Raw genomic sequence first — 57,671 nt, forward strand, 5'->3', positions numbered from 1 at the left:
CTTCTCCTTCATTCAGATCAAGGGTGGCATTACCAAATGAAGCCGTATCAGCATGCGCTTAAGTCGAGAGGCATTCTCCAAAGCATGTCACGAAAAGGGAATTGTTACGACAATGCCGTCATAGAGAATTTCTTCGGTATCCTCAAGTCGGAGTTTCTGTACTACAAAGAGTTTGAAAGTGTGGAGCATTTTAAGAAAGAACTGAAAAAATACATTGAATACTATAATACCAAACGGTTAAAGGCAAAATTAAAAATGAGTCCGGTACAGTACCGAACTCATTTTGAGAAAGCTGCCTAATGAAATAACCGTGTCTAACTTTTGGGGGTCTCTTCAAATTAGCGGCTTCTAATGTTAACACGAAACGTCCATTTTGCTTCCAGATCACAGCATGGAGCGATCCGTTTAACGATAGAATTTTTCTAATGCTTTGCCTACCTGTACTGTGAGTCAATTTATATATCCTTCTCGTCATGCCAATGCATAATCTGATGTCAGACTTCCGCTTATTTCGCACTAAACCGGCTTTCAGCAAACTTCGAGACAAGCGGCAGTGCACTAAACAAATACGCAAGCGACAATGTAGTAACGACACTAGCCAACGTCCAGGGTGTTAAGCGTAACAGCATGGCCACAATAAAGCATACCGAAATCAGACTGTTCAGCAAAGTGAACAAAGGGTTCTTCGTATTCAGTTCCGTTGAATATGGCTGAACCAGATAGTACAGCAGCAAATGATGCACCGTAAAGAAAACGGCCAGAGTTAGCGTCAACAGCCAGATCGGTAGCAATATACTATGCACTACTCCCTCAGACAAAATCAGTAAGAACACACTTAGCACACTCGCTAAAGCCGCGCCAATTAGTACATTCATCCCCAACATCCATCCAAGCCGCAAACGAAAATGTTGCACCGCATTCTTGCGATAGAAGTGATAACGCATCAGCGTTATATCGCAATGGTAAAACAACACCTTGCACAAATGCATTCCCGTCGTCAAATGAAACATCGCTAAAATCAATAAAGGAAGAAATTGTTCGAGCGAATTGACATCCAAATGATCAGCAGCAAATAACAGCGCCGAAGACACCAGCATAACGCCAATCACCATTATGGCTGCAAAACGCTTGCGAAGCGGGGCGCGAATTAGACTGTTATGTCGTGCAATAAAAAGCTCATGCATGTAGGCATAGCCTTTTTTGCGACCTGCTGCTTCCTTAGAACTGTATGGTGGCGAAGGGTTCTCCCCGTAGTCGCTCTCATTTGCCTGTACCGCTTTTCGCTGGACATCAGCCATCATTTGTTCCATATTCAATAGCGGATCATCGTGATTTGTTACCGCGCGAACCTCAGCCGTAAAATCTGTTTGCTTCAGCAGGACATAGCCGGTGAAAACGCCAAAAAACAACAACAGCACTATGAGCAACGGCTGGTCAAACGCCTTAGCACCGAACAACGGAACTCCATCTACTGTCGTCAACGGCAAGTAAGCTGCAGCCAGTGTTAGCAACATCACCAGCACAATAATTCCCGTCTTCTTCACCAGCACTATATTACTCCGTCGGAACATGATCAAATGCAACCATTCGGATCCCACACGCCACATCGTCACAGTAACGACCAGCATCAGCGCCTGTAGTGCCGAAATACCAAAAATGCCCGCGATCACTGTTAGTGCCATCCATTGATATAAAAAGAAAGTCGAGTATCGGTAAACGAGCACGGCCCGCATGAATCGTGTCGGCGCGATACGCATGAGTCGGACTGCAGTATACTTCACTTCATTTGTTTCCATTATTTTCGCACTCGTTATCCCTGCCATCAATACACTGATGCAAAAATACATATGCATAAACAGTTGGAGCCGTTCTCCAGCCTCCCTTTCGTCCGCCCACAAGACCACGGGCAGCGCAATCATTACCCCGAAGTATAATAAGCTTTCCAGCAAACCGGCAATAATCCTCAACACAACCGCCACTGCGCCAGCTGTTCGCTTCGCCCGTACAGCGGCATACGCCTGCTCACTGATAAAACCCCTAAGCCATGGCAAACGCTGGGTATAAAATATGATGCGGTTCGCCAACGTTGCAATCTGCAATTGCCACATGCGGGCAATCGTATTAAACACTCCCAGCATCGGATTTCTCCTTCTGAGTTCCATCTTGGCATTGCCCCAATCCGTTTCCAGCAGCACCAGCTTCGTTTTCGGCATCGCTCTGCAACAGTTCAATCACCTGCTGCTCGAAATCCGGGCGACCCAGGAGATCGGCTGAAACCCGTGACAACTTGCCATCATGTAGGACTACCAATTCATCACACAAGTCTGCTGCAAGTTGTAAAATATGCGTAGAGAAAATCAGTATATGATCCGATTTCATCTCTCGAAGTAATTGCTTCATTTCCAGAGCAATAATGACATCGAACGATGTCAGCGGTTCATCCAGCAAAATCACCGGAGGTTTCATCAACAGAAAAAGCAGCATCTGGATCTTATTTTTCATGCCGTGCGAATAATGCTTGAGCAGCTTATGCCGGTCATCCTTCGCAATGCGCATCATATCGAACAACCCATCCACATCTTCGCCCCGTCTTGCAATTACATTCTCATTAACATCGATAAAGAAGCGAATAAATTCATACCCTGTTAAAAACTCTGGCAAGATTGGCAGCGAGTACACATACCCTACATCGTCCTCTTTCAAATCGCGCACCGACATCGATCGGTCATCAAATTATGATCTAATTACCTTTAGCACATCAAAACTATATCAAATATTTTTATGAAGGTGGTTGTAACAAACTATTAAAATTGTTCTGTCTTTAGGTTATTGCAATTTCCTAATTTCAGCTGATATGGAGGATGTTCAAGTCAAGATGAATCATTGTATTTATTGTGAGGATATAGATGTAAATCCGAAAATATGTGTCCGGACACGATCAATGTGTAATTCGAAAAATATTTTTCTTATACAACAGTGGTATGCTGATCTAATCGGCAATCGGTACAAGTTCTTGTCCTGGGCTCGGGACAAGAACTTGTACCGATAAAAAACAAAAAAAGCCGCTAATCGCGACTTTCAATCGGAATATGTTCTTGTCCTCCGGCAACAGAGGCTGCCCCATAGCCATGTAGATGACTTATGGAACAGCCCCGGTTTCAGTTTATACGCAATAGGCAAACGTGCCGCACTCGATCAAATCTCTTGAGTTCTTCCCTACAAACACCTTGAAATCGCCCGCTTCCACCTCGTACTGCTTCTTGGCGGTGAAATAAGAGAGCATTCCCGGCTCGATTTCAAACTCCACCTTCGCTTTCTCCCCAGGGGCCAGATGAATTTTCTTAAAGCCCTTCAGCTCAAGCAGCGGTCTCGACGAGCTGCCCCATAGATCGCGAACGTACATTTGTACGATTTCTTCGCCGGCGTAGTCCCCGGTATTCTGCACCGTCACCTTCGCCTTCACGCAGCCGCCCGGCGTTAACGTATTGCCGGTCAGAGCCGCGTCCGAATATGTATACTCCGTGTAACTGAGTCCATAGCCGAACGGGTAGTAAGGCGCATTCGGAATGTCGAGATATTTGGAGAGGAAACGGAAGTCGTTATCCTCATGCCCTTTCGGCCTGCCGGTATTCAAGCAATTGTAGTACACCGGCACTTGCCCGACGGTATACGGAAAGCTCATCGTCAGCTTCGCCGAAGGATTCACGTCCCCGAACAGCAGGTCAGCGACCGCGTTTCCTCCCTCCGTTCCCGGGAACCACGCTTCCAGAATCGCGGGAACGTGCTCGTGATACCACTTGAGCTCCAGCGGACGTCCATTGAAGAGGACAAGCACGGTAGGCTTGCCGAGCTTCAGCACTTCCTCGACCAGCTTCGGCTGAACGCCCGGCAACGTTAAATACGCTCGGCTGCCCGCTTCGCCGCTCATATGATCCTCTTCGCCCATGGCCAGAATGACGACCTCGGACGAGGCGGCTGCTTCCAATGCGTCTTGGAAGCCGGAAACGTCATTCGAGCTGTAGTCGCACCCAGCTGCAGCCGTAACCTTTACAGCATTTCCTAATTTCTTGATAAGACCTTGCTTGACGGTAACCGCCTCGTCCGGTTTACCGAGTCCGCTCCATGGGCCCAAAATCCGGCAGTTGTCGGCGAACGGTCCGATAACGGCCACCGATTTGATGTCCTTCTTCAGCGGAAGAATGTCGTCGTTCTTTAATAGTACCATCGATTTCTGGGCAGCCTCTCTCGCCAGCTGACGATATTCAGGCTTCAGGTGGGCCTTTTTTTCGCGCTCAATGTTGATGTAACGGTACGGATCGTCGAACAGACCGAGCTTGAATTTCAAAGTGAGGATGCGTCTGACCGCCTCATCGATCAGCGCAACGTCTACCTCGCCCCTTTCAACCAATTGCTCAAGGTGGCTGATGTATTCCGTCGATATCATCTCGATGTCCAGGCCCGCTTCCAGACCCTGCTTCGCTGCGTCTTCGCCGTCTTTGGAGCTCATATGGAACATTGTTTCCCAAAGCGACGTATAGTCGGAAATGACCACGCCCTCAAATCCCCACTCATCTCTAAGCACTTCTCGCAGCAGGAAGGAGTTGGTCGTTGCCGGCACCCCGTCGTAGACGTTAAAGGACGTCATGATCATTTCGGCGCCTGCGTCGATCCCCGCCTTGTAAGCAGGCAAATAGTAATTGCGGAGCGCAGCTTCCGACATATCGACGGTGTTGTAATCCCGTCCGCCCTCCGCCGCGCCGTATGCCGCAAAATGCTTCACGCATGCCGCAACCGTATCAAGCGCCTTCAGATCGTCCCCTTGAAAGCCTCTTACCATCGCTGCGGCCATTAGACCGTTCAAATACGGATCTTCTCCGGGGCTTTCCATTACCCTCCCCCATCTCGGATCGCGAACGAGGTCGGCCATCGGCGCAAAGGTCACGTTAATGCCCGAGGCGGCGCCTTCCGCTGCTGCAACCCTGGAGGTGTTTTCCGCAAGCTTCGGCTCCCAGCTGGAAGCAAGGCCGAGCGGTACCGGAAACACCGTGCGGAAGCCGTGAATAATATCGAACATGAAGAGCAGCGGGATTTTTAGCCGATTATGTTCAAGGAACACCTTCTGCACTTCGTACGCCGTTTCGGCATCGGTCGCGCTCAAGATCGATCCCAAATTCGAAATGAGTTCCTTGCTGAGTGTACGCTCGGATACGGGACCGGTGACCGGCGTCGAGACTTCGATTTTTGAATTGTAGGAACGCAGCACGGTTCCCGGGTCGGTCTGGTACATTTGCCCGATTTTTTCGGCAAGGGTCATCTGGGATAGAAGTTCTTCCACTTTCGTTTGGATCGTTGAATCGGTGTGTATCAAGTTGCAGTTCCCTCCTATGACACGAAATGTAGTGTTAAGCGGTCATTTACTTTGGCGTGCTGGCGCGACACGATCCATGTTCTGCTGCCTTCCTTACGGACTGTAAAGGATTCGCTCGGAATCACTTCGCGGTCCGTCTCGAGAACGATGAGATCCTCAGGCTGGGTCAGCCGAAATTCGAGGCGGTCGTTCTCCACTGTGGCAATTTCCGCGGTGGAATACACAATCTTCACTTCGCCGAGGGTCACATTGAGCGGCAGCATAACCCCTTCTTTGCTTTGCAGCAGCAGCTTACGGCCGCCGAACAACGGTTGGCCGTTCTCCTGAATGCCGATCTCTTTATCGAAGCCGTCCAAATTCAGCACATGGACGAACCGTTCCCCTTCGTTCGTTGCCGTTGAAGTCATAAAGATGCCGTGGTATTTGCAATCATGCGTCAGCCCCGCTTTCGCGCCGAGAAGCTCCAAGGCTGTCCGGAACAAATCGATGTCACACCGGTACGAATTGCCGAATACAATCGCGCGGCCCGCTCCAACCTTCGCATCGAACGCGGTCACTTCACCGCTGCCGTACACGCGCATAATCGGCGTTTGATCGCCGACGTCGAACGTTTGGGCAACGTATGCGCGCATTTCCGGCCGCGGAGCCGCCCACCCTTCAGACACGATCGACAGGTAGAAATGGCCTGAATCACGGAGCAGGCCAAGCAGCTTCACCCCTAACGCTTCCGTCAAAATCGTGCACGGCTTGCCTTCCATATCGAAGCTCGGCAGCTCGCCGTAAACGAGCAGCTTTCCTCCCGCATACAGGTAGTCTGCCAGTTTCCGCTGGATATGGCCGGGCATATAACGGGCAGACGGCAGCGCGAGTACCGGGGTGGCCGAAGGGTCGAGAGGCTTATTTTGAATATCGGAGGCGCCGAATCGATAACCGGCAAGCAACATAGCGCGGCCCATGATCTCCCAAGCGCCGTGCGCGCGATTCCCCTCGATATTTTGCAGGATTTCCTTCACGCGCTCACTGCCCGGATACCGGAATTCTGTCATGTAATAATCCGGAATGAACGCGAAGCTGACGTCGTCGCGTTCCTCGTTCATTCGCGCGAGCTTATCTCCGACAGCCAATATCGTCTTATTCGTGCGAGCCATTCTCGGAAACGTATAATTGTACTCGCCTTCCGGACTAATCGGAGCGGCAAAGCCGTGGCGTTCGCCGGTAAAGGCGATACGGTCGTTCCCGTCGCTAGGCGTCATATCCATCCGATAGTTATAGCCGCCGGTCAGCAAATAATAATTGAGAAGCCGGTTCCCTTGCGCGATGCACATCCGGGCTTTAAAATCGGCGGCCGAGGGATCGTTGCGACCTCCGTACGTCTCGCCGAAGTTGCTGTCGCCGCAGTTGAATTCGACGGAGGTGAGCGGCTGGTCCGGCGTATGCACGGCGTCCATAAATCCGTTGATGATATAAAGATCCTGGAACGTCACCATGTCCAAGTCCCCGAAATAAATATCGGAGCCCGATAGATATCCCGGCGCCTGCGTATATGATTCATACAGCTGGCTGATGCCGATCGGGAACGTGAACCCGCGGCCCCCGTCCGTCCCGTGAATGTTAACAACGAAAGGGATGTCCTTGACGCCGAACTCTTCGGCATAAGAGCGAAGAATAGCAACATAACGGGCCGATCGGTTCCGCATATAGTAGCCTAAGTCGTGCGTCAGCTCCAGCGCGTATTCTTCCTTCGGAGAGCGAATGCCGATCCTGCGCGCTTTGTCGTCATCCAAGGAGAACGGATAACGGGCCGACAGCTGTTCCGCGGAATACCGCTGCTGGAGCCAAGCGGCGAATTCGCTTAGCACGTTGTCCGTAAGGTCCGGACAATTGCTGACCCAAGAGAGCATGCCGATTTCATTGTCCAGTTGAACCGCGATAATATTCCCCCCGTTCGTATAAAGCCGGGGTGCAACAATCGCCATCACCGCGCGATACCAGTTTTTACTGGCCTCAAGAAATCCAGGCGCAAGGTAGTCGACCGTCTTCGTCGTCGCCGGGCTTCCGTCCCAGCCGACCGGAATGATTTCCGGATACTTTGTATACACCCAGTAAGGCAAACCTTCGTTTTTCATTTCCGCCATAATGAGCGGGCCCGGTCTAACGAAAAAGTACAGATCGTTCTCCCTGCACAGATCGATAAAGCCGATGAGGTTCAGCTCCGGGTGCGTATGACCGTCAAAATCGAACACCCCTTCCGCCGGCTCATGACAGAGCCACGGTACATAGCTGGCAACCGCATTGCAGCCCGCTTCCTTCAGCTTGTCGATGCGGTCCTGCCAATCCTCCGGCTTAAGCCGGTAATAGTGAATTTCCCCGCACATGATGATTTGCGGCTTGCCGTCGATGAGGATTTGCTTGTCTTTGATCTCAATCATCGTTTCAAACCCTGCCTTTTTCTTTCGAATTGGTATTGCGGATGCAATCGGCGAAACGTTTTGACATACTGTAAAAAAATACTGATAGTGCGTTTCAATGACTTATGAACAACTTCTTATAGATGGTGTTATCTCAACCGGTCCGTGAAGAAAGACATCCCCCGTTTAAACGCCGTCATGCCGTACAGCATGGAGCTCCAGTCGATCACTGTCACTTTCTCGGGGTACCAGCGGTCCCTTCCTTCCAGATGCCACCACGAGTAACGATGCAATCCGTATTTGTAAGCCGCTCTATATTTCACTTCATCCTCCCGATCCCTCGGATTGGAATAGGTGTCGTACGGAATGTGCAGCCGATATAACGCATAGAGGTCGTGGATGCCCGCAGGGTAAACCGGCAGGAAGCCGGCAACAATGTAGGCGGAAGCGACGTTGCCTGGCGAATCCTCGATTTTATCCGCATGATAAGTGTTGTACAGACCGTCATTGGCGCCGGCTCCATACCCCCATACGTAGGAAGGCACATCGGTAAGCTCTTTCCACTTCAGCCGGTCAGCCGTGCATGCATTCTCATAGTACTGATTGTAGATCCCGCTCTTCGCATAATCCGGAACCAAGAAATAAGGGAACTGGTGCACAAACGAAGACAAGAACTTCAAATCGCTCGGATCCTTCGTATTCGTATCGGTAATAACCGGAATGTCCCGGTAATATTTCATTGGGAATTCATTTATCTTGTGTTCCGCAAATGTGTTATCCCACAGCTCTTGGATGTCAGGGTCTTTCGGCTGGGCGATTTTCGCCAAGTGGGCAACCAGCACATATTCGTTGTAAGCCGGGAGCGGGGCGATGCCTTGGCCGTCCTTCACGATCATGTTGATGATCCCTCTATGCTTATCGGCGATAACAACACGCCAGTCGATTTGCTTTAACAATTCATGAGCCATCTCGTCGATTTCGGGCATTTTATCCTTAAAATGCTTCCCCGCGAACAAAGCTCCCGCTACCAGCAACGATGTATCGATCGTCGAAATTTCGGAGCCCAGATTCGCGCCTGTCTCCATGTCGATGAAGTGCGCGAAGAAGCCCGTCGCGGCGTCTCTACCCGGCTTGCACCCTTCCACCTTGCCGAGAGCGGCATTAAGCGTAAGCTTGACTTTCTCCGCCGCCTGGTCGTCCCAGCCCTCGTAATCGGCAACAACCAGGCTGATCAAGCCGATCCCGGTCGCAGAAACCGAGCAGCGGGCCTCCGGATTTCTGGCGAAACTGAGATAAGCATCGCCGTAAAGTCCTGTGCGCGGATTGCGGCAAGCATCGATCAACCGGTAGGAGTCCTTATGCTGGCGATCGACAAACGCCTTAACCTTCTCCGAAAGCTGCTCATAATCATTCGTCGTTTGTTTCATGGTAATCTCTCCTCGTTCGGCGCCTGAAAAGTCTATTTGTTACTGAATTGCAGAGCTTCAAGCCCTTTCTTCACGTAAGGAACCTTCATAAACATGTTCCAAACCGTCTCGTCCCGGTAATTGGCGGCCATCAACAGCGTGATCCCTTTATCGATGCCGATATAATCGGGACCGACCCAATCGGCATTCAGATTGAACGCATCCTTCAGTCCATATTCGCCGCTTAGATCCGGAACTGTTAGGAAATACTTCAATGCCTCTATGGATTCTTCCGGTGTAAACACAACCGAGCCCAGCGCCCCGGCCGGCGGAACGGTGCCGTCCGCTTGATGAGCCGCATCGTCATAGCCGGAAGGCGGCGAACCGAGCAATCCGTTATAACCGGCGGGCGAATCGGATGCGGTAAAGCCCCACGACTGTTCGCCTACGCCTTTAATCTTCTCGCTTAGACCGATGGCGAACTGCCGGCTCGCCTGGGAGGCGAGTACCGAGTTGTTGAACCAATCAACCCCGTCACGGTCTACCAAGCCGCGAAAGTCGACCCAGGCATGCGAGAACTGATAGGTGAACAGGGAACCGAACCAGGAATGGATGAACGGCTCGGAATTCTTATATGATGCTTTGTGGCGTGTAAAGCCATCGTAGACGTCAATCGGATGCGTCGGCGAACCGGCGGCCAGCACGTAAAGGGACAGCTGCTCGGCATAGAAGTCCCAATGGCCTTGAAACCCTTTTTCCGGAGAATATGCCATATAGAACTGATTTTTACCTTTGTCTACGAACCAGGGCCACTGGACGCGCTCATATAACTGCTTGCTCTTCTTTTGGACGTCGCCGCCGAAATATTGACCTGCCGTCAATACGCCGTTCATTAGCAAGCCGGTGTCGATGCTCGAAATTTCGCTGTTCCACTCCCGCTTGCCGGTATCGATGTTCACAAAGTGGTAAAAGAATCCGTGCTCATGCTCCATACGCAGAAGCGTCTCGAGCGTGCGGTCCGCTCTGTCATAGCCTTCCTCGCGGCTGATCCAGCCGTTCTCCACGCCGATCGGAATCGCCGTGAGCGCGAATCCGGTGGCCGCCGTGCTGGCGATCTTCGGATTGCCCGGGTATCGGTCCCTCGTCAAGCCGTAGCCTTCGGAGCCTTCTTCGCAGTTCGTCTGCTCCCATAGATAGTCGAACGACGCCGTGGCCTCAAGGTCCAATTCGTCCGGCTGCTCCTGCGAGCATCCCATCGCCGCCAGCAGCACCACTGCACGGGCCAGCCATGCGATCCATCTTCTGTGATGCAAAGCAAGTGCACTCCCTTCAAACGATGTAGAATGTGTAAATTCATGACCCGACTGCGTGATGAGAACATTCTATATCTAGAGTACTTCCTCTAAATCGAAGTCGAGCATCCTTATTAAGAGTGCTCTTATTCGCCTGTGATGCCTGATCGTTCAATGCTCTCTACGAACCAGCGCTGCGTGAAGAAGTAAACGATCAGCAGCGGGATGATATTCAAGAACGTTCCAGCCATATTGATCGCTTCGTTCAAGCTGCGTCCGGTCTGCGCGTTCGGATCAGCCGGGAACACCTTTTGGTATGTGACCGCGAAGTTCTGCAGCTCCAGCGGCAGCGTCGTCAGCTTATCGCCCAAGTACAGCGCCGCAAGCAGCGTTTCGTTCCAATACCAAACCATCGAGAACAAGAAAGAAATGATGAAGGCCGGCACGGCCATCGGCACGCAAATAACGGCAAATATTTTGTAAGCGCCGGCTCCGTCGATTTGTGCGGCCTCCTCGAGCGACTTCGGAATCGACCGGAAAAATTGATAGAAAATCAGAATGAACAGACCGCTTTTGATCCCCTGTCCGAACGCCGCCGGAATGATATAAGAAAATATGCTTCCGATTAATCCGAGATCTTTAAACATCAGGAATTGCGGAATCATCGTAATTTGCGGCGGAATGATGAACGTTGCCAGCACGAGCGCAAACAAGACGGATTTCCCCGGAATTCGGAAGCGGGCAAATCCGTATCCGATAACGGCCGCCGAAACGGTCTGGACGATGGCAGGAACGAAGGAAGCAAGAACGTTCTGCCACAAGGTATTAAGAAAGTCCATGACCTCGGCCGCCTTGGCGAAATTGTCCATATAAAATCCCGACGGAATATAGGTGATCAACGGATTGATCAGGTCCTCCGTATTCATGAAGCTGTAGGTGATCATATAAAACAACGGGTACAAATAGACGAAGCCGATCAGAGACAGCAAGAAGTATACGGCTAATTTGTAGACAACGCCTTCTCCCGTAAACCCCCACAGGATTCGCTTCGTCTTGTCGATCGTTCTGCGGTCAATCCCTTTCATATCATCCCACCTCCTAACGGTTCGTTTCCCGCTGCCTGGTTACGAGCACCAGCACGCCTAGCAGCACCAGCATGACCAGGAAATAGATCCACGCCATCGCAGCGGAATAGCCCATTCCGTATTTCGCATCATACATAGCGCTCTGGATCTGAGTAATGACCGGATTCAGCGAAAAGACGGACTGCATGATGACGGTAAACACCATATTGACGATAATCATCGGGTTCAGCGCCGGCAGCGTCAGCTTCCAGAACGATTCCCATCTGGAGGCGCCGTCGATGCTCGCCGCTTCGTACATCGAGGAATCCAGCTTCTGCAGGCCTGCCAGGAAGATCAGCATCTGCACGCCGGAGAACCAAAGAATCGTAATAAACGATGTCAGCAGGAACACGATCAGATCGGCGAGCAGCTCCGGCATGCTTTCATGAAGCTTGCTCATCTCGATAATCGTCTGAATGCCCGGGAGCGTAGTGGCTCCTTGATCCATCAGCTGCTTGATGACAGGTCCGCTTGTAATAATGACTGGAAGAAAGTATATCGTCCTGAAGATGCCTTTGCCGCGGATTTTCACGTTCAGCAGAAGGGAGACGATTAACGCGAACACGACGATGATCGGCACGATCACAAGCGTCTCAACAAAATAGGTAGCCAAGGTATCGCCGAACTCAACGTTCAGGAATAGCGCGTTCCGGTAATTTTCCCAGCCGATGAACGTTGTCTTGACTCCGTCTGCGGTAATCTTTACTTGGCTGAAGCTGAACAGCAAGGTGCGGATCAACGGATAGCAGGTGAAGACCAAAAAACCTACGATCCAAATCCAGATAAACGATAGGCCGATAAGCGCCTCTCTTAGCCGGTAACGGATTTTCATGAACGGCCTCCTTCCCGGACCAAGAACCCTTGCGCCGGAATCTTGTTCCCGTCCGCCGTAACTTCATTCATGGTGTAATTGACATAGATGAAGGTGCCGTTCGAGTAAGTGTTTCTAAATACGCCTTCCCGCACTTTTTCACGTTTGTCAAAGGTCGCATCCGCAACAGGCTTCAAGGCTTCCGCAACCGTCCGATATTCATGTACGGCCTGATCCTTCCACACCGAATACTGCGAAGTGAACAGCCACCATGACGACTCTGTGTTAGCCAGCTTGATCGGATCCTGGTCGGTCAGGATGAAGGACGGGTAGCTGCCGTAATCGATCATTTTCAGTTGCTCCTTCTGCGGGTTCGCGTTGAAATTGGAGGCCTGGGCGTAATAATCGACATGCCCTTTCAGCACAAGCTGCAGGAACGGCACCTCTTCGCTCTCCAGCAGGAAGCTTGAAGTGCTCATCGGCAGATCCATGATCCGGTCGGCAAACCTCCACAAGTAATAATTCGGCTTGTAAAATGCGTAGCTGTTGATGGAATTCCGGGGCAGCATCGACGTATACGTCTCGATCGACCCGCTGCGCGTAGACGAGGATTTCCCATATGCGGAAAAAAGATTGCTACCTATCGAGTCCATCGCGATATGGTCGATGCCGTGCTGTTGGAACGAAGAAATTTCATTCTCAAACAGCTTCGCGGACGCTGCCGGCTGCAGATAGTACGACATATCATAGAGCGAAAGCAGCTGCTTGGAAACGGACTGTGCGATGTCCCCCTTGCCGTATCCGTCCGCCGTCGCACCGGCCATCACGTAGTCGGTATAAAAGTAAACGGGAATGCCTATTGCTTCATACTTCTCCACGAATGCGTTCCAATCGTCCCCGCTGCCTACCTTTTCTTCTAACGGAAAATGAGTAGGAGATGCTCCGGTAGCGCCGCCCTCCGTGTAGCCGCGGACAACAACCATCATGCGGTCCACTTCATTTGCCCGCAGGTTGGTCAGTATATCGTCCATTTGGTCCACCGTGGTCATGGGGATTACTTCGCTCCCAATCAATTGCTTTTGGTTGTCCGCGGCGAAAAATTCGATGCGGAGCGGGAGCGGATCTGCGCCGCCCTTCTTGGCAGGCAGCTCCCCCCGCCGCACAAGCTCGCTCTGCACCCGGTTTGCCATTCCGGAATAATCGGCCTGCTTGCCGGAAAGAAGCATGACTTTCATGGAAGCGTCGAATTTGTTTTTCTCTTCCTGGTTTAAGGTGATGCCTTTGCCCTCTTTGTCCAAGGACTGGAAGTAGTTTTCTCTGTATATCCATTTGGCCGTGGTCCAATTGTAAGCCGTGGTGACACTGCCCGGATAAGAGCGGATTTCCGCGTAAGGAGCGCCGCCCGTTATCATGGAAACGAAAGCGTTGCCGCCTTCCTTATGGGCGATGCCGAAGACCGGCAGATACACTTGCTCTACGGGTGTCGCCATTCCTTCTGATAGCTGCGGGCTGCCTTTCATCCCGAGATCGTCTCCGAACACTCTCCCGATATAGGGCTGCGTCGCGAGCGTCTGCTCGTTCAAGCTGATGAGCGCGCCTGAGCCGTCAGGAATGAGCATATATCCTTTATCCGGCTGAATTCCCTTGGTTGCGCCGAAGAACGGGTACACGTAGAGAGACTGCAGCCGGTTGTCCTTATTCGTCTCCTGAATCGAATCCTCCGGAACCTTGAATTCGATTGCGTCTTCCGTCAACCTAACTTCCAGCTTCAGCGAGATTCCCAGCCTCTCGTAATTCACGGTCGCCGAGAAGCCGTCCTCCATGGACTCAACCGAAATCTTAGCTTGCTCTCCGGTTACCGGCGCGGTGCTGATTTTGCGCTTGGCATCCATGTATTCCACGCTCAAGCCCGACTCGAAAAGCGATTGCCACGATTTGTTCAGCTTGTCGTCCTTCTCGTCCAGCGTGCCGTCCCATACATAACCGTTCTGTTTGTCTTGGACTTTGATGCCGAGCGTGTTCTTATTTACATAAAGCGCCAAGCGAGCGTTTTCCGCAGTTTTCTCGTATGATGCGAGTCGATCGCCCGATGCGTCCGCACCGGCAGCTGGAGCTTCCGGTTGGTTCACTCCCTGCTGCGCGAGCGCCGCGATCGAGATCAAACCGGCCAACAGCAGGAACGTTAACGATAGAGCAGCTATTCGTTTCACTTTGTTAAGCACGGTTTCTCATCTCCTGAATGATCGTTTGAATGAATTCCACTTCTTGATTAAATAAGAGCACTAACAAGAAAATAACCAGTGCAGCCAATACAATGCCGAACACCGTTAGGAACAAATTCCGCACCGTCTGCCTGAACGTATAATCATGCAGCTCCTTCACCATGATGCAAACGAGAAGCAGCGACCAGCCTTGGATCAACATCATCGAATAGTCGTAGACGAATTTTTCGTTATACGTCAGCACGTTGCTGATCAATGCGATCGGGAGCGCGAATATCAAATAAGGCGACAGCGCGTAAACCGTGCCGATATAAACCTCTGACAGCTTTCCCTCTCCGTCGCTGATCGTGCTGACCATATAGTTCATAACGACCCAGAATAATAGCGGAACGGCCGTCGTTAACATGATCGGCAATAAGTCCATTTGGTCGGGATCTCCGCTTGCGAACAAGTATCCTTTGGCATAGACCAGAATGACTTGAAGCAGCAGCAGCCAGACATATAGAACCGTTGCCGAGCGGACGGTCGCCCGTTTGCGTTCTTTCAGCTCCTGAACCGCGTCGATCGGATGCTTGAGGAAGTAAAACATGAACCCGATTTCTTTCACCAGCTTGATCTCCGCCAAGCGGTTTCTCAATCGTACAAACGGCTGCAGCACGCGATACCGCCGATGCAGCGTTCGGATGACGTAACTCGCAACAATGATGGCGAATACGGTATATACGACGACATTAATGTTTTGTTGAAGCCAATCGTTGCGGATTTTCCAGAACGCGTCGGAATAGCCCTCTTTGTCTTCCGCCATTCGAAAGCTCTCCAGAGCCTTGCCATTCTGGTTTTGCTTGAAATACGATTCAGCCAACGAATTGTACGATAAAATAAAATAGCTGTTCATCTTGAGGATCTCTTTCCAGATGTCCTCGCTCTGCACGTATAATCCTTGCTTGTACTGGTCGACGCCCTCATACACCTTCGTTCCGAATGGGGTGATCGAATAGCGGTTAATGACGTTCCGCTCTTTGTCGGCGACGTACAGCGTACGCCCGGAGTCTGTGACGTCAATGGCCGAGGCGCTTTTAAACAGCCCTTGGCGCTCATACTTGTCGTCCCCTCCGCCAAACATGAACAGCAGATTGCCGAAGCTGTCGTAAACGCAGATGAGCCCATTGACGTCTACCGTATAGATGTTTCCGCCCGCATCCACGTCGATATCGACCATCGAATCACTGGTCCAAGAGTTCGAAGATAATATGTTATCGCCGACAATATTCAGCTTCTTGATGCCGTCGCTGCTAATTCCATTGGTTACCGTGTACAGCAGCCCTTGATAATCAAGCACAATGCTGGTCGGGGACGGCGGCGTCGATTTGAACAGCTGCGCCTTCTGTCCTTCGGTAAAAATGAAGCGTTGAATGAGCATTTTCATCGACAGGCTCGTTCGGTTCGCGCCGACGTAACCTAGGAATTGCCCCTCGTTGTTCAACTGCACAACGCCGTTAATGGAGCCTTCGCTGATGACGTAGATGTTGCCTCGTTTATCCACCGCAACCTTCTTCGGCGCAAAATCATTCTTTTCACCGTAAATCGGTTCCTCCGGACGGCCGAACTGTTTCACGAGCTTTCCCTGCTCGTCGAACACGACAATTTGCTTCAACCCGTAATCCGCGACGTAAACGAGTCGATCGGCGGCCACATATACGCCGGAAGGATTCGATAAGACGTCTTCTCCGATCGTTTGCGGTGCGTTGTTCTCTTCATAAACTACAATTCTTGCATTCCCGGGATCCGCGATATACAACTTTCCGGTCGGCTCATCATGGAAAAGATCCGCCGGCTGGTTTACGTCGAGCCGAATCATTCCGTCCGGTTCATATGCGGTTTGCGTCCCGACGATCATGCCTCCCGGGCCTTCGGTCCCTGTTTGGTACGGCGCAGCGGCCATAGCCGGGGCCGAGATTTGAACGAGCAGAAAGCATGCAATTACGACGAGCAACACCCATCTGCCTACCGTCTTCTTTTTCATCTGCTTCACACCTATTTCAGACCGGAATGAGCCATCGTATTCATAACCCGGCTTTGCATAAAGATAAAGATCAGCAAATTCGGAATAAACATGATGAGCGCGGCGGCCGCGGATATCCCTTGACCTGCCACTTCATTATTGGTCGCCGTAAAGGTCGACATATAATAAGCAAAGTTCTTCAATTCCTCGTCATTGACGTACAGCGTCGCCGGCTCTATGCTGTTCCAGCTGAGCTGGAACGCCAGGATCGCAATCGTGGCGATCGCTGGCATCGTCATCGGAATGATGATTTTCCGGAAGATCGTAAAGTCGTTCGCTCCGTCAATCTGGGCAGCCTCTATCAGCTCATTCGGGATTTGGTCAATGAACTGTTTCAATAGAAACAAGCCGACAGGCATCGCCAAGAGCGGAAGAATATTAACCGAGAAGTCGTTGATCAATCCGAGCTTGACGACGAGGAAATACCTTGGAATGGAGACGGCGACCGGAACAAACATAAGCGCGAGCGTATTGATCGAAAAGAGCGTGTTCTTCAGCTTGAAATTTTTCTTCGAAAAGGCGTACCCGGCTGCTGCACTGATATAAATCGTCGCGAACACCGTCACGACCGTAATCACGACGCTGTTGAATATATAGCGGCTGACCGGAATGCCGGAAACCGTGAACGTCGACAATAGGAACCGAAAGTTATCCATTGTCGGATTTTGAACGAAAAACCTTGGGGGAAAAGCAAACAGTTCGTCCATCGGTTTAAGCGAATGAGAAAATATAAAAATGATCGGCATAACCATGAAAACCGAGAGGGGAGCCAGAATCAGGTAGAACTTTAACTGACTGATATGAAATCGGCTCGGATTCATCTTTGTGCCTTGAAATGAAGCCATACTTGTTCCCTCCTACTCTTTCTCGGCGAACATTTTCCATACGATCTTCGAGCAAAGCCAAATCACCAGGAGAAGAACGGTGGAAATGGCCGAAGCATAACCCATCTCGTAGCGGATAAAGCCATAATCCTCAATGTGATTCACGATCAACTGCCCGGCATACGACGGCGTCGGGTTCGTGCCTGAAAGCTGAACCCCGATGAGCCCCGCTTGAAACGTGTTTACAACCGCCATAACGGCACCGAACAACATTTGCGGCTTCATGGACGGTATCGTAATATGAACGATTTCTTGGAAGCGGTTCGATATCCCGTCGATATATCCCGCCTCATACATCTCCGAATTGATGTTCAAGACGCCTGCGAGCATCGCCAAGAACCCGATGCCCATACTGCTCCAAACCGTAACGACCATCATGATCGGCAGCAAATATTCGGGCGATTGAAGCCATTGGATCGGCTGAGTTATAAAGCCGTTGCTAAGCAGCAAGCTGTTAATATAGCCCGTCGGGTCTCCGCTGAAAATCGTCTTCCACACGACCGCCATCGCGATGCCCATCGTAAGGGACGGCGAATAGATGAGCAAGGCGAGCACCGTTCTCGGACCGCGCTGAATTTGTGCCAGCATCCAAGCGAGGAGGAACGATAAAACATACGAGATCGGGCCCACGATGAGCGAAAACTTCAATGTGTTCGGCAGTACGTACTGCATGAACACGCTATCTCTCATAAATAGATCGATATAATTTTTGAGACCCATAAATTTCGGCATTTGAATGGCGTTAAAGCTCGTGAAGGAGAGCCCGACCGCAAATATTACGGGAAGCACGATAAAGACAAAGAAAAGCAATAAATAGGGAGCGAGGAAAAGGTAGGCGGAGCCTTCCTTATCTCTCCATTTCTTAAATTTGCTGCGGGTTTGTGGCATCCCGTCGATTCGCGGCAGCGCTGCTGTATCGGACTTAGTTTCCATCTCTTCCTCTCACCCAACTTTCTACATCCTCGATTGTTGCGATACGGTAAGGAGCGACAACCTTGCCCTGTTTCATATAACCGAACTCTTCCATCTTTCTTGCAGTTTCCTTGTCGATCTCGTTCACTGCGTCTTCCACGGCCGAACGGATATTTTCCCCGTCGAATACAACCTTGGTCCAAATGTTGCTCAGTTCGCGTTCGATTAAATAGGCGCTCGGCGACTTGGGCACTTCCTTGAGCCATTTCCATTGCTCCAGAACGACCTGTTTGTCTTCTTCCGGCCAATACAGTTGTGAGAAGGCTTCATTATTTGCGGTATTCCACAGATACTCTTTGCCGTACAACGTTTGCAGCTGGTTTGCAAAGTGCACCTGCGTCTCCGCGGAAATCCACCATTTCAAAAACTGCCAAGCTTCGTCAGGATGCTCGGTGCTCTTGAAGATCATCGACACTTGCGCCGAACCCGGTTCCCATCGTTCCGTCACCCCGTTGTGCTTAATCCCTGGTGCGGGAGCGATTTTCCAGGAGCCCTTCAGTTCAGGAGCCGCCACTTGCATTTGGATATACGTAGCGAAGTTACTGACGCCAAGAGGCATTTTTCCGGAACGGAAGTGCTCATAAAATACGGGAACCTGCATCTGCAAACCATACAGCTTGAACAAATTCGTCATTAACTCTATGCCTTTCAGCGACTCCTTGCTGTCGATTCCCGTCTCAAAGGCGTCCTTCCCGAATATATCCCCACCCGCTTGATAAATGAAAGGCGCGGTGGCCATGAACGGTTTCATTCCTGTCGCGCCGGCGATCGGAGAATAGAAATTCATGCCATACCGCTGCAGCTCCGGCATGATTTCAATAACGTCGTCCCATGTATCCGGCACAGGAATGTTGAGCGAATCCAATATATCCTTCCGATAGAACAGCACGTAAAAATCTTGCGTTTCAGGAACACCGTATACTTCATCATTGACGATGAGCGGCAGCAGCGCCCCGGGCGAGAACGGCTCGATCACTTGGCCGAAGTCGTCAAATTGCTTTAGATCGAGCGCTGCGCCCCGGAAGCCCAAATCGAATGGGATATTGTTGCTGATTCCGAGAGCCAGGTCCGGGGCAATGCCGGATGAGGCGGCAAGCGTAAGCCGCTGCTCGTTAGGCAATGTCGAAAAATTCACCTTGATGCCCGTCTTCGGCGTAAACTGTTCGTCCACCATTCGCTGCAGGAGCTCCATATAGTTTCTTGGCCGGTTCATCCAGACGTTCAACGTTACTCCATCGTCGTTGTCCTGCCGTTTCGGCGACCGGAACGTATGGAAGAACTGCTTTGTGCTTTCATATACGGAGTTGATCCAGGAGGCTTTATGCTCCGGGTAAGAAGCATCTTTGTTCGAAATGTACAATTGGTCTACCGTTAACGGCTGCATTTCGAAATCAGTGATCGCATTCGACAAGTTCTGCGTCACGGAACCGGCCCCGCCGTTCAGCTCATTCAGCTTACGCGGAATTTGGTTCGGCTCGGCCGCCAGCTTTTCCAGGCTCCCCACCGCCATCTTCATTGCAGTCAGGCCCTTGGAGCTGTCTACACCGCCGTTCAGCATGACCACCTTCTCATACTCTTGGCTAAGCTTCTTCGCTATATCAAGTAAATCCCCCTGAATAGTCGGAAAGTACTCCGTAATCTCCCACTCCCGATTCTGATCCACGTCGTTGCCCACTAATTTACGGATATCCAATGTCAGATCGTTGGTCTGTTTAATGGATTGCTGCAGCAATTGCATCACATCGTAATACGGGCTCGCATCCGCCATGATCCCGATGCGGTGCTTTCCTTTGCTTAAATAAAACAGATATGGGCCTCCAGCTCCTTGCAGCACTTCGGTCTTCCACGAGGTCGAATACTCGAAAGGATAATGCTTCGCTTCCGCAAAGGGAATATGCCCATCGATCGTAAAGGTTCGGAACACTCGGGAATTCGGTTTGTCCTCTTGCTTGTATTTAACGCCGATTTGGTACAGGCCGTCCTGTTCCACATGGATGTCGTAATAAACCGTTTGGCCCGATATATCCCATGTTTTTCCGCCAAGCGTGTTGAGCAGCAACAGGTTCGTCGCATAAGGGCTTACTCCCAAGTTTCTGCTTGGCAGCGGGTTGATCGTCGTATCGTTTTTGAAATCGGGTTTTTCCGCTTCCTTTACAATCATCGCCGACTTCGCTTCTGTCTTATCGATGTGCTGTGCGGCATATTGCGCATAAGACGGCAATGCGGCCGGAGCTGCAACGGTAATGCTGCCGTTTAACAACTCTCCGTTCATTAACGTAAATGTAATGATGTTTTTCCCTTTGTTCAGCTTGATCTTGATCGGCTCCGGATTCATCCGGTTCGGATCCGTGAATTCAATCGTCTGCCACTCGTCCGCCCTCACCTGCGTCGGCATCACTTCGTTCCCGTAGCGGTCCTTCGGAAACGTGTCCGTGTTGCTTTTCCAAAGCGGCGGAAGTACAAATCGATTGGCTTCCAGAGCAGGGGATTTTCCGTTTACTTGAATGCTGTACTCCGTAGATTGCAATCCTTCGGCAAGAATAAAATAATCGAATGACAGGGTATACTCGCCTTCCTTCGGAACTTCAATTTCGGCTGTGAAGGAGTCGTCCTTCTTCAGGTGAATCGCGCCGTCTTCGTAACCGTAGGCAGCCTCTCTGGCAAGAATCGGTAAGTTGGAATCGGCTATATAACGGGATGGGGCGATCCTGAAGGATCCCCCGTCGGCCGGATTCATTCCTTCTTTCTCCCTTTGATCCAGAGAGGCAGAATTGCGGTTATTGACCATATTGGAATTGGAATCTGCATCACCATTCCCTCTGCTATTGAAGCCACTAATGCCTGAGATCATGATGACCCCTATCAAGATCAAGCTGAAGGTGATCTTGGCTCCTCTACGCCTTAACATGGATTCTACCTCCTCTGGCCACCGGTCGTAAGTTATTGCGTTAAAGCGGAGATTGCGTCGGCTGCTGCCTTGTATTCATCGTTGGCAAGCTTATTGATTTGTTCCGCGTAATCTTCGATTTTCGTACCTCCCTTAATGCTGTCAAGAATCAAATCGCCGAGGTTGGCGTTTTCCTTGTCTCCGACTTTGACGCCGGTTGGCGCTTCCCATCTAGATCTTACAACGCCCGGAATAAACTTGACGCCCTCCAAAATCGCGTTGTCGATGTTATCGTAAGCCTCCTTCAATCCCTCATATCCGCCGTTAGCGAAATATTGATCAAGGATGCTTGGGTCCGTCGTCATCGGCAGGGATGTATAGGAACCGTCCGTGTTCAGCTCCATACGCTTTAAGATGCCGTCTTTGCCGAACGTCATATATTTAGCGAATTCGTATGCTTCTTGTTGGTGCTCGGTGCTCTTCGAAATACCGATGAAATCGCCGATCAAAATAAATTTGCCGCCAGGGATGCCGATAAACTTGGATTTGAAGTTTAGATTGCTGAAATCCTTCGTTGCCCATGTGCCTTCCCACCGGACTGCGACCTTTCCTTGATTCCACACGTCGCCGTGCCAGGTGGCATTGTACTTCGCTTTTTCGTCTTCGGACAGGCTGTCGAACGTGTATTTGCCTTGCATAATTTCCTTCGCCTTGTTCACGCCTTCAATAAACACCGGGTCGTTCAAGTGATACTGCTGTCCGTCCCATGTGAACCAGCCGAGCTGCGAATTCACGGAGGCCGGGTACCAGTCCGGAATTTGAACCGCTTCGGACAATCCGAGGACGTCTTCCGAAGGTTTGTTCAGCGTTTTTACCGCGTTCAGGAACTCATCCCAAGTCGGAGAATAGTTCAGCTCCGGCAGGTTCGCTTGCTCAAACAAGTCTTGATTGATGAAGTAACCCTGGAAGAACATCCCCGCAGGCACTGCGTAGATTCCGCTGCCGTAATGCGTGGCGTTCTCGAGGGCTTTCGGAATGTTTGCCCACTCCGGATCGGATGCAGCGATGTCGTTAAGGTTGAGCAGCCATTCGTTCGTCAAGCCGAACGGAATGTTCGGAAGCATCATGACGTCGGGCAATTTGCCCGCAGCCGCTGCAGCCGCCAGGGAATCGCCGTATTTTGAATAGTCGAACGATTCGTCCAGCTGGATATCGATGTTCGGATGAGCCTCTTCGAACGCCGCGATCATTTTTCTTTCAATGTTGTTGTCGGCTTCGGTGCCGAGGTTCCAGTTCACATAATTGATCACAATTTTCTCGCCCGAACCGACATTTGCATCGTCGCCTGGATCTTTAGTTTGTTCTTGGCTTTGCCCTTGGTTCGGCTCCGTTGCGTTGTCGGTCTTGTTCGACGAACAACCGCTTAACAGGGCGACCAGCATCGTAAGAATCAGAGCGAATACAACGGTTTTTTTCATACAGATCCCTCTCTTTTGATTATTGTTGTTTATTTTGCATCGCCATCCGTGAAAAGCGTACTGCGCTCAAAACGAAGTTAATATGGTAACGCTTTCAATTCGACTACGGCGAAGGCTTAATAGCGAAGCTTGCAGGAACTTCGCACGACCAGTTCCGTCGGAAGCACATACTCATGCTCGAGCTCCCGGCCGTCCAATAGCTGCATAATCAGGTGGGCTGCTAGCGAGCCGATCTCGTACTTGGGCTGACGGATTGTCGTGAGCGGCGGGTTCATGTGCTTGGCGAGGAAAATATCGTCGAAGCCGACGATCGAAATATCGTCGGGAACCCGGATACCGGCCTCTTGGAAAGCTTTAATCCCGCCTGCGGCCATCTCGTCGTTCGCATAAAAAATCGCGTCCGGAAGCTTGCGCTGGCCGATCAGCAATTTCGTTGCCATATAGCCGCCATCGATCGTAAATCTTCCGTTGATATTCAAGTTGGATGTGCATTCGAGATTGTAATCGTTTAAAGCTTGCAAATACCCTTGGTAACGAAGCTTGTGATCGTAGGAATTGCTTGAACTGCTGATATAGGCGATTTGCTTGCAGCCGTTATTGATCAGCAGCTCCGTCGCCATATATCCGCCTTTCTCGTTATCGACAAGAACATTGTAGATATAATCGCCCTTGAGGTACCGGTCAAGCACGACAATCGGGAAGCCTTTGCGTGCGGATTGCAAAATCGCTTCGTCATGCAGATTGTGTTCCGAAATGATAACGCCGTCAACGCGCTTCTCCCTCAGGAATTTGATCGCGGTCGACTCGCTGCCGCCGAACGAACTGCAGGCAATAAGGTCGTAACCGTTCTCGAGCGCGACTTCCTGCACTCCTCGGATCAACTCCGAATAATACGGACCGGACATGTCGCTTAAAATCAGCGCAATCGTCTTCGTGCTGCTCCGCTTCAGGTCAGTCGCCAAACCGTTCTTTTGATAATTCAACTGTTTGGCCGCTTCTATGACCTTCGCTCTTGTCGCTTCGCTGATCTTGCTGCTGCCGTTGATCGCGTATGATGCGGTCGACAAGGAAACCCCCGCCGCTTTGGCTACATCCTTCATAGTTGCCATTCACGTGACTCCTTCTTCTCTCATACTTATATAAATCAATTGAAACGTTTCACTTAACGCTATCATAATGGAGAAAATTAACATCGTCAAGATTTTTTTGTAACCGCTTTAATATATTTTTGAATACGCTCCTATTCTTGCATAAACACTTGTATATCAAGGTTTTATTGAAATAATGCAGGAAAATCCGATGTCCTCTCTTTGAGGTGAACAATAGGTGAAATTTTAGTGAAACGAATCGCAAATGCACCCACATTCGCCACCCCGCCACGGAGTTTTGGCGCAGTCATCGACCCCCAATACAAAAAAAAGAGGAAACTGCCGTGACGACAATTTCCCCAAAGGTTAAGTTTTATGATTCGTTACGCTTCAACTTTACGGTCTATCAGATACGCGGTCGCATAAACGATCAGCGCTGCAATGACGATTTCAAACGCAAACCCTCCCCAGGCGTTATGTTCACGCTGGTCTCATTACCGAAGTGAATGGTGGCTGCAGGCCCGATCCACAGCCCTTCCGTTCCAAAGAGCAGATTAGTGATCCACCCCAGCAAATAATGCAGCACGAAGAATACCATGATGCCAATCCAGATGCTGCCTTTTTCGTAATACTCCGGGACAAGGTTATCGCGAAGAAGATCGTAATCATCAAAAAGATGAATTGCCCTGTCCCCAAAAAGCATTCGTCACATAATACCATATCGGCAATTCAGTGAGATTGAGAGCTTCCCATGGTAAACCTGACATTCTCCAATATAACCAGGCTATAGCAAGCATCAACATAGCTAACACCAGCAGCGTTGCCCATGCCAAGAACAAGGATGACGCAATGTTCCATACCGAGCGAACGGGAAGCAGTCAACGTTGGTATGCTTTAATGTTGTCTAGCGAAGTTCTTGCAGGTCACCACAAGGAGCAGCAGGCTTGCGGAGCCGTAGGCGAGCAAACTCAGAATCATCCCAAAGGGGTGACTTAGTGTCATAACTCCGACCCAAATGGTAAACTTTGTGTCAGCAGTTCCCGGAGGAGTTAATGTACAATGAGGACTGGGCAACTTGATAACTGTGAAACCTTGTGGCTGACACTTCCAAGCATCATTCCTTTTACGCCCCTTAGCCCACGGCTTCCGATAATAATAAGTTGCTGCTCGGTATCCCACGCATAATTTAATATTTCATGTGCAGGATCTCCCTTAAGATGAATTGTTTCCGGGTTAATACCCGCAGATTTTAATTTAGACTTGGCTTCCTGCAGCTGCTCCAAACTCGCTTTCTCCATTTCGTTCAATACTTCTTCCAAGAAATTCTCTGGTACATATGTCATTCCGTTCGACACATAATCCTGGCTGACATGAACCAAGGTAACTGGGGTTTGTTTGTTTCGGGCTATTTCAATGGTTGCATCGAGGATTTTGTTCGTTATTTCAGCTTTATCAATGGCCACCATAATTTTGTCAAACATATTTATCATCCTTTCCGTGGCAGCTCGTAACGATTTCGGCTTCCTACAAATCGATTACTCGCTGCTCCTATACCGACTAAAAAGAGTACGATCGAAGCCCCAAGCAGAATGAAAAGTGGCAGGTTCCAACTATTTGTCGCATCATGCAGATATCCTATAAGGGCAGGGCCGATTGCGGCGAGAAGATATCCGACCGATTGGGCCATGCCAGACAGTTCCGCTGCTTGATGCGCATTTTGCGTGCGCAACCCGAAAAACATCATGGACAAACTAAAAGCGAAGCCTCCACCAATTCCGAGCATGATGATCCACAACAGAATGATATTGGAGCTTCCGTAAAGAAGTCCGAGCGTTCCCGTCATAAGCAAAATGGTTGTGATGACCACTAATAAACGTTGGCTTGACATGCGCCCGGCAATAACGGGGACAATAAAGGTAAATGGGAGCATCGCTAACTGCATGATCGAGAGGTACCATCCTGATTGGTTGGGGTCGATTCCTTGCTGCTTTAAAATTTCAGGCAACCATGCGATCAACACATAGAACACCATGGACTGTATACCCATAAACAACGTTACTTGCCAGGCAAGCGGGGATCGCCAAACATTCACATCGTAGCTGACCATCCTTTGACTCGTCGTGGCTGTTTGTTTTGTTTGATTTCTTAATTGGGGTAGCCAACAGAGGATCGATACAAAGCTTAGAATCCCCCAAATTCCCAGTGCTCCCTGCCATTTTAGACCTGCGTTCACGGCTAGCGGTACACTGATCCCCGATGCGATTGCTCCACATAAATTCATTGAAATGGAGTAAACACCTGTCATGGAGCCAATTTTATCCGGGAAATCCCTTTTGATTATACTTGGCAATAATACATTACATACGGCAATGGCAAATCCAAGAACTGCTGTCCCAATAAATAAATTAACTGCGCCAGATAATGAACGTATGACAATACCAGCAGTCAGAAAGATTAGGGCAATCAAAATGACACGCTCAACCCCATATCTTCGTCCTAATTTTGGTACTAGAGACGATAATAAAGCAAAGGCGAGCAAGGGTACCGTTGTGATCAGGCCTGCTAATGTATTTGAAATATGAACGTCATCCCTTATAAGACTCACTAAAGGACCGACTGAGGTTAAGGGAGTACGTAAATTAGCTGCGATAACAATAATGCCGAGAATGATCAGCCCTATAGAGGACGGTATGTTTTTTTGTTTATTCGGCATTCTTCATTTCTCCTTCCTGAATTCTTACGTATTGTATTTGCTTCCTGCTGATTGAAAAAATTTGCTATAACATTCGCGCGAACAACAAAAGTATATTATAATATACTAAAATAAACAATAAATATTTTATAACATGCTTTATCTCGTCTAACAAAAAAAATACAACTCTGAATTCCCGTCATGGAATTCGGAGTTGTATTTAATAAGTGGATTTTGGGTCTTTTAGAAACCATATTTTAAGGATATATGGAGCACTGTTTCGCTATTCGTATGATTGGTATAAGAGTGAGGACAATCTGCACGAAAACTGATTGTATCATATTGATTCAATGTGTAAGTCTCTCCATTGACTTGTATCTCAATGGAACCCGTCATGACTGTCGCAATTTCAGTTGTATTCACATGATGACCTTCAGGGTAATACGAGCTATTTGGTTGTAGGTATGCCCGACACATTTCAATATCGTTGCTTTTAAAGACTGGTTCAATGATCCAATTTTTTTCATCATTAGAAAACCGTAATCCTTCGCCTGCTCGATACAAACTAACAGGGGTCTCTGATTTGAACAAAGCCAATAGCGGTAAAGATATGCCTTTTGAAATTTTCCATATTATTGCTAAAGTCGGATTTGTCTCGCCACGTTCGATATTTCCAAGAGTAAGTTTGCTTACGCCAGTTATTTCCGATAAGTCGTCTAAAGTCATGTTTTTTTCTTTTCTGTACTTTTTCAATGCACCGCCGATTTGTAATACAATTTGTTTTGATTCATCGATTTCATCCATTTGATATTCACCTCAACAAAAAACTATATAGCTAGTATATTGTTTATCTAGATTCTTTTCCATACGAGACCCGTGTGAGCCCAGTGGATTTCCACACTTCCCTAACGTACTTAAAATGTTCACAAGTTCAATATAAAATAAAATCTAGATAAAAGTTGAAGGTTAGTTTTGTCGGAATTCCTGTAGCCTAATTAGGATATTAACGGCTGCCACCACTTTCTTTAAAACGAGTGCTTCAGTGATAATTCGCTTGAACGGGCCCGTTAATGCGTTTTTCGCCCCCACGTTACCCTTTATGTCACATTGATGACTAATTCAAAAATCCTCTATCTTTATTAAGCTAACCTGCCTGTTAAAATTTGTGTACCTGTCTGTCATTCAGGATTTATACAATAACGAGATTGTAGCTTGGCATCTATCGGAACGAAATGACCTCGCTTTGGTTCATGAAACGCTGGATCGACTCCGTCAGCACGTGGATGTGAATGGCGTAATCCTACACTCGGATCAAGGATTTCAATACACGTCAAAACCATTTAACCGTAAACTGAAACAACTCGGCATGCTAGGCAGTCACTCTAGACGAGGAAATTGCCTGGACAATGCCTGTATCGAGTCGTTCTTCTCTCATTTAAAGAACGAGAAAATATACTTGAACGAGGCAGCAAACAAAGCGGAGGTTGAACAGCAAGTGAATGAATACATTCTGTTCTATAACCAGAACCGATTCCAGAAAAAATTAAACGACCATTCCCCGGTAGAATACCGGGAAACGGTCGCAGCTTAAATCATGTCTTTTTTGTACTGTCTACTTGACAGGATTATGACCAATTATGTGGCTCTTTAAGCTTTAGACAAACCTATCGAAAATTGATGCGGAAAGCCCGGTAACCCCTTGAACATGAGAACACCCTCACTGACTAAAAACCAGATTCTGTACACGATATAAGAATAACCTACGAATTGACGTGACATTTCCAATATGCTGAATACGACGTCCCCTGCTGTAACCAGATCACCAGAATGGTGCTGCTCTTGCAGTTCAGCGACCGTTTGTAAGATAAGCGCATCCATTCGATCCTCTTCGCAGCCGATGACCCTGTCCTCTTCCCAGAATCGAAGGACATGATCCTGTCCTGCCAGCTCCAGCCATTCGGATTCGTACCGTTTCCTCAGATCCGAATCAAGCGGGATCCCATCACCGTAAGTTTTAACGATTTCAATGTAAGTCTCCCGCTCGATCCTGGACTGATAGACTGGAGTCTCGCCCTTATTTTGCTGCAAACTCGATTCTCTGAGAATTTGCGTCACGTTCACGACATGAACGGGTTGTTCCCGCTCCCTCAACAAATACAACGCGAAGCGAAGCCCGGTTTGATCGTGGGCGTTATCCGCGCACCATATGACCACGGTCTTGCTCTCCGGTATGGATTTTAGCGTTTCTATCATGCGCTCGATTTGGTGATCCAGGTTGCTCGTGTAGGAAAAGTAGGAGTCTCTGTCATGTTCCATCAACCAAATTTGCCTGCGCTGCTGCCCTTCCGCTGTGCTTAAATCCCTGATGGGGCCGGTGGAAAAGCAGTCATTAAATGCTAATACGCGGGATTTCTCCCGTTTCCCCACTTGACTGAGCGCCACTTTTAATGAACCGGCATTCGAGAGACTGAAAATGATATGAACATGCGTTTGGAGATTCTCCTCCTGCAGCCGCTCATGGTGAACGATCTCTGCATGGCGTTCGATCAGCTTGTACAATCGCTCGGCATCCCTCTTCTCTTCATGCCCGCCGTTCGTGGCATCCTGGATCGCTGTGTTCAGCAACCGACGAAGTAAAAGCCAATTCTCTCTTTCCCCAAACCCTTGCAATTTCTCGTATAGCTTATCGATAAGGATCCCTCCGAAGCGAAGTTCAACTATTTTGTCACTCCTTGTTAGTCGAGCAGCTGCCGCGTTTGGAAGCAGCATCCAATACCGATTGGATCGTTTGCTCCTCCAAGTATTGATTCAACTGCCGTTCCGCACCGTCCATCACCTGTTTGACCAGACATACGCAAGTACCCGGCTTGTCTTCGTTCCTGTCGCTAGGTTTCTCTTCGGTCAGCAATCGATGCTGCTGCGAATTGAGATTGGAGCATTCATACAACTGCTGCCTTCCTTCGATCACCTGGATCACTTCTAAAAATGTAATCTGCCGGGCCGGTTTTGCCAGTTCATAACCTCCGTTTACCCCCGGCACGGCACGCACGATACCATCCTGTCTCAGCTTGGACATGATTTTGGACAAATAGCTTTCCGAAACGCCTAGTGTCGCAGACAGCTCCTTGATTCCGATGTTGTGGTCACGCTCCGATTGAGCCAGATGAATTAAGGCGTGCAGAGCATAATCAACGCTTTTGGAAAACTGTATGACGGTACCCTCCTTTGCTTTATTTCATTTACCATAGACCCATGATATCCATTATATTGATTCAGTTTCTTATTTGCAATGAATCCGCGAGGGTCAGAATAAACCATGGCGACTTCCTCAAACAACAAAGACCAGGACCAAGCAAGAATCATTAAAAGATATTACCTTCAAGAGCCGCCCTAATTTTATGCTTAGGGCGGCTCTCCTACCTCCCACCACCCTTGTGTTCAGGGAGATGTGCTCTTCTCCAGTGACCTGGCAATCCATTAGCTTCGAAGCAGTGAAACATAATTCACCCATCTTTAAAGCGTCCACGATTAAGCTTTACTCCGGAACCTCAAACATGAAAAAGCCGCCAAAAGGGCGGCTTCGCAAGCGCAGCTTCATACGCTTCTATGAATCTCGGTTAATGTTTATCAAGTTAATGCGCCACCTATTCATCAATAGGCACGCCTTGTTATTTGGTCATATGGCTATTGTTCGAAGAATCGTATAATCCCGATGTGTTCTTGAACCATTCGAATATATGGGTAACGCAAACCTTGAGAACAGCATAGCCGGGTACGGCCAACAGAATGCCAACCACGCCAAACAGATTACCGGCAGTCAGTATGACAAAGATAATCGTAATCGGATGAATCTTAAGCGTTTTGCCCATAATTTGCGGAGAGATGAATTTGCCCTCGATCAACTGCACGATCGTCCATACCGCGATCATCTTCAGCAGCATGACCGGAGAAGTGACCAGAGCCACAATCAACGCGGGCGTGATCGCAATGGCAGGCCCCAAATAAGGGACTACGCTGGTGAACGAGGCGATAATGGCAAGAATAAGCGCGTAATCCAGGCCGATGATCATGTACCCGATGTACAGCAGAATACCGATGCAGACACTGACAATAATCTGACCGCGGATGAACGAACTGATCTGGTGATTGATATCCTGAAGCACATGCAGGATCCCCGAACGACTCCGGGTCGGCAGGAACGACAAGATTTTCTGAGGAAGCTTTTTGCCGTCTTTCAGCATATAGAACAGGACAAAAGGAACCGTAATGATCGACAACACAATCTCCGTAAACGCGCCAAGGAAACCTCCTACCTTGCTCCATGTCGAGTTCAGGATTTCGGTTGCTTTCTGCGTTATCGTGCCCCACCATTCCTGGGAGTTGATGTTCACGGCCTCCTGCAGCTGACTATACAACTGGCTGCCGGTCAGCTCTTCAAACTGTTGTCTGACCTTCTCGCTGTAAGTCGGGAAATTGTCTATCAGACTCATAATCTGGGTGCGGAGCACCGGAATGACCGCCAGCACCACAACCGTCAAAATTCCGGCAATCAACAGATATAATATCAGGATGGACCATCCGCGCTTGATTTTCCTTTTTTCCATCATATCCACCAAGGGATTCAGCAAATAATACAGGATTCCGGATAAAATGATCGGCAGCACGATCGTCTTGATCAGAACCGCGATCGGATGCAGCACAAACGAGATTTTGCTTAATACCATGACGTTTAAACCGACCAGCAACAGAACAAGCAAAAGCAGTACAAACTTATTGTTTAGAAAAAAGCGCTTGAACCGATCCGGCCAAATGCGAGGTTGCTCCATATATGTCCTCCCTTATTTAGGTTTATCGATTCCAGACACAAAACTTGCATCGATGCAAGCCACCCATGGCGTCGAGATCATCGAGCACAGATTCGCTAACTCCATTCTTTTAACTATAATGTTTCTTCAGGGCACATGTCCAGTCAACCAAGGGCCAGGCATGAGGGGTCGCATGTATGGACGGTCATCTCATGATGGAATAAGCCTGCGTGTCATGAAGACACACAGGCTTAGGGTGTACGAACACGCTTCACCCACGGTTTTATAAGTACCGAGAAATGATGCGCACTAATTTTGCGGGCAGCTCATTCAGGTTGGTAATGTCCAGAAACCTCTCGGCTCCATAAATCCGGCTAATGACATCTTTGTCTTGTCCGATGGCGGCAGCCAGAAATTTGACTCCTTTTCTTTCGTATTCGGATAAGGTCTGCTGCATGTCTTGAATGGCAAGACTTCCGGTATAGTCTTCCATCGCCTTAGGCTGCCCGTCGCTGATGCTGATCATCAACTTGGTTTGCTTCGGTGAAGCTGCCAGCCGTTCCGCCATGATCCTTAACGCCATGCCATCCCGATTGTTGCTTCTCGCGCGGATTCCCATCAACCTGAAGCGATCGCGAACATCCGGATGATCATAGTCGGCATAAGCGAAGATCGACATCTGCTCCAAGCGGGACACATCGGCCGTATCGCCGTAGATCAGAACAGGAATATGGCAAATCTGACAAAATTCATAGACTGCGATGACCGCACGCTTGGCTGCCTCCAATCTACCGAACGCAGCCATCGATGCGGATTCATCGACCCTCAGTCCGACCACAAGACCAGGGGATTCCGTCGGAGGACGTTTCTTGGCAAATAACCTGAAGTCCCGGTAGGCTACGCTGTCTGCCTGGAATTTTGATCCAAAGTATTGGTTTTTGGCATACTCCGCGGTGATTTCGTGCTCCAAGAGCGGCAGCGTTTTTCTGGCAATTTCCCGTACAACCGGCATAAGTCCCTGACTTAACCGCCCATATTCCTCCTGTTGGTTCGGATCATAATCAGGGCGATGAACGATCAGTTTTACCGACCGATGAAGGGAATCGGACACGATTTCTCTGGAAACCCGATTCAGCTTTTTGCGGAAATCCCTTTCCTTCTGCTTCTCCTCTTCCGACATGGGCTCAGGATTAGCCTGGTGATAATTCGGCGTGCCCTCCTCGCCCGAATCCGTGCTCTCCATCTCCGCTGACTCATCCGATGAAAGGGATGTGCTGCCTTCGCTCTCAGCGGATTTTTTTAACCGGATTCCTTCTTCCCCGGCTTGCTGATCCGGATTGGAGTCAGCATCCATATCGATGTCCCAGGTTGAGATCTCCACGGCATCCCCTCTTCGTTTGCTTGGGGGTTCAACCGGAATTTCTCCCAGCAGCCCCAACAAGCCTTGGCCTTCCAACGCATCTTCCAGCAGTTTGATTTCTTCCGGATCGGTCGTAATCTTGTAGATCACTTTGTGATAAAGGGATTCTCTTGCAGAAGCCCCCTGAGCCACGGCATCCGCCCAATAGAAATAGGAACGCATGCCGGCAATCCCCTTCATGGCATTGACCCGGGCTGTTTTGTCTAACAGAATGATGACCCTTGCGAGAATGTCCAGCATTTCATTGTCCTCGCAGCCGATTTTGGCCTTTGCGCGCTCCATCATCATCTCCTTGGTTGGCAGATCTATTTTCTCCGAATGCTGTATCCTGTCTCGCAATGCTTCATTTAGCGGCCTGGATCCCGCATAACTGCGGTTGGCCGTGATCACCGCAATGAAATCCGGATGCCTGTGCACGATGCCCATCGGCAGATTCAGCGTGCCGCCGAGCTCCAGCGCGGAATTCAGCGCCATTAATACGGCAGCATCACGTATCACGTTCGGTTCCTGTATTTCCAGCAGATAGCCGTTCTGAAAGGCTCTGACGATCTCGGAAGCGTAGAATCGATATTCTACCGCCTCATTCTCCGCGGCATTCGCGGCGAGTTTCAATACATGCTTCATCTTCGCTGAAGCATGCTCCCGCGAAATTCCCAAAGCCTCCATTAGAATCTCCGTCGAGCTACGAAAGCCGTCACTATCGTATAGGGCTCTCAAGGCAGCCTGGTCGGCAGGTTCCAAGTGCTCCATTCGATCGGTAGTAATGACCGGTAAAATGGCTCCGATAATATCCGATTTATCCATATCGGCAAAACATGTGACTTTGGTGTAGGGGAGCCTGAAGTTTGCGGACAATGCTTTGGCGAGCTGCGTCTTTCCGGATCCGGCATCCCCCTCTAACAAAACATTGGCGATTTTCATCTCGCCCCGATCCCAATTCCGCTTAATTTCATTCGAGATTCGCCGTTCTTCCTCACTTACTTTATGCGTTAACGGTTTTGTCCAGACAAGGCTCCTTTCTTCTTCGGTCAATGCTCTCCCGGGAGACAACACGTAATATTCATTGTCATTCTGTTCTTGCATAACCTCTCGCCTCCAAGCTTTTCCCAGCGTGGAAGGACACTCTCGTTCCATTCCCCCGCTATCTGGGATGCCTCCTCATTATTCGTACCCCAATTCTTTCAATGCTCTGGTTAATGTCCGCAGTCTTTCACCAATCATCTCGCCGTTATCGCTCAATGCCTCGTTGAACAGCCTGATATCCTCATGGATCTGTTCGTTGTCCGTGCATACGGCTACCGTCATGGCGCTTCCCTGCAGCCCGATCCGGTCGATCACGGGATTCTGCGGATCATAGAGCTGCTCGTATCGATAGGCTTCGCTAAAATGCCCCAGTGCGCTGCAAACGAGAATAGACAAATCCAGGATGCGATGAATCGGAAGCTCTAACGATTGTTCGGTTGCTTGCTCTTCCGCATCTCTCCATACTCTGGCGGCAACATTTGCCCGGCCTTCCTCCTGGCCTTCCTCATTACCTTGAGACAGTCCGAGGGATAACGCCCTAACATCTGTGGCGCCGGCAAACCGCCCGTCGACCTCCCCGTAATTAGCCGACACAATGACAGGCTTATGATTCATAGAAGCGTGAATGTTCATCATTTCTCCTCTTTTCTCAAAAATGGATCTTACGCAAATAATTCAAAGTGCATCGTTTGCCATAAAACATATAAGCAACGACCATCGATCATTATTATAATAAACATTTTTATTTTTTGTCCATTTATATAATAGACATATTTTAATTTGTTGTAAACACCTGACTAGCAACGCCTAGCAAAGCGTGAATTTATGAATTGAACAAAAAAGAAAAGAAGCATCCCCATGTTCAGGAGATACTTCTTCGGAATTAATGATGATCTGTTTCACCGACAGCTCTCAATTTCAGCTGCTTCGTTGCTGGAACAACGGAGGTAACCCTATTATTTACCTGCCAAAAATTCATCCAGCTGCCGCTGTATCTCGGCGACATACTCGTCAATCCCAGCCGCCTTCAGCTTCTGGATGGCTTTGGGATACTCTGTCTCAAAATCGACAAATCCGGAACGGATCGCAGCTAGATCTTTGCCTGCGACTTCTTTCAAGGACGTTTCGATTAACTTAACCTTTTCGTTATTGAATCGGAATCCCAAGGATTCGGACCGTACAGCCTGATCGTCCCAGCTCTTGTATTGATCGATGGATTCCTGAGCCACGTTCGGCCCGAACAATTGGTAATTCTGGTTTCTAAACATCCATTCATAGAAGAATTCGCTCGGGGTGAGCTTATTGATTCTTCCGTCCACGATCTCGTAGTCCTTGCCTTCGACGCCATAGAGAGCAAACTGGTAATTTTCCTTGGATTTATAAATCCAGTTCACAAACTTCATGGCTCCTTCCGGATTCGGGGCATTGACTGGAATGCCCAGAACTTCCCCGCCTGTGGCAGTCACATAACGCGGCTTATCCTCGGCTAGCAGGTAGGTCTTAACCTCGGCATCCGGGGCATTGGCTTTAATGGCATCGACGATTTCCATTTCCTTGCCCAGAGATCCTTCCACCCATAAATATAGGCCGGTCTGCATGCGGGAGTCTCTCTCGTTGTATTTGATGGTCAAATCCTCTGTGTATAAACCTGCTTTATACATTCCCCGGTTAAATTTCGCCACTTCCTGGAATGCTTCCGTTTCATAATAGCTGTATGCTTTCTTGCTGTCTTCCCCGAATACAACCAAATCTTCGACGGCGATCCAGTTATATTGTTCATCGGTAAAATATCGAGTCAACGGTTTGAAGATAATGTCGGCGGGTCCTTTCATTTCAGGAAACTTCTCTTTCGCCTTGGTCGCGAATTCTTTTAAATCGTCGGGTGTCTTCACGTCGGTCATCCCCACGGCTTCGAGAATATCCTGGCGGACGGCAACCAGCTGGTACATGGCCGAGGAAGGTGCATAGGCCGACGGAATGCCGTGAATTTTCCCATCGATGGTTGCGCCTTGAAGCTGTTCCATCGGCAAAACTTTCAACATATCCTGACCATATTCCTGGATTAAATCATCCAGAACCATGGCTTGTTTCTTATTGACGATCGTCGAAAGGTCCGGAAGACCATCCCAATATAAATCGATCGGTTCGTTTGCGGCCAGCATGATATCTTTCTGTTCCCAATACTGGGCCCACGGCACATATATGACTTCGACCTTTAGACCGAGATCGGCAGCCATTTTCTCTGCGAATTCATTGTTTAAAAATTCGTTCATGCGATCGCTTCGTTCCCCCGGATACAAAATCGTGACGGTTTCGAGCGCGGCTGCCCCCTCTTTTTTGCCGCTGCATCCTGCCATTACCGAAACGGATGCGATCAATAAAACCAACAAGATCAGCATTTTTTTTGCTTTCATGAAAGACCCTCCCTATGAAATGGTTAATCTATGTTAAAAGCCTGGATCGGCCAATAACCACGCAGGTGTCTATTCTTTTACCGCTCCGGCCATAATCCCGTGCACGAAGTATTTTTGAATGTAAGGATACAGGAAAATGATCGGACCGATCGTGATGACCGTAATGGCCATCTTCACGGTTTCGGCAGGCAATGTGATGTTGCCTGATGCCCCTGACGGAATTCGTCCGGAACTTATCGCATTGACGTTCGACAGAATGTTGTAGAGGAAATACTGCAGCGGAAACAAATCGCGTTCATTAATGAAGATCAGTGCGTGCCACCAATCATTCCAATATTGAAGCGCATACATTAAACCTACCGTCAGCAGTGCGGTTTTGCTTAACGGAAGGGCTATTTTGACATAGATCGTAAAATAATTGGCGCCGTCCATCTCGGCCGCTTCATATAAAGATGGAGAAATGCTTGCAAAGTACGTTCGCATCAGAAACATGTTCCATACGCTGAATATGGACGGCAGGATCAAAGCCAGAATGCTGTTCTTCAGCCCGTAATAATTGACGCTGACCATGTACCACGGTATCAAGCCGGCCGAGAAGATAATCGTAAAGTTGCTAATGAAAGCGAGCACGTTGCGATATTTCAGCTTTTTGATAGATAGGGAAAATGCAATCATGCTGGTAATCAACAGAGCACCGAACGTCCCCACAGTGGTTACCAACAGGGTAACGCCGTAGGATTTGAGCAGTTTCATCCCACTATTAACAAAGATATATTTATATGTATCCAAGCTCGGGCTCAGAGGGATGATCGAATATCCGTTTCTCGCAACGGCCTGTTCCGAAGAAAAGGACACGCTTAACGTTAATACAAGAGGATACAGACAAACGAGTGCGAATAAGCCAATGAATGCATAGGCAAAGCCAATCACCAATTTATCGCCAAGCAATCTATTCTTTTCCATCATCAAAATAGACCCTCTCCGTCGTTTATTTTCTTAGCGGATTTGTTAGCAGCCGTAATCAGGATCAAGCCCATCAATGACTGGAATAGCCCGATGGCCGTCGAATAAGAAAAACCCAGCGTACGCATCGACTGATAAACGTAGGTATCGATGACCGTTACTTCTTCAGCCAGGACCGGGTTGTTGCCAACGATACCGTAAATCATCCCAAAGTCCCCGTAGAAGATTCGCCCGACGCTCAGCAAGCTCAAAACGATGATCGTTGGCTTCAGCATGGGCACGGTCAAGTAAAGAATCTGCTGCAATTTGTTGGCGCCATCCACCTTGGCCGCTTCGTATAAGCTCCCGTCAAAATTGGACATCGCCGCCATGTAGACAATGGAACTGTAACCGCTCCATTTCCAGACGCTCGACAGAATGATGATCCACTTCCAATACTTTGGCTCCGAGTACCAGGAGATCGGCTCTGCACCGAAGAATTTCAGAATATGATTCGCTACGCCCACATCCGTGGAGAAGATTCCGTACAGAATCGCACCGACAACAACCCAAGATATGAAATACGGAAAAAACATCATGCTTTGCGCGATCTTTTTGTAGGCCTTATGCCGGATTTCATTGATCAGAATGGCAATGCTAACAGGAATGATAATGCCTAAGATAAGACCGAAAAAGTTGATATACAGCGTGTTATAGGTAACCTTCCATCCCATGCTGTTTTCCGAAAAAAAGTATTTGAAGTTGTCCAGACCCACAAATTTGCTGCCGAAGATGCCGTCGACCACATTGAAGTCGGTAAACGCCATCCATATCCCGGCAAACGGGATATAGGAGAACATGATCAGCACGATCAGTGCGGGCACGCACATGAGATACAGGATCCTGTGTTTTTTTATTTCATAGAGAAATCCCTTGATTGCCGAACTCATTCCATCACCCCTTTGCATGTGATTACACGACTATGCTGTAATGCCTTGCTGCAGCTTCATCTTTAGTTCATCCAGATCGATCACGGTACCGGTAATTCTCGCCTCTTCCGCGGCATAGGCCATCATATGGCTTTCAACAGACATGTCGATGGAGGATCTGCTGCTGAAGTCGGCATTCCCCAGATTCTCCAAGAAGTCATTCATCAGACCGGTATCGCCGCCGTTATGTCCGCCGCTCACCGTTGCCGGCCGAATGACGGTTTGCTGAACGGGTTCTGCCATATTGGAGTTAAAGCGGGTGACTTCGATAATGTTCAAGTTATCGTCGCCTCGGATTTCCCCATGCTCGCACATGATTTTGAGCGTACGGTACATTTTGTTGGTGAATCCGCTTAAATTAAACGTTGCCGTTACCCCGTTTTTGAACTCGATCAGGGTGACTTGATGGTCGCATACATCATTGTCAAGCCGATATACGCAGCGTCCGTAAGGACTCGTTGCTAGCGCTTGGAGCAGTCCCTCTTCGCTCTGATCCGCCGAAATGACGGTGGCGGGCCATTGGCCCCTTATCGGCAAATAGGCTTTTCTTGCGTCGAATCGGCAGTTCGCGGCTGCCTTACAATCGAGGCATCGTTCCGCACTGCCTGCCGGTGCATTCTCCTCTTTGAAATACGTAAGGCCTCCATACGAAGAGATCCGTTTCGCCCCGCTGTCCACAAGCCAGGATAGAATATCCATGTCATGACAGGATTTCTGCATGATGATCGGGCTCGCCAGATCGCTTCTTCTCCAATTGCCTCTTACGAAGGAGTGTGCCATATGGAAATTGCCGATGTTCTCGTTGTGCTGTATGGTCACGATTTTCCCGAGTTCATTGCTATCGATGATTTTCTTAATTTCCGCAAAGAAGTTCGTATATCTGAGCACATGGCATACAATCACCTTGCGGCCTTTTTCATTGGCTTTTTCCTGGATTCTCATGCATTCTACCGGACTTGGTGAAATGGGCTTCTCGAGCAAAATATCATAACCAAGATCAAGCGCCATCATCGTTTGCTCGTAATGGTCCTTGTCCATAGAAGAGATGATGACGGCATCGCAAATTTTCCCCATTGCATAAAACGCATCCACGGATGCAAATTGTTTCTCCAGCGGAATCTGAAACTCATCCGCCGCTGCCTTTCTTCTGCCGGCATCCGGCTCGATGACCGCCACGATTTCCTCGCTTTGGTAAGCGTGCCTTGAATAGATCATCCCTCTTTGTCCTGCGCCTATTAATGCTAGTTTCAACTCCATAACCTCCAGCAAGCTCGTATTTGTCTAGATCGATTATTCTTGTCCCGGTATCTGGGGATCTTCCAGGGGATAATATCCTTCCGGATAATAGGTGTCCCATATATTCTTGAGCGGATCCTCACGAGCGGCTTCGACTTGTATCGTACCCATCTCATAAAAACCATCCCGTTGCCGGTTCTGTATATTCAGCGTGAGTGAAGAACGGTCTTCGAAGCAGAGCGCTATGCCAAGCGAATAGGTTCCCGCTGCGATGTCCTGCAAGTGTACGATCTCGTTATGGACAAGGTCGCCGGTTAACCAGGAATGCGTTGCCGCGTGCAGCGGAAATTCATAGGACACGTCTTCCTGCTTTAGCTGCAGCTGCAGCTGAAACTTCCGATAGATTCTGGAGCTACCCGAGTTTACGAACCAGAATCGCAGCGGCAGGCTCCCGCTGCCGGACACCGTTTCCGGGTAGGTTAGCCGACGTAAAGCAAGGTTGTAACCAAGCCCTAGGTTTACGTTGGACATCCCGGCATGCCAGCGATAGGCTTCCCGTCTGATATGGGAACCGCCCGCTTCCTCGGTCACATGGAGGAACACCGGGTAGCTCTTCCATACCCGCTGCAAATGATGTTTGGCAAAGGCTTCGCAGCATTCGATCCAATTCTCCTCGCTGCACTTCACCAGCAGGCCAAAGCCGCGGCCGCGCTCCTTTAAATAATGAATCAGCGGTTCATTCTGCAAATCTGCAAGCAGTACCTGGGATCCAAAGGAATCGATATAGGCGTTCCATTCTTCCTTGCTGTTTGCCAAGGTCGAGATCATAACGGCTGCAAGGCGTTTATCCGAATCGATCATACTCCCGACTTTTCGGATCAATGCCGCATAACATGCTTCGTGGTTATCCTTCGCCCATTCTGGCAGGTCCGGCGTCAGGAGAAGAACAGGATTCGTAATCGCTTTCAGTACTTTGTCGATCCCTCCGAGCTTAAACTCTCCTCGGGCAGGTTCTAGTTCCTTCCATGAAAAAGCCGCGTATTCGAATTGGCCGTGACTTGTATCGCACTCTTTGACCGACGAGGGCTTCGGCCTGATTTTGACGGTTTTGTACTTCTCGTGGCTCTCAAGCGAATATTTCCCCATCCTCTTCGCTCCTTTGTAAATGACTGTCAACGGTTCCGCGGAACAACTCTATATCAGCGTCGGTTATATAAGGCATGCTGCCAATCCGGCCGATATCTTCCTTCAGCACGATCATGCTTAACGTATTGAATCGGGCTCCGGTCCGCATATACTCAGCAGCCGCTCGTTGCAGCGAGGTCGTATATTCGCCGGGATTCAACGCCGGATCAGCATTACGGTCTCCAAAGACTTCATAGCGCAGCATGCCGTCCCCTTCATCGGTGGGGTAATTATAAAACTGCCGTTGAACGTGAACGATATTGCTTTTTTCATTGTCCAAAACGAGCGATAGCCTGGTATCATAAAGCCAACTTGAACTCCAGAAGCCTCGGATGGGCAATTCCGGAAAATATCGATCATAGAAATCGATGGCCATCGCCATGGAATATCTCAGCCTGTCCGGCGTGTACCCGGGCCCGGAAGGAATGTGAAGCGCCAACAGGGTATCCCCTTTTTGAAGCACGGTATCCCAGTCCTTCTTTAAGATCGGCGTCGTTTCTCTTTCGACGAATCCCATGGGATTGATTCGATTCGCTATGATGAATTCGGCATTCTCCTGCCACTCCGATGTGAAGCGGCCTTGCGGATCATAGACATCGTTGATTCCGTTCCGCTGTCCATCGCTGCGGAAATCTTCTCCGGGATGGCGAAAGGCAAGCACTTCCTGCGTGTCCCTGTGACGGAACATGGTGAAGGAATCCTCGAATCGGTACGGAATAAAATAGAAGCGGTCCAACAGAAAGATAGAGCAGGTATAGAAATTCATCACCCACGGGAAATCATGAACCTCGGCATCGCCCTGCAGTGCCAATTTTTCCATTTGCAGCTTCAGCGGCTGATGCGGAATGTCCTCATAATAGGTTAGGGGTACGGAACGTTTCTCCAGCATCTTCATGGAAGGCACCACGCAGGCGAGCAGCAACAAAAATGAATATAATTCGCCGTACTTCTTCATGCATGCGGGCGTCATATTGGTATAATGGGATTCATCGCAGCGATTGCGCGCCGAGCACAGATCCTCCACCAAAAACTTGGTGAAATGAAACAATACGGCATCTTCCTCTATCGCTAAAATCCCTTGTTCAATCCATTGCCGAGTCTCCTCGGGAGTCTGATATCGCTCAAAGATTCCGGACAAGAAGCCCCTTGGTATGAGATGGGGCTCGCCATCCGGTAGATAGCGATCATATTTTGCTTCCAATCCATCAGGCAGATAATCAAATTCACAGATCGCTGTTACTTCTTTATAATTCATCGGCCTTTCCATTAGCCTGCCTCCCCCTTTCGACGAATAGCTTACCCATCGGGTAAAAGCCGTCCTGATATCCCGTGATTGCCAGCTGGATATTCCCGATTTCCTTCACGCAAGTTTCGATGCCAATCTCCAGCATATACTCGCCCGCCGGCATATCGTTAGGAAGTGAAAACCTTTCTATCCAAGCAATATCCTCATCCGGGAGCCATTCCCTGATGTCTTCGCTGCTATGCAGCGTATACGATCGACATTGGCCGGTTAACCTCACCGCCAGCGGATAACGATGATAAATCGGAGCGACACCGACATTAGCCCACAACGCTTCGATGTTTAGCTCTCCGCCAACGTCCGCTATCGAATCGTACGCGAATTTCCTTAATTCGAAGCGGTAACCCATCTTGTTAATCCAAGCCTTGACCTTCTCTTTCCACGGTTCCGGCACTACCGTCCCTTTGTTGTTAAAGGATGAAATATGCCACTTGAGCGTTTCCTGTATGATATAGTCGATATCCCAGCCCTGCAGATACCAGTCATTCATATGCCAGCATGCTTCGAACAGGATCGGCGCTTTCTCCCAGGCATCGCCCATCTCAAAATTTTGAATATTTTGCGGATAGAAATCGGTCATATGCGACCACTGATCGCCATGAAAGCCGCCCATATCCCCCAAGCAATCCACGCGAAATCCGACTTTGGCTTTGCGTTCATTTATGATCCGGATCGACAGCGGATCATGAAGCAGTGCCTGGAGAGGCGTTATTTTAAAACCGTCCAAGTAAGCATCCGTTATCTGCTTAATCGCGTCAGTCGTTAGAAATTCGGTTCCGCCGCCTTCCCCCCAGGCTCCGACTATGGTCAAATCGATCGAGCTGATAAGCGGATGGCCGTCAAAGCGGTCGGCAAACGCCTTGATGAAATCAGACCAATACTCGGCATATGGCGTGGTCAGAGGGTCTACTCTCCAGAACGGAAACTCGGGCTCCTCCGGATATTCGGCCCGGAACCAAGACGGGATATCGTCTTCTTCGCTTAATGCGTACGGCGAACAGCGTACCACGGCAGTACAGCCTAATGATTTGGCGTAATCCAGCTTTTCCTCCAGTACGCTCCAGTCGTAACTCCCTTTATCCGTTTCGATGTCACGCCAACGAACGCTGCAGAAATATACTTTGCTGTCCGGATGATTGCACGTCCTGCTGTCTTCCGCAAACTTGTATTTGCGCTGCGTTTCCCCCCGGTTATCAACAATCCGTTCCGGATCTCCCATCAAGCCCGGCGCCGTGGTAAAGCCAATGCCCGGATTGGTCAACATTTCATCCGATATCATTGGGTAAACCGTTACTCTCTTGCTCATCTCCCAACTCCCCCGTGTACTAAACAGAACCTTTTGTTTGTTACGTCGTTTGTTACGTTAAACCTGTTTCATTACACAATTTGTTTAGTGATTTCATGTTATATCATTCGCATGTTATCTGGCAATATCAATTTTGAAATACTACGAAATTTCTAGTGACAACGCATGGAATATACATGTCACTCTTGATTTTGATTAAGGAGGAATGTAAAATGAAGGAACGTAACGATATAACGAAACAAACAACGTAACATAATCCGTAATTAAAGCAAATCATTGTTTACAATGTAACATTCCTATAAACTCTAAAATGGCGATTATTAGTAACTTAAAAGGAGAATGTGTTTATACATGAGTACGATTCGGGATGTTGCTAAACTTGCAAATGTATCCACAGCCACCGTGTCCAGAGTGTTAAACAATGATACGAAGTATAAAATCACGGACGAAACCCGGGAAAGGGTTTGGCAAGCCGTTACGCAGCTGAACTATAAAATCGCATCAGGGCCCAAACGCAAGGTTTCTGCTCAGGATCCGGCCGAAAGCAAATCGCATATCAAAATCGGATGCGTCTTAAGCGTCACCAAGGATAAATACAACGACCCCTACTTCATGTCGATCTTATCCGGCGTGGAAGAACGCTTGCTTGGCGCCGGTTACAACATGTCCTTTATCCGGACGGGAATTGAATTGAACGACAGCAAGATCCTATTTAATACGTTCAGCGAACCGATTACCGGCCTCATTCTCATGGAGTCGCTCGATCACGAGACCTACGAATATATTCGCAAGCAGGTCCCGTACATCGTAGGTATCGATACGGAACGCGGGGATATCGACAATGTCGGCTACGATCATTACAATGTCGCTTCGATGGCCGTCAGTCATCTCATTGAAAAAGGCCATGCCCGAATCGGATATATCGGGGGAAGCGGATTATCGAGCAACCTCAAAGACAGCCGTCGTTATCGGGGCTACTACGCAACCATGCATGCTGCCGGATTGTCGGTCAATCCCGATTGGGTGATTGATTGCATGTGGGATGAGGCGGTCTGCATCGAAAAAATCAATCATTTATGTACAACCCGAAATTTCCCGACTGCCTTCTTTGCCGGCAGCGATTTAATGGCTATGGCAGCCCTCAACGGACTGTACAACAACGGTATTTCCGTTCCTGACGAAGTAGCGGTTATTGGGCTATCCAACATTGAGGTATCCAAGTATTCCAATCCGCCGCTGTCCACGATCGATGTGCCGATGAAAGAAATCGGCATGGTAGCTGTCGATAACCTAATTGACCGAATCAACGGAAACAAGCTGCTGCCCAAAAAAGTGATTTTGCCTACCCGCTTGGTGGCGCGCAGCTCAACTTAAACGGCTTATTCGCGAATTGTTTATGGCCTACTCGGAAAGGAGGTGAAGGATTCGATTTCTTGAGAGTAAAAGAACAATTCTGTGAGGAGGTTTGACATGAAAGCACGGGGTATCCATTGGAAGCAGCCGTTTGCCCTAATTATCATGACGGCCATTCTACTTGCCTTATTCCCTTTTCCCCGTTTTACTTGGTCTGCAGAAGCTGCCTCTGCCTCTATCGTTGTTGACGGCAATCCAAGCGACTGGGAGGGCATTCCGGCCATATCCACGAATACGGGAACGGCTCAAATCTTAAAGGCTTCCCATGACGACAAGAATCTTTATCTGCTTGTCCAAGGCTCCGGCCTTAGCACTACGATGGGAAGCTTCTGGTTGAATACGGACGGAAATGCTTCTACCGGATATCAAGCTTTTGGCTGGGGCACGACAGGCGTTGAGTGGCTTCTCGAGAACCAATCCTTATACCGCTACTCAGGCAATGGAAGCAGTTGGAGCTGGAATTTTTCATCGTCTCTGACTTCTTCTCAATATGTACGTTCCTCATCCGTGATTGAAGCAGCGATCCCTCTTTCTTCGCTTGGGCTTGGCGCAGGCAGCAGCGTGAGCATCGGTTATCTGGATAACAATTCGGATATGCACCGCCTGCCGGCACAGAACCAGCCGCTTCCAGTCTATACCTTACAAGCACATCATCCGGGAGGCAATATGATCGAATTCTATCCAGCCGAGCTGAATGATCCGTTGAATAACCCGTTTAAAGGCTGGGCTCCATCCGCAAAATCTACCAATTATCCTCAACCTCACCGGCTGGTATATGCCGGCGTGACTTGGAAGGAGTTTGAGCCGACGAAGGGCAATTATGATTTCAGTGCGATTGAAGCCTCCAATCATTTCGACTATTGGAAAAGCCGCGGCGTCAAGGTAATCCTTCGCTTTATTCTGGACAGTCCTTCCGGCGTGGCTCACCGGGATATCCCGGATTGGCTGTACAACGACATGGCAAACCTGGGACAATCGCCGGGCAAGGCCTATCGCGACGATACTGGGGGCATGGGAGCCGGCAACAACACGGGCTTCTCTCCTAATTACAGTTCCGACTATCTGATCGCCAGGCACAAACTTGCAATCGAGGCGATTGCGGACCATTACGACTCCCCGGATAGCCCGATCGCTTTTGTGCAAATCGGTTCGCTCGGACATTGGGCGGAATTCCATACCTGGCCTTATGTCGGACCGAACGGGGAAAGCAACTATACGGGGGCGTTTCCTCCGAACAGCATATCCAACCAATATATTCAGCATTATATCGATGCCTTTGCCGATCAGGAGGATCACACGCAGCTATTGATTAGACGCAGCGTCGAGCTGGCCAAGAATAACAACAAGGGTTTGATTCTGGGAATGTACAATGACGTCTTCGGCGATCAGCCGAGCTTCGATTCCGATTGGGGCTGGTATACAGGCACCCAGAACGGATATTGGGATGACATCGGACAGCAGCAACCCGCCCATGCAAACTTTTGGGACACTCGCGTCTCCGGCGGCGAATTCTATGGCGGTGCTTATGGCATGAATGCTGCGCTTACGTCGGGCAGCGGTTTCAATGAGACCCTTCGGCAAACCGAACTCAGCAAGCCAAGCTGGCTGGGACCGAATTCTCCGGCATCCCTGGCGGTGGGGAATCCATTGCAGGGCAACATCGATACGCTCAAGAAACGAATGGGCTATCACTTTGTCGTGAACAAGGCTGCATATCCGCAAGAAACTAGCGGAAGCACGCTCGATGTATCCGTCACGGTGGAGAATAAGGGGGTTCAACACTTCCCGTTCAATTGGCCTCTTGAAATCCAGCTGCGCAGCGGCGGCCAGATCGTGGCACGCCAAACCACATCGGCAGACTTAACGACCTGGAGAACAGGGCAGCACACGGTCACCGGCTCTCTTCCGACGAATACATTGCCGAGCGGTACTTATGAATTAGCCATAGCAATTCTCGATCCATCGACGAACCAGCCGACCGTTGATTTCGCTAACACAAACCGGCTATCAGACGGAGCTTATAAGATCGGTTCATGGACCAAATAGCATGATAACCGGATTTCAACTATCATAATAAAAAGAGCAGCAGATGGCCGCGATTCCTTCACGGCAACTCTGCTGCTCTTCTTCATTTAAAGGCTATAGATCATGAACCCTGGGTTCTTACTCATGATTCCAGATGAAATGCTGCTTCAAGCTCGCGGATCCGTTCATCATCGATGTGGATGACATCGCCTAGCGTTCTCGCCGACAAAATGGACTTCGCGCTGTACTCCGCAACTTCCAATCGATCAAAAGCGTTGAGCAAGCTTTGACCGGCAACGATTACGCAGTTATTGTTCACAATGGCAATCGGCGTATTGGCCTTAAACAGCGAAGCGGTACGCTCAGGCTCATTATACACCGCATGAAAGGGGAGCTTCGGCGTTCCGCGAAGCAATATATAGCTTTCCGGAATCGTCCTCGAATCGAAGGCCGTGTCGGTGACCGCAAATGCCATAATGTTGGGAGGATGCGCGATGATGACCGAATGGACATGCGGCTGCGTGTTATAGATCGCTTCATGGAGGAAAACGGATTTGCTCGGCTGTTTGCCCGCTTCCGACTTGCCGTTCTCTATGCGGACGAGGTCTTCCGGTTCCAGATGATTGCGGTCTTTGCCATAGGGCGTGATGACAAAATCGTTTCCTTGCAATCGATGGGAGAAGGTGCCCTGCGTGCTCGTGAACAATCCCTGTTTATAGGCGCGTTTCATCAATCCGCACATGTCGCGGCGCTGCTCTTTTTCTTCCGACGTGCAGGAATCGCGGATGAACGTATCCATCTGCAGCGTGCTTTTGTTGCGCACGGTTTCGTAATCCTCATCGGTAAGCAGGACCGGTTTACCGATTCGACGTGCCTCAATTTCAAGGCGTGCACAGAAGTCGAGGGTTTCGAACCGACGAAACGCTTGAAAAAGATCCACTCCCCCGACCACGACCCCGTGATTCTCCAGCATGACGGTGTCGATCCCTTGTTTGAAGACGGCTGCAATGTTCTCCCCGAGCTGCTCGCTTCCGGGCAGCGCATAAGGCGCAATTCCGATCTCGCCGCAGATTTGCCTTTCGTTCGGAAGCAGCCTTGTATCCGGAATGCGCCTTACAATGCTGAACGATACCAGTGCAGGCGGATGGGCATGAATGATCGACTTCAAATCCGGGCGGGCTTGATAGATGAGCCGGTGAAAGGGAAATTCGCTGGAAGGCTTGTGAATCCCCTCTACCCTGCCGTCCTCCTTCACGCATACCATATCCGACCGGTTAAGCGACCCTTTGTCCACTCCCGCTGGCGTAATCCATATATCCCCGTTATGGTCCCTGATCGACAAATTGCCTCCCGACGTGGTTGTCATCCCATGGTTGTAAATGCGATTGATAAAGAGAAGAAGCTGATCTGCCGGATGCACAAAATCCTGATTCATTCCTGCCACCGCCCTATCCGAATGTTTTTGTTTAGTTTTGTTTGTTTTTATTATACTGTTTTTGCTGTTGATATTCGAGGAGAAATGTGGCAAAAACAATAACAATAGCCTTAAATCATAATGATGATGATCCTGAAAACTTCCAGCCGGTCGAATGCTGCCAGAACGATTGACAATCCATAGCGGTCAGATGGGAATCAACCTCGCTCTCCTTATTGCAGCCGTACTACCGCTTGTAATCGATAACGATTGGAGCCCGCTACTCAATCTAAAGCGAAGAAGCCGCCAGTTTGGCGGCATCTTTACGTATAGAGTTCTTGCCGACTGGCAGTCATCAAAGCCATCCTATCAGACCACACATGTTACGATCGAATCCCTATGTCACTCAGCAGCACGGTTCCCCGCTGGGTCAGGTTGAATTGAATACGGACCTTGCTCAGCTGCTGCGGGTTGAAGTCCGGATTCATTTGTTCAAAATCGCTTAACGGGAAATCATAGCTTTGAAATACGGGCTCCGAAATGTTCCCGGCATTCGAGAACGGCCATTTGAGAAGTTTACCTTCTATGACGGGCGGCAATTTAGATAAGTGGCTGAGCGGAAGATGGGCCTGATTGCCTTTCTTGTCTTCAACGGAAACCGTTGCATTGATCAGTTCATTCGGGTCGCCGCTCGCGTCTTTTCCACGGGCGTCCGCCATCGAAAATACGACAGAGCTTTCCGTTCCCGTTACCATGCCGCGTTCCGGCAGCGTAACCGTGAAGGATGCAGGTTCGGATTCTCCTCTCGTGTCCCAGCCTAAACGAACCGCGCTGTAATCGGCCAAGCCATGCTTAGTCCTTACCTTCTCCTCCTTCCATACCTGGAGATGTTCGCCCATCAGGCTGCCGCCAGGCAGCGTCGTGCTCTGCAGATCGATGTCTTCTTGGAAATCGGCAATCATGGTCGTCCCCGAATCGTAAACATTGCCCACGTACAGGTTGTCGGGAATCCATTCCTTGGCGTAACCCAAATCCGTGAACATCTCCCGATATTGACGTTGGTCCTTAAGCGTTGCATCAAGAAATCCGGAAATAAATACCTTGGCAATCGTTTCCTGCTCTTCCCGCGGCATGATTTGACGCAGGTTAAAGAGACGATTCGCAAGACCTGCTCCATCCCCTCTGTTCCAGCCTCCGTTGAACTGGCCATGGTTGGCCCCATAGACATAAATCATCGACTTCATGTAATCTTTGCCTTCGGTATAACGAATCCGATGATATTGTTTGGCTGCGTCCAGGCTGTTGACGTCCATATCATGAGCTCCATGCAAAGAGAGATAATTCACGTCCTGCAGCGGCAGCGGTTTGCCTTGAGGCTGATATTGCCCGTCCGTTCCCGCAATGGAAATGAGAGAGCGGATCGAAAAGTTATAGTCAAACTTGATATGGCCGTGATCCGGGTGACGTCCGAGATTGTTATAGGCTGCGGCGATCGCGACCGCTTCGCCTCCCCTGGAATGACCGATGAGGGCGATTCGTTCCATATCGACCTTTTGATAAAACGGGTTGTCCGGATCGCTGTTCCAGCCCTTCCATGTCTTCAAATGCTCCAGCAGCAGCAGACCTCTTGCCGGATTTTCACGTTGGAGGGCGCTAACCAGAAAAAGGTCCTCGTATGGGGCGGCATTCAGGAAATTTTCATCCACGGAGACGAAAATATACCCTTTGCTCGCGAGCAGTTTGCCGAGGTATTCATAACCGGGATCGGAATAATCGTTCATTAAGTGATTTCCATGCACAATCAGGACCAGCGGAAATATGCCCTCCCCTTCGGGGTACCATACTTTTCCGTTTAAAGGCAGGGCATCCGGTCCGAAACCAAGCGACTTCGTTCGCCCAGAGGACCATTTCTCGACAAACTCGGTTGCATCCACCGTTTTGGTCGTCAGCGAACCGCTTTGATTAAACTCTTTCCGGTAGTTGTCAGGACTTCCGTATAGCAGGCTTTGGACGGGATATGTGCCTTGTTCTGCCGGATTGTTCATCGTCGAGTCTTCATACCGGCTTGAGGTTTTCAGCTGTTGTAACGTGACGGCCGGAGCAGCTTCATCTCCCTCCCGAATCAGCCAGAAGCTGCCCGCTCCGATCACGATGTTGATCAAGGACAAGCAGGCGATGGCGCCGATTCTCCTTGCTTTTGAGACTTGCCTGTAGCTTCCGGCTGCAATTTTATATAGCAACGCGCCAAATAAAGAGAAAACAAAGGCCAAACATGTAATGAAAACGGCCGATACTCTCGGCTGAACCATGAAGCAGAACACAAGCAAGGCCAGTGAACCTGTCAACGTCCAAATATAGCGGCTTGGCATTTTCTTGACTCCGTGCAGCAGCAACGCGGTCAAGCCGCTTATCATCGCAATCGCTAGGACAAACAAAAACGTGCCCGCGATATATTTTATGAAACCGTGCCCCGTCAAAAAATAATCGGCCTGGATCAGGATTAGAATGAAGGCGATGCCTCCTAGTCCAAGCGACGCACCCTTCCATCCAGGAGTTAAGGGCTTTATGCGTTTCCGGTTGGCAACGATTCTTTGTATATTGGCAATGCCCTTCTCGTTTTCTTTCTCTTTTTGTATTTCCACTCTTTCCAGTCCTCCTGCACTCTATTTAGTAGATCGTTCTACATCTGAGGATACCGGATCACTCTTTCACTGCACTTTCCCTATTCTTTCAGAAATCTTACATGTTGCTCGGCAGAAACAGAATGAAACTCGTTTGCCCGTATGTTGTTGTAAGTCTGATCTTCCCTCCATGTTTCTCTGCCACTTGTTTGGCAATCGCCAGACCGAGTCCCGTGCCGCCATCGCTGGTCCGTGCCCTTTCTCCGCGAACGAATGCTTCGAACACCTTATCCTTCAGGGCATCCGGGATACCGGCGCCATCATCCGCAACGTGAATCTCAACCCCGTTCTCTGCGATTACCAATTTCAATTCCACGGTTGTGCCGGGAGGGTTGTATTTCCATGCATTGGACAGCATATTGGAAACCGCCCGGTACAACCAGATCGCGTTGAACGGAACCCTCAATTCCCGATCGGGAATATCGTAACGGAAATCAAGCTGTTTATCTTCGAAAACTTCATAATATTCGGCTGCGATTTCCCTCGTAAATTCCGTAATGTCGGAGAATTCGACGGAAAAAGGAACATCGGGACTGTCCAGCTTGGACAGGTCAAAGATATCGTCAATCAGCTCCGACATCAAACTGGCTTTGTCGGATATCGAACGCAACACCTGGCGTCTTCTCTCTTCCGTATCCACGAGTCCCGCCTCAAGCGCTTCGATATAGCCCCGAATGGTGGTCAACGGTGTCTTCAAGTCATGGGAGATGTCGATCAGCATGCGCTGCTTGCTTTCTTCCAGCTCCTGCTTTTCCCGCTCCATCCGCTCGAGACGCTCTGCCATATCATTGAAATCGTCCTGGATTTGCGCGAGCTCATAGCTTGCTTTGAAGTTTAGCCTTTTGCGGTATTGACCTTGGGCAATGTTTCGAATGCCGTCGGCTATGGAGCTGAGCGGAGTCGTGAGCCTCGAAGCGGTCCTTCTTCCGAACGCGTACACGGTGATCGCAAACAACACGAGAAACAAAAGCAGGATCTGAAGAGCCATTTTATAAAATACGCGCTCTTGTTGATCGCTGTAGCTCTCCTCTGGCGTAGCGGGGGAATAGCCCTTCTGTGTTGTCTCCTCCACCTTTGTCTGCCCAGATGAATCAAGAAAATAATTCATGATTTGGGCATTCAATATAAACAACGATAACGCCGCAATGATGGCAATCGTAATAAAGAAGTACAAGTATTGGCCGATCAGCGAGCGCTGTAAACGACTAGGCGTTTTCATGTGCTTAACTCATCTTTCTTGGCAAACCGGTAGCCGAGGCCGCGGATGGTTTTGATATAAACGGGGTTTCTCGGATTGGTCTCGATTTTGTCCCGCAGCCTGCTAATCTGCACCATAACGGCGTTATCGTCGGCCAGGTACAACTCGTCCCAGGCATGCTCAAACATTTGACGTTTCGTAAATACGCGCCCCGGTTCTCCCATAAACAGGTTTAACAATTTATATTCGATCGCGCTGAGCGAAATGGGCTTTCCTTTGATATACAAGATGAATTCGCGATGATCCAGCACCAAATCAGCGATGCGGGTGACGGCTGCCGGGTCGGGTTCCGACGGCTCATTGAATTCATACGATCGTCTTAACTGGGCCTGGATTCTTGCCATTACTTCCATCGGACTAAACGGTTTGGAAACATAATCGTCTGCTCCGAGCTTGAGACCCGTGATTTTATCGAGCTCCTGATTTTTGGCCGATACGAGAATGACCGGGATTTTATAATCCTGTCTAATCGTGCGGAGCAGCCGGTATCCGTCGATGACCGGCATCATGATATCGAACAGAGCGAGATCGACGCGTTGGCTTCGAAGATGCTCAAGCGCTGCAAGCCCGTCGAAGGCTGCCAAAGTCGTATATCCTTCTGCGTTTAAATAGAGTTTCAGCATGTCTACGATATCCGGATCATCATCGACCACAAGTATGGTTCTGGGCATAAAAAGCATCCTCCTTCAAGTAGTATATGGTTCTCCTTGGAAGGCTAATTTCCTTTTTTGCGTTGTCTCGTCAGCATTATTAAACAGAAATAACCTCTCGCCAGATACGGCGGAGGTCATTTTATGATTGATTCATTAGCGTCCGATAAAACCAAACAAGAGAAGCTGATTAAGTTCAGCCATCTTGTCGTTATAATTACATGGCGACGCCGCATTGGGATGAACTTCAACAATATTCCCCGCCTGGCTGCAGAGATCATAGTTGATGGCTCATGGATCGATCACGTAGCCGATATAAGAAGCTTTTGAGTAAAACAATAAAGAATCTCTGCTCAACCAGCAAGCAGAGATTCATGAACCTTCAGGTATACATTGCTAAACCTCCCCTTCTCTCTCCCTGATATGGCTGGAGTTTGAAGCAGCCAAGCCTCCTTTACGCTCGTACGCGAAAATAACCATCATCATGCTTAACATTGCACAGATCATGTACATGGTGGAGTAGGACAAATAATCGGCGATCGGTCCCATCGCGACCCCGCCCAAGGATACGCCTAAATCGGCCATCGCAATAAACAGACCGATTAACACATTGCGATTGGACGAGGGCAATACAAATGACAAATAAGTCGTTAACGTAGGGTACAGCAGCGCCTGGGCCATGCCCATAAGAATGGCGCCTGTGTAGAGCAACATGCTTCCCAACTCTGAAGACAGGCTGATGCATGCCGAAGCCAGGGTTACAAGAAGCATGGTGCCCATGATAAACCATGAATGCCATCTGCCATCGGACGGAATTCGTTTTCTCAGGACAAACCGCGAAGCGACAACGACCGCAGCCTGGAGCATCAAGTAAATGCCGGCGCTGCCGCTGCTCAGCTGCTCGCCGTATAAAGGCATAAACGTGGTGACCGCTCCGAATACGATGGATGCCGACAGCATCAAGACACTGCATCGGAACAGGAACCGATTCTTGACGATTTGCCCGAAGGAATGGAACACGCCTGAACGGCTTGTCGCTTGTTCCGATGGCGCCTTCTCTTCGTCCATCTTGACGCTGTACCCGAATAAACCTGTACAAATGGCGATCGCAACAAGAATAAATGTGAATGAATCCATGCCACCCGTCTGCCAGAGGCCTAATGCGAGAACCGGACCGATCACGCCCGGGATATAGGTGAACAATGAATAAAATGAAATGCCTTGCGAACGCTCCTTCTCAGGCAGCGCATCAATGATGCCGATCTGTAATGCCATCGAAAAAAAAGCCGTGCAAATGCCTTGCAAAATTCGAGCCACGAGGAATCCCCCTAATCCGGTACAAGTATACAGAATCAGGGCAGTGCCGTTTACCAACAGAACCAGTCGCAGCACCTTAACCGGCCCATGCTTTTGGATCCAATGCCCGGCCAAGGGCCGGAAGAACATCGTTGTCAGCATGTAAGCCCCCATGACGAGACCGATGGTTGTGCTGCTGGCTCCCCATGCGGCTCCTTGAAGCGGAATGATGACGTTGAGTAAGGCATTGGCGCTGAAATAAAGCAGGGCCAGCATATATAAACGCAGAAAAGGCCAAGACATCGCTCCACTCACTATATTTCTCCTCCTGCTTGCGTAAACGCTAGAACGTAATCAAATGCTCCATTAATTGTTTGGCATAATCCGACTGAACATGCTTTAATTGCTTGACGTCGATCGTCTCCTCCACCTTGCCGCTTCTGAAAATAAGAACCCTGTCGCAAATATAAGCGGCAGCTTGAATGTCGTGCGTGATGAAGACGTAACTCATCTGATAGATGTTTTTAAGCTCCTTCAATAAGCGGAGGACCTGTATCTGTACGGATACGTCCAAAGAGCTGATCGCCTCGTCGAGCACGATGCACTTAGGCTCCGTGGAAATCGCTCTGGCAATGCAGACTCTCTGCGCCTCTCCGCCGGATAACTCATGCGCATATTTCGTTTGGTAGGAAGCGTCCAACCCGACCTGATGCAGCAAACGATCGACTCGGGCGTCTTGGTCGGAGCGTACCTGACCCTGCGCCGTTAAGGGCTCCATGATGGCTTCCTTCACGGTATAGAACGGGTTGATCGAAGACGTATAATCCTGAAAAACGGCACTCATATTGCCTGAACGCACATGACGATTCCTCACATCGTTTCCTTCGAATAAGACGGCCCCTTGGTCCGCTTGTTCAATACCCAAAATCAATCGTCCAAGGGTAGATTTTCCGCTTCCGCTTTCTCCGATGATGCCAAGGCACTCGCCGCTTCCGCATTCGAAGCTTACATCATGCAGAATTTGCTGCTTTTTCCTCGAAAACAGGCCGCCTACCCGGTAGGATTTATGTACGTTCTCTACCTTCAGCACGTTACTCCCCCCTCATGATCTCGTTGAAATGGCTGCTCAGCTCAAGACGGGTAGAAACCAGGTACTGCGTATAGGGATGCCGCGGTGCCGATAATACCTCTTCAACGCTCCCGCTTTCTACAATGACGCCGTTTCTCATGACCAATACTTCATCGGCAATCTTCTTCACGACCCCCAAGTCGTGGGACACAAAAATCATGGAGCCTCCCATTCGCTCGCGGAGCTGGATGAATTGTTCAACGACCTCGTACTGCGAGATGGTATCGAGCGCCGTCGTTGGCTCGTCGGCGATCACGATGTCGGGTGAAAGAACCAGCGTGAGCGCAATCATCAAGCGCTGCAGCATGCCGCCCGATAGTTGGTAAGGGTACTTATTCATGGTTTCGATCGGATGGTTGAGCATGACGCTCTCCATCGCTTTTTTCATCGCGGTTTCGACCTGGCTCTTGCTCCAGCCGAAATGCCCCTTCAACGTCTCTTGAAAATGAACCCCGACTACGGACGAAGGATCAAACGCTCCCATGCCGTTCTGCATGATCATCCCAATCTGTTTACCCCTTATTCTTCTCATTTCTTTAACCGAAAGTTGATTCAAATTCTCGCCTTTGAACAGAATCTCTCCGGATTGACGAATCCAGGGCTTGTGCAATCGGATGATCGATCTGCACGTAAGGGATTTTCCGCTCCCGCTTTCCCCTACGATGGCCAGGCAGGTTTGGGGCTTTAACCGAAAAGAGCTGTCACGGATGATCTCTTTGCCCTCATTCGCATCCCATACCCTCAAATGGTTAACCTCAAGCATATTCAACATTCGGTTTCTCCACCTCTGTAACTCGCGGCTGCTTGCCGGAATTCATTCGTTTGGGGTCCAGCGCGACTTGAAGCCCATCCGCCAGAAAATTAAATGCCGATACGGCAATGACGATCGCCAAGCCGGGTGCCAACATCAGCTCGGGATGTGAAAACATAACCTCTCTCGCTTCATTCAGCATCATCCCCCATTCGGCGTGAGGAGCCTTGATGCCCAGCCCCAAGAAGGATAATCCGGAGATTTGCAATATCATGGAACACATCGAACCACTGGCAATGACGGCAATATCCGAGAATGTCACGGGAACGATATGCTTCAAAATGATTCTACGATTGCTGATACCGGCTGCTTTAGAAAACTTCACATAATCCATTTCCGCATATTGCTGGACCGACGTTCGGATGACGCGGGCAAACCACGCCCATTTCATCGCAACAAAAGCAATCAGAATGTTCTCAAGGCCTGCACCCAGAATGCCGACAACCGCTAACGTCATGACATACCCGGGAAAAGAAAGCATGATATCGCAAATTCTCATCAGAATCGCGTCCGTTTTGCCTCTGAAGTAGCCCGCCAGGAAGCCAACGGCCGCTCCCACGCCTACCGATGCCAACAAGGCGGCCAGAACCCATAAGATACTGGGACGTATGCCATAAATTAGCCGGGACAGGATGCATCTCCCCAAATGGTCGTTGCCGAACCAATACGCCCAGGACGAGCCGGCGTAACGCAGCTTCATATCGACATGGTTCGGATCGTGCGGCGCGAATACAGGGGCGAACAACCCCAAGATTACGATTGCGGCTATAATGAGCAGTGACAGGCTGGCCAGCTTGTCTCTGCTCAGATTTTTCAGTGCTCTCATTAGATTTCCTTCCTTAATTTCGGATTGAACGCAGCATTGATCATGTCCGACAAGGTGTTGAATAAGACAAAGGCTACTGCCAGGATCAGGACATAGGCCTGAATGACCGGAAAGTCCCTGCTCAATATGGATTTCACGCTCAGTCGTCCAAGTCCCGGCCATGCAAATACATTTTCAATGACTACGGTACTGCCCAGTATAATAGGGATCGCCATGCAAAAGATGGATACGGCGACTTGCAGCGAATTTCTTAGAATATGTTTCGTAATCTTCCTCTCGGGCAAACCGCAAGCTCTCCCATAAACCACATAGTCTTCATGCAAATGGCTCAGCATGGAGCTTCTTACGTTTCTGAAGTAAATGCCGACATAACTCACCGATATGACCGTTACGGGAAGAATATAGCTTCGATACGAGTCCATGCCGCTGGTTGGCAGCAAGTCCAGCCGAACGGAGAAATACCAGATCATGATCGAAGCCAGCCAATAGGAAGGCATCGCCGTCAGAAAGAAGGAAACGCCTCTTACCGATCGATCCAGCATGTTGCCTTCATTTAATGCGCAGACAACCCCCAAGATGACGGACATGACGATAATGATGATCGACGAAACCAACGTTAGCTTTAACGTGTTGAGAAACGCCGGGCTTATCAAGGACCACACGGATTGTCCCGTGACGTAGGACTCCCCGAAATCCAATTGAAGACAGGCCATCACCCAGTCGGCATATTGTTTCAGGAACGGTTGATTCAATCCCAGCTCTTCACGCGTCTTAGCGATCAGTTCCTCCGTGATTTCGGGAACTTCCTGGGCGCGGAGCACCACTTCGGCAGGATCCATGGGCGACAGGTT

The 57,671-nt window shown here is 49.4% G+C and carries 46 protein-coding genes (1 of these 46 running past the window's edge); 6 read left to right on the forward strand and 40 right to left on the reverse strand.

Annotated elements, in window-relative coordinates; translation table 11 throughout:
• A partial coding sequence (locus BMX45_RS27160) for an IS3 family transposase (protein ID WP_139212500.1) occupies nucleotides 1-300 on the forward strand: 300 nt, incomplete at its 5' end.
• Nucleotides 301-506: 206 nt separating this feature from the next.
• Here the strand turns inward: BMX45_RS27160 and BMX45_RS27165 are convergent.
• From BMX45_RS27165 to BMX45_RS31485, 16 genes are all read right to left on the reverse strand, one after another.
• Nucleotides 507-2,213, reverse strand: coding sequence for a hypothetical protein (locus BMX45_RS27165; RefSeq protein WP_175495215.1), 1,707 nt, complete (start codon nucleotides 2,211-2,213; stop codon nucleotides 507-509).
• A complete protein-coding gene (locus tag BMX45_RS27170; protein ID WP_217648132.1) occupies nucleotides 2,122-2,718 on the reverse strand; it encodes an ATP-binding cassette domain-containing protein in 597 nt (198 codons plus the stop codon). Before BMX45_RS27170 ends, BMX45_RS27165 begins: the two co-directional genes overlap by 92 nt.
• Before the next feature lie 445 nt (nucleotides 2,719-3,163).
• Nucleotides 3,164-5,368: a beta-glucosidase BglX gene (bglX, locus tag BMX45_RS27175; RefSeq protein WP_090913433.1), complete on the reverse strand. Its 2,205-nt coding sequence runs from the start codon at nucleotides 5,366-5,368 to the stop codon at nucleotides 3,164-3,166.
• 14 nt (nucleotides 5,369-5,382) lie between these two features.
• Nucleotides 5,383-7,797: a beta-galactosidase gene (locus BMX45_RS27180; RefSeq protein ID WP_090913435.1), complete on the reverse strand. Its 2,415-nt coding sequence runs from the start codon at nucleotides 7,795-7,797 to the stop codon at nucleotides 5,383-5,385.
• Between the two features lie 128 nt (nucleotides 7,798-7,925).
• Nucleotides 7,926-9,203 carry a hypothetical protein gene (locus BMX45_RS27185; protein WP_090913437.1) on the reverse strand — a complete coding sequence of 426 codons (1,278 nt, stop codon included), beginning with the start codon at nucleotides 9,201-9,203 and terminating at the stop codon, nucleotides 7,926-7,928.
• Nucleotides 9,204-9,235: 32 nt separating this feature from the next.
• Nucleotides 9,236-10,495 (reverse strand): glucoamylase family protein, encoded by a 1,260-nt coding sequence (locus tag BMX45_RS27190; RefSeq protein ID WP_090913439.1) that lies wholly within the window; start codon nucleotides 10,493-10,495, stop codon nucleotides 9,236-9,238.
• 125 nt (nucleotides 10,496-10,620) lie between these two features.
• The gene (locus BMX45_RS27195) at nucleotides 10,621-11,559 is read right to left on the reverse strand and encodes a carbohydrate ABC transporter permease (RefSeq protein ID WP_090913441.1); all 939 of its coding nucleotides are present in this window, start codon (nucleotides 11,557-11,559) and stop codon (nucleotides 10,621-10,623) included.
• A 13-nt stretch (nucleotides 11,560-11,572) separates the two neighbouring features.
• Nucleotides 11,573-12,430, reverse strand: coding sequence for a carbohydrate ABC transporter permease (locus tag BMX45_RS27200; RefSeq protein WP_090913443.1), 858 nt, complete (start codon nucleotides 12,428-12,430; stop codon nucleotides 11,573-11,575).
• Complete coding sequence (locus BMX45_RS27205; protein ID WP_090913445.1) at nucleotides 12,427-14,631, reverse strand: DUF5696 domain-containing protein; 2,205 nt, start codon at nucleotides 14,629-14,631, stop codon at nucleotides 12,427-12,429. Before BMX45_RS27205 ends, BMX45_RS27200 begins: the two co-directional genes overlap by 4 nt.
• On the reverse strand, nucleotides 14,624-16,654 hold the full coding sequence (locus BMX45_RS27210; protein WP_090913446.1) for a YIP1 family protein: 2,031 nt from the start codon (nucleotides 16,652-16,654) through the stop codon (nucleotides 14,624-14,626). Before BMX45_RS27210 ends, BMX45_RS27205 begins: the two co-directional genes overlap by 8 nt.
• An 11-nt stretch (nucleotides 16,655-16,665) precedes the next feature.
• Nucleotides 16,666-17,538: a carbohydrate ABC transporter permease gene (locus tag BMX45_RS27215; protein ID WP_007132613.1), complete on the reverse strand. Its 873-nt coding sequence runs from the start codon at nucleotides 17,536-17,538 to the stop codon at nucleotides 16,666-16,668.
• 12 nt (nucleotides 17,539-17,550) lie between these two features.
• Nucleotides 17,551-18,510 carry a carbohydrate ABC transporter permease gene (locus BMX45_RS27220; RefSeq protein ID WP_090913448.1) on the reverse strand — a complete coding sequence of 320 codons (960 nt, stop codon included), beginning with the start codon at nucleotides 18,508-18,510 and terminating at the stop codon, nucleotides 17,551-17,553.
• Nucleotides 18,500-21,457 carry an extracellular solute-binding protein gene (locus BMX45_RS27225; RefSeq protein ID WP_090913449.1) on the reverse strand — a complete coding sequence of 986 codons (2,958 nt, stop codon included), beginning with the start codon at nucleotides 21,455-21,457 and terminating at the stop codon, nucleotides 18,500-18,502. Before BMX45_RS27225 ends, BMX45_RS27220 begins: the two co-directional genes overlap by 11 nt.
• 32 nt (nucleotides 21,458-21,489) lie before the next feature.
• Entirely contained in the window at nucleotides 21,490-22,914 is a 1,425-nt protein-coding gene (locus tag BMX45_RS27230; RefSeq protein WP_090913451.1) for an ABC transporter substrate-binding protein, read from the reverse strand.
• 116 nt (nucleotides 22,915-23,030) lie between these two features.
• Entirely contained in the window at nucleotides 23,031-24,023 is a 993-nt protein-coding gene (locus BMX45_RS27235; protein ID WP_090913452.1) for a LacI family DNA-binding transcriptional regulator, read from the reverse strand.
• A gap of 409 nt (nucleotides 24,024-24,432) precedes the next feature.
• Nucleotides 24,433-24,705 carry a hypothetical protein gene (locus BMX45_RS31485; RefSeq protein WP_090913454.1) on the reverse strand — a complete coding sequence of 91 codons (273 nt, stop codon included), beginning with the start codon at nucleotides 24,703-24,705 and terminating at the stop codon, nucleotides 24,433-24,435.
• A gap of 29 nt (nucleotides 24,706-24,734) precedes the next feature.
• On the opposite strand from BMX45_RS31485, the gene BMX45_RS31490 reads away from it, so the two are divergent.
• On the forward strand, nucleotides 24,735-24,998 hold the full coding sequence (locus BMX45_RS31490) for a hypothetical protein (RefSeq protein ID WP_175495217.1): 264 nt from the start codon (nucleotides 24,735-24,737) through the stop codon (nucleotides 24,996-24,998).
• Nucleotides 24,999-25,051: 53 nt separating this feature from the next.
• On the opposite strand, the gene BMX45_RS27245 is transcribed toward BMX45_RS31490, so the two are convergent.
• The 3 genes from BMX45_RS27245 to BMX45_RS27255 all read right to left on the reverse strand — a co-directional run bounded on the left by BMX45_RS27245 (nucleotide 25,052) and on the right by BMX45_RS27255 (nucleotide 27,498).
• On the reverse strand, nucleotides 25,052-25,483 hold the full coding sequence (locus tag BMX45_RS27245; RefSeq protein ID WP_090913456.1) for a universal stress protein: 432 nt from the start codon (nucleotides 25,481-25,483) through the stop codon (nucleotides 25,052-25,054).
• A gap of 5 nt (nucleotides 25,484-25,488) precedes the next feature.
• Nucleotides 25,489-26,715, reverse strand: a complete 1,227-nt coding sequence (locus tag BMX45_RS27250) for a CynX/NimT family MFS transporter (protein ID WP_090913458.1) — start codon at nucleotides 26,713-26,715, stop codon at nucleotides 25,489-25,491.
• A 222-nt stretch (nucleotides 26,716-26,937) separates the two neighbouring features.
• Nucleotides 26,938-27,498 (reverse strand): helix-turn-helix domain-containing protein, encoded by a 561-nt coding sequence (locus BMX45_RS27255; protein ID WP_090913460.1) that lies wholly within the window; start codon nucleotides 27,496-27,498, stop codon nucleotides 26,938-26,940.
• 349 nt (nucleotides 27,499-27,847) lie between these two features.
• Here BMX45_RS27255 and BMX45_RS27260 point away from each other — a divergent pair, with 349 nt between their 5' ends.
• Nucleotides 27,848-28,285 carry an IS3 family transposase gene (locus BMX45_RS27260; RefSeq protein ID WP_302847933.1) on the forward strand — a complete coding sequence of 146 codons (438 nt, stop codon included), beginning with the start codon at nucleotides 27,848-27,850 and terminating at the stop codon, nucleotides 28,283-28,285.
• A gap of 56 nt (nucleotides 28,286-28,341) precedes the next feature.
• Here the strand turns inward: BMX45_RS27260 and BMX45_RS27265 are convergent, their stop codons facing one another.
• From BMX45_RS27265 to BMX45_RS27320, 12 genes are all read right to left on the reverse strand, one after another.
• On the reverse strand, nucleotides 28,342-29,319 hold the full coding sequence (locus BMX45_RS27265; protein WP_254778297.1) for a DUF1835 domain-containing protein: 978 nt from the start codon (nucleotides 29,317-29,319) through the stop codon (nucleotides 28,342-28,344).
• 100 nt (nucleotides 29,320-29,419) lie between these two features.
• Nucleotides 29,420-29,905, reverse strand: coding sequence for an RrF2 family transcriptional regulator (locus tag BMX45_RS27270; protein ID WP_090913468.1), 486 nt, complete (start codon nucleotides 29,903-29,905; stop codon nucleotides 29,420-29,422).
• Between the two features lie 457 nt (nucleotides 29,906-30,362).
• A complete protein-coding gene (locus tag BMX45_RS27275; protein WP_090913470.1) occupies nucleotides 30,363-31,520 on the reverse strand; it encodes an AI-2E family transporter in 1,158 nt (385 codons plus the stop codon).
• Between the two features lie 262 nt (nucleotides 31,521-31,782).
• A complete protein-coding gene (locus BMX45_RS27280; protein WP_090913472.1) occupies nucleotides 31,783-34,002 on the reverse strand; it encodes an AAA family ATPase in 2,220 nt (739 codons plus the stop codon).
• A gap of 78 nt (nucleotides 34,003-34,080) precedes the next feature.
• On the reverse strand, nucleotides 34,081-34,575 hold the full coding sequence (locus tag BMX45_RS27285; protein ID WP_090913474.1) for a DUF6530 family protein: 495 nt from the start codon (nucleotides 34,573-34,575) through the stop codon (nucleotides 34,081-34,083).
• A 323-nt stretch (nucleotides 34,576-34,898) separates the two neighbouring features.
• On the reverse strand, nucleotides 34,899-36,356 hold the full coding sequence (locus BMX45_RS27290) for an ABC transporter substrate-binding protein (protein WP_090913476.1): 1,458 nt from the start codon (nucleotides 36,354-36,356) through the stop codon (nucleotides 34,899-34,901).
• Between the two features lie 69 nt (nucleotides 36,357-36,425).
• A complete protein-coding gene (locus BMX45_RS27295; protein ID WP_090913478.1) occupies nucleotides 36,426-37,322 on the reverse strand; it encodes a carbohydrate ABC transporter permease in 897 nt (298 codons plus the stop codon).
• Entirely contained in the window at nucleotides 37,322-38,248 is a 927-nt protein-coding gene (locus BMX45_RS27300; protein WP_090913480.1) for an ABC transporter permease, read from the reverse strand. The genes BMX45_RS27295 and BMX45_RS27300 overlap by 1 nt, the downstream gene beginning before the upstream one ends.
• 30 nt (nucleotides 38,249-38,278) lie before the next feature.
• A complete protein-coding gene (locus tag BMX45_RS27305; protein ID WP_254778299.1) occupies nucleotides 38,279-39,544 on the reverse strand; it encodes a Gfo/Idh/MocA family protein in 1,266 nt (421 codons plus the stop codon).
• Nucleotides 39,545-39,577: 33 nt separating this feature from the next.
• On the reverse strand, nucleotides 39,578-40,669 hold the full coding sequence (locus BMX45_RS27310) for a DUF4832 domain-containing protein (protein WP_090913484.1): 1,092 nt from the start codon (nucleotides 40,667-40,669) through the stop codon (nucleotides 39,578-39,580).
• Nucleotides 40,650-41,975 carry an acyltransferase domain-containing protein gene (locus BMX45_RS27315; RefSeq protein WP_090913486.1) on the reverse strand — a complete coding sequence of 442 codons (1,326 nt, stop codon included), beginning with the start codon at nucleotides 41,973-41,975 and terminating at the stop codon, nucleotides 40,650-40,652. Before BMX45_RS27315 ends, BMX45_RS27310 begins: the two co-directional genes overlap by 20 nt.
• On the reverse strand, nucleotides 41,953-43,317 hold the full coding sequence (locus BMX45_RS27320; protein ID WP_090913488.1) for a DUF4832 domain-containing protein: 1,365 nt from the start codon (nucleotides 43,315-43,317) through the stop codon (nucleotides 41,953-41,955). The genes BMX45_RS27315 and BMX45_RS27320 overlap by 23 nt, the downstream gene beginning before the upstream one ends.
• Nucleotides 43,318-43,668: 351 nt before the next feature.
• Here BMX45_RS27320 and BMX45_RS27325 point away from each other — a divergent pair, with 351 nt between their 5' ends.
• Nucleotides 43,669-44,691 carry a LacI family DNA-binding transcriptional regulator gene (locus BMX45_RS27325; RefSeq protein ID WP_090913490.1) on the forward strand — a complete coding sequence of 341 codons (1,023 nt, stop codon included), beginning with the start codon at nucleotides 43,669-43,671 and terminating at the stop codon, nucleotides 44,689-44,691.
• A gap of 96 nt (nucleotides 44,692-44,787) precedes the next feature.
• Nucleotides 44,788-46,776, forward strand: coding sequence for a DUF4832 domain-containing protein (locus BMX45_RS27330; RefSeq protein ID WP_090913492.1), 1,989 nt, complete (start codon nucleotides 44,788-44,790; stop codon nucleotides 46,774-46,776).
• Between the two features lie 121 nt (nucleotides 46,777-46,897).
• Here BMX45_RS27330 and BMX45_RS27335 read toward each other — a convergent pair whose 3' ends face one another.
• The 4 genes from BMX45_RS27335 to BMX45_RS27350 form a co-directional block, all read right to left on the reverse strand.
• A complete protein-coding gene (locus tag BMX45_RS27335) occupies nucleotides 46,898-48,190 on the reverse strand; it encodes a class II aldolase/adducin family protein (RefSeq protein WP_090913494.1) in 1,293 nt (430 codons plus the stop codon).
• Nucleotides 48,191-48,552: 362 nt separating this feature from the next.
• Nucleotides 48,553-50,811: a bacitracin amidohydrolase BahA gene (gene bahA, locus BMX45_RS27340; RefSeq protein ID WP_090913496.1), complete on the reverse strand. Its 2,259-nt coding sequence runs from the start codon at nucleotides 50,809-50,811 to the stop codon at nucleotides 48,553-48,555.
• A 97-nt stretch (nucleotides 50,812-50,908) separates the two neighbouring features.
• Complete coding sequence (locus BMX45_RS27345; protein ID WP_090913498.1) at nucleotides 50,909-52,069, reverse strand: HAMP domain-containing sensor histidine kinase; 1,161 nt, start codon at nucleotides 52,067-52,069, stop codon at nucleotides 50,909-50,911.
• Nucleotides 52,066-52,779, reverse strand: a complete 714-nt coding sequence (locus BMX45_RS27350; RefSeq protein ID WP_090913500.1) for a response regulator transcription factor — start codon at nucleotides 52,777-52,779, stop codon at nucleotides 52,066-52,068. Before BMX45_RS27350 ends, BMX45_RS27345 begins: the two co-directional genes overlap by 4 nt.
• Before the next feature lie 123 nt (nucleotides 52,780-52,902).
• Here BMX45_RS27350 and BMX45_RS31495 point away from each other — a divergent pair, with 123 nt between their 5' ends.
• Nucleotides 52,903-53,088, forward strand: a complete 186-nt coding sequence (locus tag BMX45_RS31495) for a hypothetical protein (protein ID WP_090913502.1) — start codon at nucleotides 52,903-52,905, stop codon at nucleotides 53,086-53,088.
• A 66-nt stretch (nucleotides 53,089-53,154) separates the two neighbouring features.
• Here the strand turns inward: BMX45_RS31495 and BMX45_RS27360 are convergent, their stop codons facing one another.
• The 5 genes in view from BMX45_RS27360 to opp1B are tightly spaced (at most 28 nt apart) and all read right to left on the reverse strand, a layout consistent with a single transcriptional unit that may run on beyond the window.
• Nucleotides 53,155-54,369 (reverse strand): staphylopine family metallophore export MFS transporter CntE, encoded by a 1,215-nt coding sequence (locus BMX45_RS27360; RefSeq protein ID WP_090913504.1) that lies wholly within the window; start codon nucleotides 54,367-54,369, stop codon nucleotides 53,155-53,157.
• A gap of 28 nt (nucleotides 54,370-54,397) precedes the next feature.
• On the reverse strand, nucleotides 54,398-55,144 hold the full coding sequence (locus BMX45_RS27365; RefSeq protein ID WP_090913506.1) for an ABC transporter ATP-binding protein: 747 nt from the start codon (nucleotides 55,142-55,144) through the stop codon (nucleotides 54,398-54,400).
• A gap of 1 nt (nucleotide 55,145) precedes the next feature.
• Nucleotides 55,146-55,955 carry a staphylopine uptake ABC transporter ATP-binding protein CntD gene (locus tag BMX45_RS27370; protein ID WP_090913508.1) on the reverse strand — a complete coding sequence of 270 codons (810 nt, stop codon included), beginning with the start codon at nucleotides 55,953-55,955 and terminating at the stop codon, nucleotides 55,146-55,148.
• Nucleotides 55,939-56,820: a staphylopine uptake ABC transporter permease subunit CntC gene (gene opp1C, locus BMX45_RS27375; protein ID WP_090913511.1), complete on the reverse strand. Its 882-nt coding sequence runs from the start codon at nucleotides 56,818-56,820 to the stop codon at nucleotides 55,939-55,941. The genes BMX45_RS27370 and opp1C overlap by 17 nt, the downstream gene beginning before the upstream one ends.
• A protein-coding gene (gene opp1B, locus BMX45_RS27380) for a nickel/cobalt ABC transporter permease (RefSeq protein WP_090913513.1) crosses the window boundary here: on the reverse strand, nucleotides 56,820-57,671 show its 3' portion. Its footprint extends 81 nt past the window's final position; the window shows 852 of its 933 coding nt (coding positions 82-933); its start codon lies off the right edge, out of view — the gene reads right to left on this strand; the stop codon is at nucleotides 56,820-56,822. The genes opp1C and opp1B overlap by 1 nt, the downstream gene beginning before the upstream one ends.

The sequence above is a fragment of the Paenibacillus sp. cl141a genome (assembly GCF_900109305.1).
In the GTDB taxonomy this organism is placed as follows: domain Bacteria; phylum Bacillota; class Bacilli; order Paenibacillales; family Paenibacillaceae; genus Paenibacillus_AQ; species Paenibacillus_AQ lautus_A.

What these genes read in the sequence shown, in the direction of transcription:
- BMX45_RS27250 (WP_090913458.1), bottom strand. Translation starts at nt 26,715, where the DNA reads ATGCCGAATAAACAAAAAAACATACCGTCCTCTATAGGGCTGATCATT.
- BMX45_RS27370 (WP_090913508.1), bottom strand. Translation starts at nt 55,955, where the DNA reads ATGTTGAATATGCTTGAGGTTAACCATTTGAGGGTATGGGATGCGAAT.
- BMX45_RS31485 (WP_090913454.1), bottom strand. Translation starts at nt 24,705, where the DNA reads ATGCTTTTTGGGGACAGGGCAATTCATCTTTTTGATGATTACGATCTT.
- BMX45_RS27170 (WP_217648132.1), bottom strand. Translation starts at nt 2,718, where the DNA reads ATGTCGGTGCGCGATTTGAAAGAGGACGATGTAGGGTATGTGTACTCG.
- BMX45_RS27235 (WP_090913452.1), bottom strand. Translation starts at nt 24,023, where the DNA reads ATGGCAACTATGAAGGATGTAGCCAAAGCGGCGGGGGTTTCCTTGTCG.
- BMX45_RS27350 (WP_090913500.1), bottom strand. Translation starts at nt 52,779, where the DNA reads ATGCCCAGAACCATACTTGTGGTCGATGATGATCCGGATATCGTAGAC.
- opp1C (WP_090913511.1), bottom strand. Translation starts at nt 56,820, where the DNA reads ATGAGAGCACTGAAAAATCTGAGCAGAGACAAGCTGGCCAGCCTGTCA.
- BMX45_RS27285 (WP_090913474.1), bottom strand. Translation starts at nt 34,575, where the DNA reads ATGAACATTCACGCTTCTATGAATCATAAGCCTGTCATTGTGTCGGCT.
- BMX45_RS27220 (WP_090913448.1), bottom strand. Translation starts at nt 18,510, where the DNA reads ATGGAAACTAAGTCCGATACAGCAGCGCTGCCGCGAATCGACGGGATG.
- BMX45_RS27210 (WP_090913446.1), bottom strand. Translation starts at nt 16,654, where the DNA reads ATGAAAAAGAAGACGGTAGGCAGATGGGTGTTGCTCGTCGTAATTGCA.
- BMX45_RS27330 (WP_090913492.1), top strand. Translation starts at nt 44,788, where the DNA reads ATGAAAGCACGGGGTATCCATTGGAAGCAGCCGTTTGCCCTAATTATC.
- BMX45_RS27275 (WP_090913470.1), bottom strand. Translation starts at nt 31,520, where the DNA reads ATGGAGCAACCTCGCATTTGGCCGGATCGGTTCAAGCGCTTTTTTCTA.
- BMX45_RS27320 (WP_090913488.1), bottom strand. Translation starts at nt 43,317, where the DNA reads ATGAGCAAGAGAGTAACGGTTTACCCAATGATATCGGATGAAATGTTG.
- BMX45_RS27305 (WP_254778299.1), bottom strand. Translation starts at nt 39,544, where the DNA reads ATGGAGTTGAAACTAGCATTAATAGGCGCAGGACAAAGAGGGATGATC.
- BMX45_RS27315 (WP_090913486.1), bottom strand. Translation starts at nt 41,975, where the DNA reads ATGGAAAGGCCGATGAATTATAAAGAAGTAACAGCGATCTGTGAATTT.
- BMX45_RS27280 (WP_090913472.1), bottom strand. Translation starts at nt 34,002, where the DNA reads ATGCAAGAACAGAATGACAATGAATATTACGTGTTGTCTCCCGGGAGA.
- BMX45_RS27245 (WP_090913456.1), bottom strand. Translation starts at nt 25,483, where the DNA reads ATGTTTGACAAAATTATGGTGGCCATTGATAAAGCTGAAATAACGAAC.
- BMX45_RS27215 (WP_007132613.1), bottom strand. Translation starts at nt 17,538, where the DNA reads ATGGCTTCATTTCAAGGCACAAAGATGAATCCGAGCCGATTTCATATC.
- BMX45_RS31495 (WP_090913502.1), top strand. Translation starts at nt 52,903, where the DNA reads ATGATTGATTCATTAGCGTCCGATAAAACCAAACAAGAGAAGCTGATT.
- BMX45_RS27195 (WP_090913441.1), bottom strand. Translation starts at nt 11,559, where the DNA reads ATGAAAGGGATTGACCGCAGAACGATCGACAAGACGAAGCGAATCCTG.
- BMX45_RS27185 (WP_090913437.1), bottom strand. Translation starts at nt 9,203, where the DNA reads ATGAAACAAACGACGAATGATTATGAGCAGCTTTCGGAGAAGGTTAAG.
- BMX45_RS27225 (WP_090913449.1), bottom strand. Translation starts at nt 21,457, where the DNA reads ATGTTAAGGCGTAGAGGAGCCAAGATCACCTTCAGCTTGATCTTGATA.
- BMX45_RS27310 (WP_090913484.1), bottom strand. Translation starts at nt 40,669, where the DNA reads ATGGGGAAATATTCGCTTGAGAGCCACGAGAAGTACAAAACCGTCAAA.
- BMX45_RS27290 (WP_090913476.1), bottom strand. Translation starts at nt 36,356, where the DNA reads ATGAAAGCAAAAAAAATGCTGATCTTGTTGGTTTTATTGATCGCATCC.
- BMX45_RS27255 (WP_090913460.1), bottom strand. Translation starts at nt 27,498, where the DNA reads ATGGATGAAATCGATGAATCAAAACAAATTGTATTACAAATCGGCGGT.
- BMX45_RS27345 (WP_090913498.1), bottom strand. Translation starts at nt 52,069, where the DNA reads ATGAAAACGCCTAGTCGTTTACAGCGCTCGCTGATCGGCCAATACTTG.
- BMX45_RS27300 (WP_090913480.1), bottom strand. Translation starts at nt 38,248, where the DNA reads ATGAGTTCGGCAATCAAGGGATTTCTCTATGAAATAAAAAAACACAGG.
- BMX45_RS27325 (WP_090913490.1), top strand. Translation starts at nt 43,669, where the DNA reads ATGAGTACGATTCGGGATGTTGCTAAACTTGCAAATGTATCCACAGCC.
- BMX45_RS27335 (WP_090913494.1), bottom strand. Translation starts at nt 48,190, where the DNA reads ATGAATCAGGATTTTGTGCATCCGGCAGATCAGCTTCTTCTCTTTATC.
- BMX45_RS27180 (WP_090913435.1), bottom strand. Translation starts at nt 7,797, where the DNA reads ATGATTGAGATCAAAGACAAGCAAATCCTCATCGACGGCAAGCCGCAA.
- BMX45_RS27200 (WP_090913443.1), bottom strand. Translation starts at nt 12,430, where the DNA reads ATGAAAATCCGTTACCGGCTAAGAGAGGCGCTTATCGGCCTATCGTTT.
- BMX45_RS27295 (WP_090913478.1), bottom strand. Translation starts at nt 37,322, where the DNA reads ATGATGGAAAAGAATAGATTGCTTGGCGATAAATTGGTGATTGGCTTT.
- BMX45_RS27230 (WP_090913451.1), bottom strand. Translation starts at nt 22,914, where the DNA reads ATGAAAAAAACCGTTGTATTCGCTCTGATTCTTACGATGCTGGTCGCC.
- BMX45_RS27165 (WP_175495215.1), bottom strand. Translation starts at nt 2,213, where the DNA reads ATGCCGAAAACGAAGCTGGTGCTGCTGGAAACGGATTGGGGCAATGCC.